The sequence below is a fragment of the Vagococcus allomyrinae genome (assembly GCF_017829975.1).
GTDB classification, from domain to species: domain Bacteria; phylum Bacillota; class Bacilli; order Lactobacillales; family Vagococcaceae; genus Vagococcus_D; species Vagococcus_D allomyrinae.
In genome coordinates this window covers 1-45,532 of record NZ_JAEEGA010000026.1, presented here as the reverse complement: position 1 = coordinate 45,532, position 45,532 = coordinate 1, and the positions used below count along the sequence as shown (strand labels likewise).

At 39.9% G+C, this 45,532-nt stretch carries 44 protein-coding genes, 1 tRNA gene and 1 pseudogene; 15 read left to right on the top strand and 31 right to left on the bottom strand.

Translation table 11 applies throughout. From position 1 onward, the window contains the following. Positions 1-298: helix-turn-helix domain-containing protein (locus I6N95_RS25570; RefSeq protein WP_209532808.1), on the bottom strand; the 298-nt coding region annotated here is incomplete at its 3' end. 25 nt (positions 299-323) lie between these two features. Further along, positions 324-725: an IS200/IS605 family transposase gene (gene tnpA / locus I6N95_RS25565; protein ID WP_209532806.1), complete on the bottom strand. Its 402-nt coding sequence runs from the start codon at positions 723-725 to the stop codon at positions 324-326. A gap of 175 nt (positions 726-900) precedes the next feature. Here tnpA and I6N95_RS25560 point away from each other — a divergent pair, with 175 nt between their 5' ends. Together I6N95_RS25560 and I6N95_RS25555 are read left to right on the top strand one after the other, a co-directional pair. Continuing rightward, entirely contained in the window at positions 901-1,431 is a 531-nt protein-coding gene (locus I6N95_RS25560) for a flavodoxin family protein (protein WP_209532804.1), read from the top strand. Between the two features lie 266 nt (positions 1,432-1,697). Further along, complete coding sequence (locus I6N95_RS25555) at positions 1,698-1,949, top strand: TfoX/Sxy family protein (protein WP_209532802.1); 252 nt, start codon at positions 1,698-1,700, stop codon at positions 1,947-1,949. A 110-nt stretch (positions 1,950-2,059) separates the two neighbouring features. Here the strand turns inward: I6N95_RS25555 and I6N95_RS25550 are convergent, their stop codons facing one another. After that, positions 2,060-2,338 (bottom strand): hypothetical protein, encoded by a 279-nt coding sequence (locus I6N95_RS25550; RefSeq protein WP_245249881.1) that lies wholly within the window; start codon positions 2,336-2,338, stop codon positions 2,060-2,062. A 246-nt stretch (positions 2,339-2,584) separates the two neighbouring features. Here I6N95_RS25550 and I6N95_RS25545 point away from each other — a divergent pair, with 246 nt between their 5' ends. Together I6N95_RS25545 and I6N95_RS25540 are read left to right on the top strand one after the other, a co-directional pair. Next, on the top strand, positions 2,585-2,785 hold the full coding sequence (locus I6N95_RS25545) for a hypothetical protein (RefSeq protein WP_209532800.1): 201 nt from the start codon (positions 2,585-2,587) through the stop codon (positions 2,783-2,785). 380 nt (positions 2,786-3,165) lie between these two features. Beyond that, positions 3,166-3,525, top strand: a complete 360-nt coding sequence (locus I6N95_RS25540; protein WP_209532798.1) for a hypothetical protein — start codon at positions 3,166-3,168, stop codon at positions 3,523-3,525. A gap of 297 nt (positions 3,526-3,822) precedes the next feature. Here I6N95_RS25540 and I6N95_RS25535 read toward each other — a convergent pair. The 4 genes from I6N95_RS25535 to I6N95_RS25520 form a co-directional block, all read right to left on the bottom strand. Continuing rightward, positions 3,823-3,895, bottom strand: a tRNA-Lys gene (locus tag I6N95_RS25535). Positions 3,896-5,216: 1,321 nt separating this feature from the next. Then, positions 5,217-5,357 carry a FeoB-associated Cys-rich membrane protein gene (locus I6N95_RS25530; protein WP_209532796.1) on the bottom strand — a complete coding sequence of 47 codons (141 nt, stop codon included), beginning with the start codon at positions 5,355-5,357 and terminating at the stop codon, positions 5,217-5,219. A 15-nt stretch (positions 5,358-5,372) separates the two neighbouring features. Next, the gene (gene feoB, locus I6N95_RS25525; protein ID WP_209532794.1) at positions 5,373-7,529 is read right to left on the bottom strand and encodes a ferrous iron transport protein B; all 2,157 of its coding nucleotides are present in this window, start codon (positions 7,527-7,529) and stop codon (positions 5,373-5,375) included. A 4-nt stretch (positions 7,530-7,533) separates the two neighbouring features. Beyond that, positions 7,534-8,001 (bottom strand): FeoA family protein, encoded by a 468-nt coding sequence (locus I6N95_RS25520; protein ID WP_209532792.1) that lies wholly within the window; start codon positions 7,999-8,001, stop codon positions 7,534-7,536. Between the two features lie 527 nt (positions 8,002-8,528). Between I6N95_RS25520 and nrdH the strand changes: the two genes are divergently transcribed. The 4 genes from nrdH (at position 8,529) to nrdF (ending at position 12,395) form a co-directional block, all read left to right on the top strand. Beyond that, positions 8,529-8,759 (top strand): glutaredoxin-like protein NrdH, encoded by a 231-nt coding sequence (gene nrdH, locus I6N95_RS25515; RefSeq protein WP_209532790.1) that lies wholly within the window; start codon positions 8,529-8,531, stop codon positions 8,757-8,759. 1 nt (position 8,760) lies between these two features. After that, entirely contained in the window at positions 8,761-9,141 is a 381-nt protein-coding gene (nrdI, locus tag I6N95_RS25510; RefSeq protein ID WP_209532788.1) for a class Ib ribonucleoside-diphosphate reductase assembly flavoprotein NrdI, read from the top strand. Beyond that, positions 9,119-11,278 (top strand): class 1b ribonucleoside-diphosphate reductase subunit alpha, encoded by a 2,160-nt coding sequence (nrdE, locus tag I6N95_RS25505; protein WP_209532821.1) that lies wholly within the window; start codon positions 9,119-9,121, stop codon positions 11,276-11,278. Before nrdI ends, nrdE begins: the two co-directional genes overlap by 23 nt. Positions 11,279-11,429: 151 nt before the next feature. Then, on the top strand, positions 11,430-12,395 hold the full coding sequence (gene nrdF / locus I6N95_RS25500) for a class 1b ribonucleoside-diphosphate reductase subunit beta (RefSeq protein WP_209532786.1): 966 nt from the start codon (positions 11,430-11,432) through the stop codon (positions 12,393-12,395). Between the two features lie 67 nt (positions 12,396-12,462). On the opposite strand, the gene I6N95_RS25495 is transcribed toward nrdF, so the two are convergent. The 3 genes from I6N95_RS25495 to spxA form a co-directional block, all read right to left on the bottom strand. After that, complete coding sequence (locus tag I6N95_RS25495; protein WP_209532783.1) at positions 12,463-13,146, bottom strand: YjjG family noncanonical pyrimidine nucleotidase; 684 nt, start codon at positions 13,144-13,146, stop codon at positions 12,463-12,465. A 131-nt stretch (positions 13,147-13,277) separates the two neighbouring features. Next, positions 13,278-13,973 carry an adaptor protein MecA gene (locus tag I6N95_RS25490; protein WP_209532782.1) on the bottom strand — a complete coding sequence of 232 codons (696 nt, stop codon included), beginning with the start codon at positions 13,971-13,973 and terminating at the stop codon, positions 13,278-13,280. Between the two features lie 140 nt (positions 13,974-14,113). Continuing rightward, positions 14,114-14,512, bottom strand: a complete 399-nt coding sequence (gene spxA / locus I6N95_RS25485; protein ID WP_209532780.1) for a transcriptional regulator SpxA — start codon at positions 14,510-14,512, stop codon at positions 14,114-14,116. A gap of 437 nt (positions 14,513-14,949) precedes the next feature. Here spxA and trpS point away from each other — a divergent pair, with 437 nt between their 5' ends. Both trpS and I6N95_RS25475 read left to right on the top strand, forming a co-directional pair. Next, positions 14,950-15,960, top strand: coding sequence for a tryptophan--tRNA ligase (trpS, locus tag I6N95_RS25480; protein WP_209532778.1), 1,011 nt, complete (start codon positions 14,950-14,952; stop codon positions 15,958-15,960). A gap of 167 nt (positions 15,961-16,127) precedes the next feature. After that, positions 16,128-16,697 carry an ATP-dependent Clp protease proteolytic subunit gene (locus I6N95_RS25475; RefSeq protein WP_245249880.1) on the top strand — a complete coding sequence of 190 codons (570 nt, stop codon included), beginning with the start codon at positions 16,128-16,130 and terminating at the stop codon, positions 16,695-16,697. 83 nt (positions 16,698-16,780) lie between these two features. Here the strand turns inward: I6N95_RS25475 and I6N95_RS25470 are convergent, their stop codons facing one another. The 6 genes from I6N95_RS25470 to I6N95_RS25445 all read right to left on the bottom strand — a co-directional run bounded on the left by I6N95_RS25470 (position 16,781) and on the right by I6N95_RS25445 (position 22,963). Beyond that, a complete protein-coding gene (locus I6N95_RS25470) occupies positions 16,781-17,275 on the bottom strand; it encodes an NAD(+) diphosphatase (RefSeq protein ID WP_209532774.1) in 495 nt (164 codons plus the stop codon). Between the two features lie 98 nt (positions 17,276-17,373). After that, positions 17,374-18,846, bottom strand: a complete 1,473-nt coding sequence (locus I6N95_RS27600; protein ID WP_209532772.1) for a glucosaminidase domain-containing protein — start codon at positions 18,844-18,846, stop codon at positions 17,374-17,376. A 326-nt stretch (positions 18,847-19,172) separates the two neighbouring features. Beyond that, the gene (locus tag I6N95_RS25460) at positions 19,173-19,658 is read right to left on the bottom strand and encodes an FUSC family protein (protein ID WP_209532819.1); all 486 of its coding nucleotides are present in this window, start codon (positions 19,656-19,658) and stop codon (positions 19,173-19,175) included. A gap of 188 nt (positions 19,659-19,846) precedes the next feature. After that, positions 19,847-20,851 (bottom strand): lipoate--protein ligase, encoded by a 1,005-nt coding sequence (gene lplA, locus I6N95_RS25455; protein WP_209532770.1) that lies wholly within the window; start codon positions 20,849-20,851, stop codon positions 19,847-19,849. Between the two features lie 21 nt (positions 20,852-20,872). Next, positions 20,873-21,613, bottom strand: coding sequence for an MBL fold metallo-hydrolase (locus I6N95_RS25450; protein WP_209532768.1), 741 nt, complete (start codon positions 21,611-21,613; stop codon positions 20,873-20,875). A 267-nt stretch (positions 21,614-21,880) separates the two neighbouring features. Then, positions 21,881-22,963 carry a M42 family metallopeptidase gene (locus tag I6N95_RS25445; RefSeq protein ID WP_209532766.1) on the bottom strand — a complete coding sequence of 361 codons (1,083 nt, stop codon included), beginning with the start codon at positions 22,961-22,963 and terminating at the stop codon, positions 21,881-21,883. 334 nt (positions 22,964-23,297) lie between these two features. On the opposite strand from I6N95_RS25445, the gene I6N95_RS25440 reads away from it, so the two are divergent. Continuing rightward, a complete protein-coding gene (locus I6N95_RS25440) occupies positions 23,298-24,074 on the top strand; it encodes an endonuclease/exonuclease/phosphatase family protein (protein WP_209532764.1) in 777 nt (258 codons plus the stop codon). Positions 24,075-24,108: 34 nt separating this feature from the next. Here I6N95_RS25440 and dltD read toward each other — a convergent pair whose 3' ends face one another. The 7 genes from dltD to I6N95_RS25405 all read right to left on the bottom strand — a co-directional run bounded on the left by dltD (position 24,109) and on the right by I6N95_RS25405 (position 31,784). After that, positions 24,109-25,374 carry a D-alanyl-lipoteichoic acid biosynthesis protein DltD gene (gene dltD, locus I6N95_RS25435; RefSeq protein WP_209532762.1) on the bottom strand — a complete coding sequence of 422 codons (1,266 nt, stop codon included), beginning with the start codon at positions 25,372-25,374 and terminating at the stop codon, positions 24,109-24,111. Continuing rightward, the gene (dltC, locus tag I6N95_RS25430) at positions 25,371-25,610 is read right to left on the bottom strand and encodes a D-alanine--poly(phosphoribitol) ligase subunit DltC (RefSeq protein WP_209532761.1); all 240 of its coding nucleotides are present in this window, start codon (positions 25,608-25,610) and stop codon (positions 25,371-25,373) included. Before dltC ends, dltD begins: the two co-directional genes overlap by 4 nt. Before the next feature lie 31 nt (positions 25,611-25,641). Continuing rightward, positions 25,642-26,925, bottom strand: coding sequence for a D-alanyl-lipoteichoic acid biosynthesis protein DltB (dltB, locus tag I6N95_RS25425; RefSeq protein ID WP_430727561.1), 1,284 nt, complete (start codon positions 26,923-26,925; stop codon positions 25,642-25,644). Then, a complete protein-coding gene (dltA, locus tag I6N95_RS25420) occupies positions 26,919-28,436 on the bottom strand; it encodes a D-alanine--poly(phosphoribitol) ligase subunit DltA (protein WP_209532759.1) in 1,518 nt (505 codons plus the stop codon). Before dltA ends, dltB begins: the two co-directional genes overlap by 7 nt. 28 nt (positions 28,437-28,464) lie before the next feature. Then, positions 28,465-28,626: a teichoic acid D-Ala incorporation-associated protein DltX gene (locus tag I6N95_RS25415; RefSeq protein ID WP_430727560.1), complete on the bottom strand. Its 162-nt coding sequence runs from the start codon at positions 28,624-28,626 to the stop codon at positions 28,465-28,467. Between the two features lie 334 nt (positions 28,627-28,960). Next, a complete protein-coding gene (locus I6N95_RS25410; protein WP_209532756.1) occupies positions 28,961-31,030 on the bottom strand; it encodes an ABC transporter permease in 2,070 nt (689 codons plus the stop codon). Further along, positions 31,017-31,784 (bottom strand): ABC transporter ATP-binding protein, encoded by a 768-nt coding sequence (locus I6N95_RS25405; RefSeq protein WP_209532754.1) that lies wholly within the window; start codon positions 31,782-31,784, stop codon positions 31,017-31,019. The genes I6N95_RS25410 and I6N95_RS25405 overlap by 14 nt, the downstream gene beginning before the upstream one ends. A 284-nt stretch (positions 31,785-32,068) precedes the next feature. On the opposite strand from I6N95_RS25405, the gene I6N95_RS25400 reads away from it, so the two are divergent. The 3 genes from I6N95_RS25400 to I6N95_RS25390 all read left to right on the top strand — a co-directional run bounded on the left by I6N95_RS25400 (position 32,069) and on the right by I6N95_RS25390 (position 34,713). Beyond that, entirely contained in the window at positions 32,069-32,860 is a 792-nt protein-coding gene (locus tag I6N95_RS25400; RefSeq protein WP_209532752.1) for a hypothetical protein, read from the top strand. Between the two features lie 107 nt (positions 32,861-32,967). Beyond that, the gene (locus I6N95_RS25395; RefSeq protein WP_209532750.1) at positions 32,968-33,642 is read left to right on the top strand and encodes a response regulator transcription factor; all 675 of its coding nucleotides are present in this window, start codon (positions 32,968-32,970) and stop codon (positions 33,640-33,642) included. Between the two features lie 27 nt (positions 33,643-33,669). Then, positions 33,670-34,713, top strand: a complete 1,044-nt coding sequence (locus I6N95_RS25390; protein WP_209532748.1) for a sensor histidine kinase — start codon at positions 33,670-33,672, stop codon at positions 34,711-34,713. Between the two features lie 60 nt (positions 34,714-34,773). Here I6N95_RS25390 and nrdG read toward each other — a convergent pair whose 3' ends face one another. The 8 genes from nrdG to I6N95_RS25350 all read right to left on the bottom strand — a co-directional run bounded on the left by nrdG (position 34,774) and on the right by I6N95_RS25350 (position 45,150). Further along, entirely contained in the window at positions 34,774-35,376 is a 603-nt protein-coding gene (nrdG, locus tag I6N95_RS25385) for an anaerobic ribonucleoside-triphosphate reductase activating protein (protein WP_209532813.1), read from the bottom strand. A gap of 89 nt (positions 35,377-35,465) precedes the next feature. After that, positions 35,466-37,655, bottom strand: coding sequence for an anaerobic ribonucleoside-triphosphate reductase (gene nrdD, locus I6N95_RS25380; protein WP_430727562.1), 2,190 nt, complete (start codon positions 37,653-37,655; stop codon positions 35,466-35,468). A 348-nt stretch (positions 37,656-38,003) separates the two neighbouring features. Further along, entirely contained in the window at positions 38,004-38,741 is a 738-nt protein-coding gene (locus I6N95_RS25375) for a glucosamine-6-phosphate deaminase (RefSeq protein WP_209532744.1), read from the bottom strand. A 60-nt stretch (positions 38,742-38,801) separates the two neighbouring features. Then, positions 38,802-40,637 (bottom strand): beta-glucoside-specific PTS transporter subunit IIABC, encoded by a 1,836-nt coding sequence (locus I6N95_RS25370; RefSeq protein ID WP_209532742.1) that lies wholly within the window; start codon positions 40,635-40,637, stop codon positions 38,802-38,804. A gap of 108 nt (positions 40,638-40,745) precedes the next feature. Further along, entirely contained in the window at positions 40,746-41,573 is an 828-nt protein-coding gene (locus I6N95_RS25365) for a PRD domain-containing protein (RefSeq protein WP_209532741.1), read from the bottom strand. A 920-nt stretch (positions 41,574-42,493) separates the two neighbouring features. Next, positions 42,494-43,087: a hypothetical protein gene (locus I6N95_RS25360; protein WP_209532740.1), complete on the bottom strand. Its 594-nt coding sequence runs from the start codon at positions 43,085-43,087 to the stop codon at positions 42,494-42,496. 221 nt (positions 43,088-43,308) lie between these two features. Continuing rightward, the gene (locus tag I6N95_RS25355; RefSeq protein WP_209532739.1) at positions 43,309-44,115 is read right to left on the bottom strand and encodes a hypothetical protein; all 807 of its coding nucleotides are present in this window, start codon (positions 44,113-44,115) and stop codon (positions 43,309-43,311) included. Positions 44,116-44,730: 615 nt separating this feature from the next. Beyond that, the gene (locus I6N95_RS25350) at positions 44,731-45,150 is read right to left on the bottom strand and encodes a hypothetical protein (protein WP_209532826.1); all 420 of its coding nucleotides are present in this window, start codon (positions 45,148-45,150) and stop codon (positions 44,731-44,733) included. A gap of 32 nt (positions 45,151-45,182) precedes the next feature. Between I6N95_RS25350 and I6N95_RS25345 the strand changes: the two are divergent. After that, positions 45,183-45,365 (top strand): annotated as a pseudogene (locus I6N95_RS25345) (tyrosine-type recombinase/integrase); the annotation flags it as partial. Between the last annotated feature and the right edge of the window lie 167 nt (positions 45,366-45,532).

Here is a 45,532-nt window from a genome sequence, read left to right as displayed (position 1 = left end):
ATTGAGTTTGTTTGTTGAAAAACCGATCAAATGATTCAGCTAAATTCTTAATAGATGATTGTAACGCGACACTATCAACTTCTTTTAACCATGATGTCTCTTCTGATTTTTTCATAGAAGGCAACATGGCAGAACACTTGCCATAAGATAAACCTTTACCAGTTTCCTTAAAGGATGTATTCCAAGCATTTAACATATAATTATAGACAAATCTAGATGACCCGATTGTTTTATTGATTAAGATTTCCTGCTCGACGTTCGGATACAATCTAAATTTATACGCTTTATGGCGTAACATTACCATTCACCTCTTTTGCTACTAGTTATTTCTTTTTTTGATGTTGTATGTAGTGTCTAATTTGCTCGTCTGTATTTTCACTAACTGTCGCGACAAAGTAGCTAGGATTCCAAAGAGGACCACCCCACAGACTCTTTTTAAGTTCGGGATACGCTTTCAACAAGAGCCGTGCAGACACGCCTTTAAATGCTTTCATTATATTAGGAATATAATGTTGAGGTTTGCATTCAATAAATAAGTGAATATGGTCTTTATCTGACTCCATTTCAATGATTTGACTATCATTATCTAATGCAATCTGGTTTAATAATTTTTTAACATATGTATCAATGTCTCCGTGCAAAATATGATGTCTATATGTCACACACCAAACTAAATGATACTGTATAGAATAGACATAACCACGACCATGATGTACTTCTGACATGAAAAAACCTCCTTGGAAATAGTTTAACATATGTCATCGTTAAATTCCAAAAAGATTTTAATAGATATGATATCGGCTGTTCAACATAGCTAAAGCTATGCCACAACTGAAGCCGATTCATCTACACGACTAAAGTCGCGAGTGTTCTCGGCTATTGCATAAAAATGGGGATTCTATGAAAATTTTCAAAACATTGCGAAAGCATTTAATCGGTGAGGTCACCCTCTTTTCCGCCTACGATCAGCTCATTAGCCCTTGCAATGACTGTCGCCATTGCTGGCAACAAACCGAGTGCCCTATGGCAGATCAGATGCAAACTCTTTACAGCAAAATAAATGAGTATGATAACGTGATTATCGTCTCAACTCTTTATTTTTCAGAGCTTAGCGGCCCCTTATTAAGCATGTGCAGTCGTTTTCAATATTTCTGGACCGCTCGCCAGTTTCGAAATATCGAATTGATCACTAAACACAAAAAAGGCGTCTTAATTATAGCGGGTGCAGGTGATGGCGACACAATCAGCGCCGAGCGCTCAGCCGATATTCTCTTTCACCACCTTAAGACCGATTGTATTGGCAAAGTTTTTTCCCTAAAAACAGCTGTCACCCCTGCCAGTAAAGACTGGCGAGCTTTAGCTCAAGCAAAAGAACTTGCCGAAAACTTAAACGATCACTATTTAGCAACAGCGCCACTCACTGATGATTAACCGGCGCCCTCAACCATTAAGACGCTTATTCGCTTCATCCAAAAGTAATCAGATGGTCTCATAAAAATCGCTCGCCCCTTAACCTGAGAGTGATTTTTATGGTACAATGCAAGTGATTAAGTGTGGTAGTTCTGCCCCTAGTCGTAAAGTTCTACCATCATCAACCGACTCTAGCTTAACCTAACGGAAGAACCAAAATTTTGGCAACACTCTTGGAAGTTTTAACTCTAGCATGATCACTTTGTTTAAAAAAGGAGGTGAAAATCGTGGAAAAATTATCATCTTTACCAAATATCGGCACGACGATCGAAAAAAAACTAAATGCGGTTGGCGTCCATTCAGCTGAACAACTGAAAGACTTAGGAAGTCGCGGGGCATTTATCAAATTGAAAGCCTTTTATCCTGAAGTTTGCCTTGTTCATCTCTACTGCTTACAAGGGGCAATTGAGTCAATTGCCTACAACAAGTTGCCTGAGATGACGAAGAAGGAGTTGAAAAAATTCGCTGATGCCTATTAACTTACACACAAAAAAGAGAATGCTATCTCGTCTTCAAAGGAGTCTTGTGACACCGATGTGACAGCATTCTCATCTTGTCTTGGTAAAAAACAACTAACCGTGACTAGTGATCAATCTCCCAAGGCTTTTAACAATTCTCGCCCCTTTGCGCGACACTCTTCCCAGTCATCAGCACTTCTCAAAGCTTCCACTGACCATAAGTCTTTCTGTTTACTCATACCAGCTAAGCGTTTATCTATCTCTAAAAAAAGACGATACTGAGTTAAGGTTAGCCACTCGTTTTCAAGTAGCTCTTTGGCATACTTTAAGGCAATATCAGAAAAATCTGAGGCTATTTCATCAGCAACAGCGAATCCTTGCCATTTTTCAATTTGTACATCTGCAGGCATTGAAAACTCTTGAACATTGTCAATTAACCCCTCGTAGATGTCAGCAAGCTGATGACTTTACGCTTTCCAGAAAGTCCACTGGCCTTGGAACGCAGGCACTTTTTCTATTCAATGCTCTCGTATAAATAAAGAGGGGCTTTTATTATGTTTCAACTATTCGAAATTTTGTTTATGCTAATGGGGTAATAATATTACATTTTAAAGCGGAGTGAAATATGGTACGCTTTTCCTGTAGGAGGAAATCGCATGTCTGATAAAGAATGGATACATCAGAGAAGAAAAGACAAACTAGTCAAATTATTTTTTATTCTTCTGCTTGCTTATATACTCTATGCAACTTTTTTTAACTTTAAGATAGTTATTTTATTTTTCTTAATCAGTCTCCTACTTGGTTGTATTCTCACAGTTATAGAAATTATTGATATGATAAAATCTAAACAACGGTGACCTCACTTCACAAGTACAGGTTGATAGCGAAGTTAATGCGGGCCCAAATGGACAACATCCTGTCGCTGATTCTTATGGTAATACTTCCATAACGAACTCACAGTCACTGTTTATAGTTCGCAATTAACTTCATAAGGAGCTCACAAAAATAATTATTATGCAAAAAAAGTAACGTAGTTCACGCCAATACCAAGCCCCCAGAACAATTAGCAATGGGAGATAAATCACTTTGTTCTGATACCACTTCTTTTCTTCCATATAATCATCTAAAATAAAACACTTACAATATTGCCACTAATTAGAAAAATAGCTGGTTACAACATTGTAAGTATCGTTTTAAAATATGATTGGATATAATGATGCATAAAGGAGTTGATTTAATGAAAAAAGGAATACTCATCTATGGACCAACCCCCATCTTTGGTGGTCAATTTGCAGCCAATAAACAAGATATCGTATCCTCACTTTTCAGGATTGGAAACAATCAAAAACTAGTTACTCAAGTCCAAAAAGAAATACAGCTAAAGAGGTTACAGTGGCAATTTGATTTCGACTCTACAGAATCGGATTCTGATGAAATAATCCGATTAGATTTTGATTTAGTAGTTGTTCTCCCTACTTTAGAGAAAAAATTTGACGCGGGTGCTATTCAAAGTAATCGTATGATCCAATTGACAAGCACTGAGTATCAACAAAATGATGTGACTAGAATAGTTAATTACATGATTCGGCATTCATAAAACTTGTCCGTATAACAAATACGGGCTTTTTAATCCGATAAAGACATAATAAATATAAACTTTAGCACTACAACGAATATTTACTCCCACGCGTTAAAGGAAATTGACGAGAAAGCAAGTGACGAATTTTCAACATTTTTCTGACCAATTGTTGTTATTTTATACCGAAACTATATTAAGAGTTGCCCAATTTCTTGCCCAGTTAGCTATTTTCAATAAAAAAAGAGAATGCGCATCACATCTTCCAAACGTCCGAAAACGCCGATGTGATACCATTCTCATGGGTTTGGCACCCAATGGGCTGTGAGGGGTTCGAACCCGCGACCCACGGATTAAGAGTCCGTTGCTCTACCAACTGAGCTAACAGCCCAAAAAATAACTACAAGACATATTTTAGCACTGGCCATGTTCAATAGCAAGTGTTTTTCTTTGTTAAAATAAAAGAATTAAAGACCTTAGAAAAGCTACTTCATCAAAAACATCTTGATTCCCTTTTCGCTGAAGCAGTCAAGACCAGTTTAGGTTATTAACCACAATTGATTTTTTTCAGATATAAGAGCCTTTCCACAACAATTACTTAAAAATGACGAGCAATTTTCTTTTTTCCAGACACTAGACAACTGCCCCCCTAGCAAAAGGCTTATAAATCAAGCTTTTTTAAACCCTAATAGACGGTGAATTAGCATAGTCCTGTTTCGCTAAAAAAAATATTGACTTTATCTCCGAAATGTGATATGTTTCAATTATAAAGGATGAAGGTTAAGGCTTTGCGTAATGATTATTTTAGTCGCTGTCTAGCCCTCTAAACGGTTAAAAAGAGAGTTAAAGAGTTTGATTTAAACTAGTGGAAAAGAACATTAGACAGGTGGTCAAATAACAAAGCAGAACTAGCAAATTGCTTGCTGAGTGATGCTATCACTCATTTGAAGATCTGTCATTTTAAAAACTTATAACCATTGACATAACCTTATCCATATTGTTTGACGCAGTTATTTAATGAGTGATACCGTCACTCATCCGTTGAGGAATTGTTTTTTTAGCATAACGGTTTATTAAGACCACAGATGCAACAAACAATTAGACGCTTAGCGGTAAATTTCTTAAATAACACGCTAAAACTAACAAACCGCCTGTTGAGTGATGCTATCACTCATTTGAAGATCTGTCATTTTAAAAACTCGTACCCATTGACATAACCTTATCCATATCGTTTAACTCCGTTATTTAATGAGTGATGTCATCACTCATCCGTTGAGGAATTGTTTTTTTAGCATAACGGTTTATTAAGACCACAGATGCCACAAACAATTAGACGCTTAGCGGTAAATTTCTTAAATAACACCCTAAAACTAACAAACCGCCTGTTGAGTGATACTATCACTCATTTGAAGATCTGTCATTTTAAAAACTTATACCCATTGACATAGTCGCATTCAGATTATTTAACTCCGTTATTTAATGAGTGATGCCATCACTCATCCGTTGAGGTTCTATTTTTTTAACATAACTATTCATAAAAATAAGTTTTAAAAAAAACTGAGACAATTATTGTCTGCAGTTTCTTTTTAGTTACTATTCACAGGCGATTTTTTATCTTTCAGGTGCTTACCATTGACTGACTTTAACAAAAACCTGATCAAATCAAGCTTTACAGCCCATAAAAAACTGTCAGTAGTGACAGTTTTTGAGGTTTATTTACTGTTTAAATGGGATGGTTTGGCTGGGCAATCACAATCGTGACAACTGTCTTGGCGATTCTTTTTAAAGTATGTTCGATAGATGATATACGCCGCTCCTCCGAAAATTATCAGACTTAAGATTAAGGTTGACATATTTATCCGTCCCTTCTATATGGTTGATAAGGTTGCCACAACGTGTTTTGGTTTTCTTATCAATAAGTACATCAAGGCCACTACAACACCAATTCCTAGGCTAGCTCCTAGGCCGAAACGTCCTCCTTCAAAGAAGACATGGCCTAGTTGGTACACAACAAAACTGGCTAAGTAGGCAACGCCGCACTGAAAACCAACAGCGGCCATCGTCCACTTCAAATCGGCCATCTCGCGATGAATCGCCCCAATTGCAGCGAAACAAGGGGCACAAAGCAAGTTAAAGACGAGGAAAGAGTAGGCCGCCACAGGTGTATAAGCGGCTCTTAAGGCCGGCCAGACCTCATTGCCCGCTTCAGAGACTTCACTAAAACCACCAAATAAAATACCAAACGTATTCACTACGTTTTCTTTGGCAATAAGTCCTGTTACGGTTGCCACAGTTGCTCGCCAATCCCCCCAACCTAGTGGCACAAAAATAAAGGCGATTAAGTTCCCTAGATTAGCTAAAATACTTTGATCCGCCGTCACCATTTGCAACTTCAGATTAAAACTTGACAAGAACCAAATCAAAATACTGGAAACAAAGATAATCGTTCCAGCTTTTTTGACAAAAGCAAAACTACGGTGCCAGGTTTGTTGTAAAACACCTCGTACTCTCGGCAAATGATAAGCGGGTAATTCCATAATAAAAGGCGAAACATCACCGGCAAACGTTTTGACTTTTTTCAAAACAATTCCTGATAAGACAATCGCACTCATGCCAATAAAGTAGGCAGAAGGCGCCACCCAACTAGCATGTGGGAAAAAGGCCCCTGCAATTAAGGCAATAATCGGTAATTTAGCTGAACAGGGCATAAAAGTCGTCACCATAATGGTAATTTTACGGTCCTTTTCATTTTCAATCGTCCGACTGGCCATAACCCCTGGAACACCGCAGCCGGTGGCAATTAGCATCGGGATAAAGGATTTTCCTGACATGCCAAAACGGCGAAACAGGCGATCCATGACGAAGGCAATTCGCGACATATAGCCACAATCTTCTAAAATAGCTAAACACAGAAAAAGAACAATCAACTGGGGCACAAAACCAAGAACCGCTCCCACTCCTGCAATAATGCCATCTAAGATTAAACTCTGCATCCAGGTGGCAACCTTTAACTGAAGCAACAAATTGCCAACTGCTGAGGGAACAAGCTCCCCAAACAAGGTGTCGTTAACCCAATCGGTTCCCATAGTTCCCACAGTCTGAATCGAGAGGTAATACACTAACCACATGATAAAAGCGAAAATTGGCAGAGCAAAAAAACGATTGGTCACTATTCTATCGACCTGATCACTAAGGGTTAACTTAAAATCCTCTTGACTAATCACACATAGTTTGACTAATTTTGTTATATAATCATAACGTTCATTGATTAAAATACTTTCGCTATCATCACCAATTATTTTTTCCGTAATACTGACAATCTCATCAATCTCTTTTTTTTCAGCTGACGTTAACGCCAAGTCTGCTAATACTTGGGCATCACGTTCAAATAATTTCATGCTGTACCAACGTTCTGTTTCAGGCGTCACGCTACGGCCCGCGATTGACAACAGGTTTTTACCTTCTATTATAGAAGTAATTTCCTTTAGGGCAGTTTCCAAACGAGGGTCATAAGTGATCGGCTGTGGCGCTGGTTGGTCGGCAACTTTTATAGCCGTCTCGATGGCCTCATCAATGCCTTGCCGCTTAACCGCACTGGTACCAACAATCTTGATCCCTAAACCGTAGGCAAGCTTTTCTAAATTGATCTCTTTTTTCTGCTTCTTTAAGACATCCATCATATTAAGTGCCACAACCACGGGGATACCTAAATCCATTAACTGTAAACTCAAATATAAATTTCGTTCCAAATTGGTACCGTCCACCACATTCAGAATGACATCCGGCCGTTCTTGTAAAAGATAATTACGTGCGACGACTTCTTCCGGTGTATAAGGTGCCAGCGAATAGATGCCGGGCAAATCCTGAATAATAACTGACTTATCTTTCCTATAATGGCCTTCTTTGCGCTCAACGGTCACACCAGGCCAATTTCCCACAGATTGATTGGCACCGGTTAATTCGTTAAAGAGACTGGTCTTGCCGCTATTAGGATTTCCTGCTAAAGCTACAATTTTATTGGCCATCGTTTTAAACTTCCTTTACTAAAACTAATTCCGCTTCAGCTTTACGCAAGGTTAACTCATACCCACGAATAGTGACTTCAATCGGATCCCCTAAAGGCGCCACTTTACGAATCATCACATCAACCCCGCGAGTTAAGCCCATATCCATCAATCGTCGACGAAGCAGCCCACTACCTAAAACGTTTTCAACTTTAGTGACCGCCCCAATCCCCACACCGTCTAGCGTTTGACAATGAATTGGTTGGCTGCTCTCCGTTGAAACGATCACTTGACTGGCAACACTTGGGCTAATAGCCAGACGAGCATCCTTAACCAAAATAATCAAGTCTCCCCGTTTGTCTTGGGAAATAATTCTAATTTTTGCCCCCTTAACAAAGCCTAAGTTAGCTAAATGGCGTTCAGATGTACTGGCATCCACCACTTCCTTAAAATAATAAACAGTTCCCACAGAACCTTCTTGTAAATTAAGCATTCTTTCACCTCGTTTATTTGTTGTTATTTTCACATGTCAGATCTTAACGATATTGATAATCATTCTCATTTGTTACCCTTATATTATCCCCCTTCCTCTTGTTTGTCAATGGCTTTTCGCCTGATATTGCGCTTTTTTTCACGAAACAGCTCAGCGAAAGCGACTTTTAGACGTCATTTTTTCTCTTTTCAACTAACTCCCCCTTTTAGCAAGACACAACATATAGATATGATTTTTCTCAGATTATCTTGAAAAACCCTCCCTTCATTCCGCCAAAATTCCAAGAAAGCGATTGCGCTTATCTAGATGATGTGCCCCGAAAAAAATATGGTAATATTTCGGTTTTTTTTTGGATGAAAAAGCCTTATGAAAGCTCGATAAATCAGTTTTGTGAAAGTTAACACCTACCAAACGTTGTGTTCGTTCGTGTTTCAGGCACAATATATGGTGTTTTTGAGTTGACTTTTTTTCTGTAGGGGGTATACTAGTAATTAGTTAAAAAACGAAATTCCTTGGAGGTAATTAACATGACTAATATTACATTATATACTAAAGATAACTGCCCACAATGCAAAATGACAAAACGGTTTCTAACCGATAAAAATATTTCATATAGCGAAGTAAACATCGATTCAGAACCACAATATATAGATTGGTTAAAAGATCAAGGGTATCGTAGTGTACCAGTCGTAACGGCTAGTGAAGATGTGACAATTGTTGGCTTTAGACCTGATCAATTGAGAGCTCTAGCTGTTTAACATGAAACTTGTTTATTTTAGCGTCACCGGACAGACCAGACGCTTTATAAAAAAAGTCGGCTTGCCTGCTTACGAAATTGATCAAACCAATCCCTTTCACGAACTAAATGAACCTTATATATTAGTCGTTCCTACTTACGATAGAGACATTACCGAGGTAGCGGACGACTTTATTGAATTTAAGAGCAACCGTCAGCAACTCAAAGGCGTTGCTGGCAGTGGCAATTTAAATTTTGGCGATCTGTATGTCTACACAGCCAAAGATTTAGCACAAGCGTATCAAATCCCCATGCTATTCGATTTCGAAATGAATGGCACACCAGATGATGTCGAAAACTTTAAGAAAGTAGTGAGTGAAATTGAGTCTAAAACAGCTAGATGAAGTAAGTTACTTCAAATTAAACAATGAAATCAACCGCCCAGTCGATGGTCAAATTCCATTACATAAAGATAAAGAGGCTTTAGCGGCTTTCTTCCAAGAAAATGTCGAGCCTAACACGATGATCTTCGGCTCTACCAAAGAAAAGATTGACTATTTAATCGAACACGATTTTCTTGAAGAAGAATTTATCCGCAATTATTCTATTGAATTTATCGATTCGCTTTACACCTTCCTTGAAGAGCAAAACTTCGAATTTAAATCCTTTATGGCAGCTTATAAGTTTTATTCCCAGTACGCCCTTAAAAGTAATGATGGCACCCAATACTTAGAGCGTTACGAAGATCGTGTGGCCTTTAATGCCTTGTACTTCGCTGAAGGCAATGAGCAATTAGCCCTAGATATTGCCGATGAAATGATTCATCAGCGCTATCAACCGGCCACCCCTTCTTTCTTAAATGCAGGACGGAAGCGCCGTGGTGAATTAGTGTCTTGTTTCTTACTGCAAGTCACCGATGATATGAACAGTATTGGCCGTTCGATTAACAGCGCCTTGCAACTATCACGGATTGGTGGCGGTGTTGGTATTTCACTGAACAACTTGCGTGAAGGTGGCGCCCCCATTAAAGGCTACGAAGGCGCAGCAAGTGGCGTCGTACCTGTGATGAAGTTGTTTGAAGACAGCTTTAGTTACAGCAATCAATTAGGACAACGTCAAGGGGCTGGTGTGGTTTACTTAAACGTCTTCCATCCAGATATTGAAATGTTCTTATCCACCAAAAAAGAAAATGCTGATGAAAAAATCCGCGTTAAAACCTTATCTCTTGGCTTAACTGTTCCCGATAAGTTTTATGAATTGGCACGAAAAAATGCTGACATGTACCTATTTAGTCCCTATAGTGTTGAAAAAGAGTACGGCGTGCCCTTCTCTTATCTTGATATTACAAAAGAGTACGATAATTTAGTGGCTAATCCTAAGATTCGCAAAACCAAAATCAAAGCTCGTGACCTTGAAAATGAAATCAGTAAACTCCAACAAGAATCAGGTTATCCTTATATCATCAATATTGATTCGGCAAATCGCCAAAACCCAATTGATGGTAAAATCATCATGAGTAACCTTTGTTCTGAAATCTTACAAGTTCAACAGCCTTCGGCCATTAATGATCGTCAGGAATATGAAACGTTGGGTACAGACATTAGCTGTAACTTAGGTTCAACCAATATTCCTAACTTGATGAACAGCCGTGACTTTGGTAAATCAGTCAGAACCATGACCCGTGCTTTAACTTATGTGACAGATGCCTCAAACATCGAAGTAGTTCCATCCATTAAAAATGGCAATGATTTAAATCATACAATTGGACTTGGCGCAATGGGCTTACATTCATACTTTGCTAAGAACCAAATGGAGTACGGTTCACCAGAATCTTTGGACTTTACTAACATTTACTTTATGCTATTAAACTACTGGACCTTGGTAGAAAGCAACAATATCGCTAAAGAACGTGGGGAAAGCTTCCATAACTTTGAAAATTCAGATTACGCTAAAGGGACTTACTTCGATAAGTACGTCACAGGCGAATTCACACCACAATTTGATAAAGTCAAAGAACTCTTTACTGGTATTTTTATTCCGACTGCTGAAGACTGGGCTAACTTGCGCGATGCCATCAAAAAAGACGGCATGTACCACCAAAATCGCTTGGCAGTGGCACCTAATGGCTCGATTTCTTATATCAACGACACAAGCGCTAGTATCCATCCGATCACGCGATTAATCGAAGAACGCCAAGAGAAAAAAATTGGCAAGATCTATTACCCAGCACCTTACTTAAACAATGACACCTTACCTTATTACAAATCAGCCTATGACATGGACATGCGAAAAGTCATCGACGTCTATGCCACAGCCCAACAACACATCGACCAAGGAATGAGCATGACACTTTTCATGCGCTCAGAAATTCCAGAAGGCCTATACGAATGGAAAGACACACCAAAACAAACCACTCGTGATTTAAATATCTTGCGTCACTACGCTTTCCATAAAGGCGTCAAATCAATTTACTACATCCGCACCTTTACTGACGACGAAGAAGAAATCGGCAGCAACTCATGCGAAAGCTGCGTGATCTAAAGGTGTGACAACCATCGTTTTGGGCCAAGTCATTTTAAATTTAGAAAAACGGAAAAATGTGCGTGATTCACCACATTTTTCCCTATTTTTCTGTTATGAATAACGCGTCGATACAGGCGAAACAGCCTTTCAAATAGGAGGAAATAGTCCAATGAGTGAAACTTTTTATGAAGCAATAAACTGGAATGCCATCGAAGATGCCATCGATAAATCAACATGGGAAAAATTAACAGAACAATTTTGGTTGGATACGCGCATTCCGCTATCCAATGATTTAGATGATTGGCGCACGTTATCGGCTTTGGAAAAACAAACAGTCGGCCGTGTTTTTGGTGGTTTAACATTACTTGATACCCTACAATCAGAAAATGGCGTCGATGCCATCCGTCATGATATTCGGACCCCTCACGAAGAAGCGGTCTTGAACAATATTCAATTTATGGAATCCGTTCACGCTAAAAGTTATTCGTCCATTTTCAGCACACTGAACACCAAAACAGAAATTGATGAAATCTTCGAATGGACTAATACAAACGAGTACTTACAAAAAAAAGCAAAAATCATCAACGATATCTATTTAACCGGCTCACCTTTAGAGCGAAAAGTTGCCAGTGTTTATTTGGAAACCTTCTTGTTCTACTCCGGTTTCTATACCCCTTTGCGCTACTTAGGTAACAACAAATTAGCAAACGTGGCTGAAATCATTAAATTGATCATTCGTGACGAGTCCGTCCATGGCACATACATTGGCTATAAATTCCAATTGGGCTTCAATCAATTATCTGAAGAAGAACAAGGCAAGATGGAAGATTGGATGTACAATTTATTATACGAATTGTATGAAAATGAAGAAAAATACGCTGAACTTCTCTACGATGAACTTGGTTGGACAGAAGAAGTCAAGGTTTTCTTGCGATACAATGCCAACAAAGCCTTGATGAACCTGGGACTAAACCCACTTTTCCCAGATACAGCGAATGATGTTAACCCAATTATTATGAATGGTATTTCAACCGGCACTAGCAACCATGACTTCTTCTCACAAGTTGGCAATGGCTATCTATTAGGGTCTGTTGAAGCGATGAAAGATGACGATTATTTAATCGGCATGAATTAATACCACCCTTCAGGAAAAAAAGGTCAAAATCCCGACAAAGGGATTTTGACCTTTTTTATTCATATTGTTAAACAATCTCCCGCAACTGACTTAGCTGTTGTATTTCATAGGTTGGCAAGATCGCTTGTTGATTTGCCACGCCCTGAGGGTTATACCAGCAACTGTCAATTCCCGCCTGGTTGCCTCCTTGGATATCTGCAATTAGCGAGTCCCCAATGATCAGCGTTTTAGCCGGATTAAACGATGTCATCCGTTCAAAGGCATGCTGGAAAAATTCCGGCATCGGCTTTTGATATCCCGTATCTTCCGAAACAAAAATCTCGTTAAAATAAGGGGCCAGTTTAGACTTCTCTAAGCGACGGTATTGAGTCGCTGAGACACCGTTCGTCACGACATATAATTGGTGAGTGCGAGATAATTCCGCTATGATATCAAAGGCGCCATCCAAAAGAATTGCCTCTTCTTTTAAGTAACCACGAAAGATTTGATCCATTTCCCGGCCGTCTCGTTTCACCCCACATTCGTTAAAAATATAAGTAAAGCGATCGGCTAATACCTGTTCCTTAGCCAGCTCCCCTTTTTCGAAAGCGTGCCACAGAGCGGCATTTTTAACTTCATAACGCTGGCGAATCTCCGGGGTCAGGGTCACTCCTTGACTGATAAATAATTGAGTCACTGCGTTATACTGCCCTTCCTTAAAGTTCAATAGGGTTTCATCTACATCAAATAATAAGCTCTCATATTTTGTCATCTTCAACACTCCATTTTATTCTTCATCAACCATCTCTCCAGTCTACCTCAACACACAAATAAATGGCAACTAATAGCCACTGGCAAAGACGCAAAAAAGACCTAATCATGGGAGACGATCAGGTCTTCTGCTTATTTCTTAAAGTAATATCTGGTTTGTTCTAAAGCGCTGCGCTCCATAATCAATTGACCGTACTCTTCCAGAACCTCTGGGGTGATTTTTGTTAGACTTGAAAACTCCAAAATCACTGACATATCATCATTAACCTGTGATTCTGTCGTGTCTTCTAAGAAGAAAACGACATGCAAGAAATAGGCATCTGGTTCATCCTCTAATCGATACAAATGAGTAATAACATTTTCAAATTTAACCATTTTAGCCAGTTCGATCAAATCTTCAAATGAATCCAAGCGAACCACTGACTCGATTACCGGCGAATCTAAATTATCGATGTATCGGTCGATGCGATCAGGGCTAGTCATTTCTTCTAAAGGGGTACCATCAGACATTTGTTTTTTCACAAATTCACCAAAAGCATCTTGATTCATTATCTCAGACAGTTCAGGAATCTCATTATCGTCACCCATCATCATATTCTTACTAATAAATAATTCTAAACCATTCCGATTCGGTAGCACCTGAAACGTGACTGCGTCTGTTTCTTGGAATTGCTCATCAATATCTACTTCTTCTAAAATACTGTAAAAGAAATTCTCGATTTGCTTGTGGTTGCCTAACAGATCCAAAAAAGTAACCCCACGTTCTTCTAAATCTTCGTTCTCAATTAATACCCGAATAGTATTCTCATTAATGCGCTCCATTTCCATATTGGCTACACCTCTCTTCTTTAACTATACTAAATTATTAGAAATTATTCTCTATAGTCACATTGTAGCCTAAAACCTACAAAAGTAAAGAAAAAAATCCTAAAAATACCTCGTCAAAACAGACGAGGTACCAAATCATTCTATAAACCTGCCATTAATTGGGCATGGCGTAATTCTAAAGCACGGACTTCCCGTGGTAAGAAACGACGGATTTCATCTTCATTAAAGCCTACTTGTAGTCGTTTTTCATCAATCATAATTGGACGTCGTAGCAAACCTGGGTTCTCTTGCACTAGTTTTAATAATTCTTGTAGCGGCAATTCATCAAGATCCATATCCAACTTTTGAAATACTTTAGAACGTGTCGAAATGATTTCTTCTGTTCCATCCTCTGTCATTCGTAAAATCTCTTTCAATTCAGTAATATCCAATGGTTCTGAAAAGATATTACGTTCTCTAAAAGGAATTTCTTGTTCCAATAACCACGCTCTTGCTTTACGGCAAGAAGTACAACTTGGAGAAGTATATAGTGTTAGCATATGATTCACTCCTTTTTTCATGCACTCTACATCTGCATCCATAATTTATTACAGCAACCTCAACTGTAACTCTTACAACTTATATTATACATCATTCTACGAGTAATTACTACACCAAATTAAATTTTTGTCAAGAAAAAAAACTGCCAGAATCCTTGACCTGTATGTATTTCTTAATACCTTCCCGTAATTATTATACAATATTCATAAAAAGTTCACAAATGTAAATCGTACCTTAAATAAACACTAATACAGTTATTTCTCTGTATTAGTTTTATTAAATAGTCGGATTTCCTCACTCTGAAATGAACTGTCTTTTTCTGGAGGTTTCCAGTATAATAATAAGTGAGCAACACTAGCCGATTTGGTTAGGTCTGAGTTGGGTGGTGAGGAAGGCTCATCATCCCTTAAAAATAACAGTTAGGAAGATGACAACTATGGACACAATTTTTTCCGGAATTCAGCCAAGTGGGATCCCCACTATTGGTAACTATATCGGCGCGATGCAACAATTCGTGGCTCTACAGGAGGACTACAATTGCTATTACTGTATTGTAGATGAGCATGCGATTACCGTTCCTCAAGACCGTCTAAAATTAAGAGAACAAACCCTTGGCCTAGCAGCCCTTTATTTGGCCGTTGGCTTGGATCCGCAAAAAGCGACGATCTTTATTCAATCAGAAGTGTCAGCCCACGCTGAAGCTGCTTGGATTGTCCAATGTAATACCACGATTGGCGAGTTGGAACGAATGACACAATTTAAAGATAAATCATTAAAAAATGGTCGTACCGGGGTCAGCGCTGCCCTGTTAACTTACCCACCGCTAATGATCGCGGATATTATTTTATACAACGCCAATCTAGTCCCTGTAGGAGACGATCAAAAACAACATTTAGAATTAACCAGAGACTTTGTCGAACGCTTTAATAAGCGTTATGGTACAGAAAAACAACCTATCCTAATCGTCCCAGAAGTAAAAATTCCGGAACAAGGGGCTCGCATCATGAGCTTGCAAGAACCTACCAAAAAAATGAGCAAATCAGACGTTAACGCCAAGGGCTATATCTCAATGCTCGATGAACCCAATGTGATTCGCAAAAAAATTCGCTCAGCCGTCACTGACTCAAGTGGAAAAATTGAATACGATGTTGAAAATAAGCCGGGAATTTCCAATTTACTGACGATTTATGCGGCGGTTTCTCAAAAAACAATACCTGCTTTAGTTGAACAGTACGCAGAGGCCGGTTATGGCGAGTTTAAAGCCGATTTAGGCGATGCCATTGTCGCAGTCTTAGAACCGATTCAAATCCGCCAGAAGGAGCTCCTAGCGTCAGATGAGCTCAATCTAATTCTGGACGACGGGGCTGAGAGGGCTCGGCGAGTTGCTAATAAGACATTACAAAAAATGCGTAACGGTGTCGGCTTAGGTCGAAAAGTCCGTAGATAGGCCCTGATCGGAATAGATAAAAGATTAGTCAAAGAAGGTCAAATCTTTTGTTTATTCCTTTTCTTTGTGCTAAGATATTTTTAGATATCTCTCACAAGATAATCAGAGCGATGTAAACAACATTAGTCTTTTTGCTAATAAAAACTAACTTAATGGAGGCTCTAACCATGGAAGAAACAAAATCAACAGACGTCAATAGTTTATTAACTAAAAAAATGATTGAAAATCGGACGATTCTGATCTACGGTGGCATTGATCAAGATCTAGCGAAAGAAGTCACCAGTCAATTATTATTATTGGAATCTTTAGGTGACGAACCCATTACTATTTTTATCAATAGTCAAGGTGGTCACGTTGAAGCGGGCGACACCATTCATGATATGATCAAATTTGTTAAGCCAGAAGTCAAAGTGATTGGGACTGGCTGGGTTGCCAGCGCTGGTATTACTATCTATCTAGCTGCTCAAGCGAAAAACCGTTACAGCTTGCCAAACACCCGCTATATGATTCATCAACCTGCTGGTGGTGTTCAAGGACAAAGTACTGAAATCCAAATTGAAGCCAAAGAAATCGTACGGATGCGCGAGCGTGTCAACCGTTTAATCGCGGCGGCAACTGGTAATTCTTATGAAAAAGTTGCGGCTGATACCGACCGTAATTTCTGGTTAAGTGTGGACGAAGCTGTTGATTACGGCATCGTCACAACGATTGTTGAAAACACCAAAGACGTTAAATAGAAAAAGAGAAGTTAGCCCTGTTTAATCAGGCTAACTTCTTTTTGATGTCTAACAAGACAGCTTCCTATGACTGGCGCTACCGTTCACGCCTTGCTAGCTTCCTTTAAATAACTCAATAAAAATTGTTCAGCCAAAGAATTCGAGCGAATCGCTTTTTTAGCTTCACAAAAGCTAAACCAATCCGCCTGATCAACTTCATCTACTTTTAGCACGTAGTCCTCTGAAGCAACAACAGAAACAAAGTTCATCATCAACGTCTTTGAAGGCTCATAATAACGACTGCGTAAGAAACGGGATTCCGTCACCGACAACCCTAATTCCTCTTGGACCTCTCGTACAACAGTCTCTTCCACGGATTCCCCTAAAGAGACATAACCAGCCGTTAAAATATATCCCTCTTTGCCACCTTGTTTGATTAATAAAAGACGGTCTTGCTCTGGATTAAGTAAGATCGTACTCATGGCCACAGAAAAGTGAGGATACTTATATACCTGACAAGCAGAGCAGTATGGAAAAACTCCTTCTTCATGGTCTTTTTCAACTAATTCAGTTCCACATGTATCACAATAATGACTCATTCAATCCCTCCAATCTGCCTCTCCCTTATTATAACCGATTCCGCCTTTGAAAAACCAAAAAAACTTGCAAAGAGTTCCCTCTCAGCAAGTTTCTGCAACTAATTCAAAATTCGTTTCGCAAAATCTGGTTTAAAGTCTGCGATTGAGGTGATTTTGACCACATCGCCTGGTTCAGGAGCATGGATAAATAATCCGTCACCTAAGTACATTGCCACATGATGAGTGGCACCTCTAGCGCCAAAGAACAGCAAATCGCCTGTTTTTAATTCATCTAACCCTACTTCTGTGCCAACGGTTTCTTGTTGCCACGTCACTCGAGGCAAACTAACATTGGCTGCTTTTTGATAGACGTACTGAACTAAGCCCGAACAGTCAAACCCATTGATGGTCGTTCCGCCCCAAACATATGGTAAACCTAAGAATTGCGTTGCTTCAGCAACTAATTTCTCTTCTTTAGGCCCCATCGTCATCGCTGCCAAGATTTTTTCCATCTCTTTATCAAACTCATCGTACTTGGTTAACTCATAGGTTTTGATCAACCCATTTAGTTTAGCTGCGTAATGAATATCCGTGGCATATTTTCCTGTTAAATAGGCAGTGGCTTCTTGGTAAGTTTTAGCATGTTCCTTCCAAGTTCCTTTGTAAAACTCATCATTGCCAGTAATGCCCTCTTTTAACAACTTAGCATAGTCTTCTAAGGATTCTTTATAGGTGGGATAACGCCTAAAATTGGCATTAATCGTGTATAAAGAGCCCGATCCAGTATCTTCCTGAGTAGGCATCGCAACGGACTTCCCTTGGTAGCTCCCTTTAATCCCAAATAAATTATAATTTGGCATCCCCGCTAATGTCGAGTTACCTGAGGCACTTTCCAAAATGGCTTGGGCAATCATTACTGAGGCGTATAAGCCTTGTTCATCACCAATTTTAGCCGCTAAGGGACCAATTTTTTTGATGAACTCCTCTGTCGTATTATTAAAAGTAAAGGTAGCTTCACCGCCAACCTCACCTGTTAATTCACCACTTGGTGACGTTTCATCCACTGGGCCAACTGGACTGGTCGGTTGAGCTGGCTCCTGTGGTGCCACTGGCAAAGCAGGTTGTGTTGTACTTGGTTGGGTTTCACTTGGCTTCGTTTCACTTGGCTTCGTTTCGCTCGGCTTCGTTTCGCTTGGCTTCGTTTCGCTTGGCTTCGTTTCGCTTGGCTTCGTTTCGCTTGGCTTCGTTTCGCTCGGCTTCGTTTCGCTCGGCTTCGTCTCACTTGGCTTGGTTTCTTCTGGTTGGCTAGTTGACGGTTCCGAGCTTTCCGTTCCTTCTGATGTCTCTGTCGTTGTGCTTGATTCATCAGGTAGAACACTCGATTCTGTGTTTTCATTGACCGAGGTTTCAGGTACTTCTTCTTGTTCAGGAAGAGCTGAGCTCCCTTCAGTTGTTTCAGGTGTTTGAGCAACAGCTGTGGTTTCAACTTGATCAGCTTGTGTTAACACTACCTCAGTCGCTGACACTGCCACAGGTTGTATGAGTGACAATAAGGCGACAAATAAGAAAGTCCTCATCGCTTTTTGTTTCACCTACACCATCTCCTTCCACTTCATAAAATAAGTCTTGCTTTCTAGATTTAATATACACTAATCCGTTATCTTTTTCTTTAATTATGCTTATTTAAATAACGTTTCCTTACTAGCTATCACAGGGATTACAGCCATATCAACATTCATAACGCCCGTTCCATTAAATAACACTCAATTTAAGTTCTTTTAACGAACAACCCTGATAAACCGCCAGCGACACTACTGTTTAAATATACCCAATTAATATGAAGATAGTGTAAAGGTAGGATGTAATCCTTATAAAGAAAAAAACCATTAACGAAAATTCGCTAACAGTGTTCGTTCTTCTATTCAAGCTCCTCTGGTTCCTCACAGATGAGCGGTTCCCGGCGATTAATCAACACATTGATCCCTAAGGCCACTCCCATGCCAATAAAACTGTCGATGACACGGTTGAGAGCATAGACATAAGAATCTTGATCTGGTATCATAAACAAAATTGTCAGCAAGGTGGCGCACGCCCCTACAACGCCTTCATTATAACCGAATCCCGATAATAAGGTGATTAATAAGATAATCACACTGGGAATCGTTATGATTTGGGTCAGTTGACTATTGCCGAAGACATCAAATATAAAAATGACCAACAACGACGTCAAAGCGCCAAAAATATTGCCAGCAATTCGATGTTTACCAAACATCACGGTCTTTTCCATATTCTCCCGTAAGCTAAAAACGGCTGTAATCGTCGATACGATATACGTTTCACGCTTAAACAAAAAGGTTATCAACATGCAAATAAACACACTCAGACCCGTCTTCAGTGTTCGCATCCCTATTTTGAACTTCAACTTACCATCACATCTCCTATTTCCCGTGTAAAAACACGCCTTCCATTAGCATAAGCAAGGATTTAGGAATAGTCAAGTTCATTTTTTCACTTTATCATCAAATAAACAAGACCCAGGGAGGTTCCCTCGGTCTTGTCAACTCATTTTAGTAGGTGTCAGGTCTTCCCCCCTTAGTAAAGGAGATTCACTAAGTCGGCTACTTCCACATTGCCAAAGTATTTTTTTAAATCAATGGTTGCGACCGCCTCGCTAATTGACTTTTTATCGTATTGAACGCCTTTTAAGGTCTCTTCAACGTCAGCAATTTCTCCTAAACCGAAAAAATCACCAAAAATGCGGATATCGTTAATTTTTCCGTTGGCCACATTCATCTTAGCTTCAATGGAACCGATCGGAAAACGCTCGCGACGAACCAAATCAAATTCCGGCGAACGACCATAGTTCCAATCCCAATTGCGATAATACTCATCTGAAATTTGGTTGATCTTTTGCCAGTCGTCTTCCGTTAACTCGTAAGTTTTAACCTCTGCCAAACTCTCAACACCAAAGATGCGCAACAGAATATCTTGACGAAAATCAACTGTGGATAAATTTTGATACTCATCTGATAAGAAAGGCTTAATGTTCGTCACTCGTGACCGAATCGACTTGATGCCCTTAGATTCAATCTTGTCTTTACGAACTTTAAGCGCATTAACGACTTCATTCACATCGCTGTCAAACATGATGGTCCCATGAGCAAACATCCGACCATTCGTCGCATACATCGCATTGCCAGAAAACTTTTTATCGCCGATCACTAAATCATTGCGCCCCTTTAATTGAGCCCCTTCCACACCCATGGCGTGTAAAGCGTCAATAATCGGTTGAGTCACTTTCGCAAAGTCACGGAAGGAATTGCCGTCATCCGGCATGATAAAACTAAAGTTTAAATTGCCAAAATCATGATAAACCGCCCCGCCACCACTTAAGCGGCGAACCACATGAATGCCTTTTTCTGCTACGTAATCCATGTTAATTTCTTCAATCGTATTTTGGTTGCGGCCAATAATAATCGACGGCTCGTTAATATAAAAGAGTAAGATCGGTTCATCTAAAGGCTTTTCTTTTAATAGATAGGTTTCAATTGCTAGGTTAATCCGTGGGTCATTGTTTTCATTTGGTACAAATAACATCGTATCATCATTCCATTCCCTTTAAATTGTCACGCTTAAATTAGTTTGCGCCAAGATCACCGCCACCTGATCACCTGCGTGAGTCTGTGCTTGTTCCCGCAATAAATCCAAATCAATTTCCTGCTGTAAATGGCTGAGAATTAAGGTTTTAACTTGTCCTTGGCGAGCCATCAGCCCCGCTTCTTGCGAGGTGAAGTGGGCGTGATGCTTTTCTTGCCCTGCCAGCAAATAAGTATCCGCAATCAACACGTCGGCGCCTTTAACAAACTCATCAAAAGCTGCCAAATAACCAGAATCAGCAGTGTAAACGAGAACGCTCCCCGTTTTGATTTCTTCGATTCTCATGGCAAAACAAGTCACTGGATGAACGGTCCGTAAAAAAGTGAAACGAAAAGGGCCAATCTCAAGACTTTCCGCTGGGTCATAAGGATAGCCTTGTGATACTCCCGCCATCGTCAGCGATTCATAGTGGAAAAGGTCCTCAGTATGGCCATAAATCGGCAACTCAGGAATTGGCTCTCCTTTAGGCTTTAACTGGCGATAATACTGGAGCACCCCTAAATCAGCAATGTGGTCGTGATGGTAGTGAGAGATAATCACCCCATCTAGAGTCAGCGGGTCTAGTTGCTCCTGTAAGACGTTTAACGTGCTGCTACCAGCATCGATCAATAACTTAAAACCATCTGCTTCTAATAGATAAGAACTAGTCCCCTCGCCATTCCAAGGGAACGCTCCCCAATACCCTAATACGGTTACTTTCATACGTTATTCTGACTCCCTTCACTCTTTTACTTTATACCTCTTAAGCTTATTTTAAAATGAAAAAGCTCATAAATCAAAGATTTACCAGCTTGATCATGCTTATTACTATATAGCTCCTATTAATTAATGACGATCAATCATTAAACTTCCAGCTAAAAAGAAGCTGAAAGCACCACTCTCTGCTCGTCATTATGTTGATAATCCAATGGAACTAGATGTTCGGATTATTTTACGGGATGTAGATAGCTAAAAAAACAAAAAGGTTTTTTAATACGCTGTTAACTTCGCCACTGTCTCTGCATCCAAACGACGGACAACCTCTGTTACCAATTTCACGGTATTTAAGTAATCATCCTCATGAATAACAGAGGTGTGGGAATGCAGATAGCGTGTTGCGACCGTAATGGCCAAGGACGGGATGCCGTCACGGGTAATGTGTTGCGTTCCCGCATCTGTGCCGCCACCTGTGATCACCTCTAATTGATAAGGGATGCCTAGTTCATCCGCAATCTCTATCACAAAATCCCGTAATTTTTTATGTGGAATCATCGAAGCGTCAAAAATCAAAATCTGCGGCCCTTTGCCTAATTCTGAATTAGACTCTTTAGGTGTCATTCCCGGAGTATCGCCAGCTGTACCAGTGTCCAATGCAAAAGCGATGTCAGGATTCGTCAAATGAGTACTCGTGCGTGAACCACGCAACCCAACTTCTTCTTGGACGTTACTGCCGGCAAACAAAATATTAGGATGCCCTTCAGTCGCTAATGTTTCCAAGACTTTTAAAGAAACCGCGGTCCCGATCCGGTTGTCCCAAGCTTTAGCCAGCAAATATTTTGACTCATTCAAACGACGGTATTCGGTATAGGGTGTCACCATATCCCCTGGGCGAATGCCCCACTCCTGAGCCTCTTGCTCACTGACAGCACCAATATCGATAAACATTTCCGCCACATCGTAAGGCTTTTTGCGAGTATCAGCCGACAAAACATGAGGTGGTTTGCAGCCGATGACACCGTGAATCAGTTTTCCTTTGGCAGTCTTGATTTGTACTTGTTGGGCTAGCATCACTTGTCCCCACCAACCACCTAGGGTTTGAAACTTAATAAAGCCCTTCTCGGTAATTTGAGTGACCATAAAACCAACCTCATCCATATGCCCCATAATCAAGACGCGAGGTCCTTCTTTGTCACCGTTGTGACGGGCGACGATCCCACCTAAACCGTCATACATCAACTTATCTGCATGGGGTTCTGCATATTTTTTAAAGACCGCTCTCACTTCATCTTCATTTCCTGGTACGCCACGAGCATCTGTTAATTCCTTTAAAAACAGCTCTTCTTGAATATCCAAATCCTTCACCTCTATTTATAGTTTGCCCATACTGCCAACAAAGGAACCCAGATAAATGGAATTCCCTGCAGTCAGCAAGGTTTTTGATCCCATAATCAGCTGAAATCCAGCACAAGACTGTCCGGATAATTTGACGGGATGTCCACTGATAATTATAACATTACTGGCGATTTTAATGAACTATCTCTCATTGAGAGTTAACCTTTCTTAGGATTCTCCAGATCTCTCGAAGAGGATATTCCATCCTTTAAAGGATATATTCCCTTGTCTTTCAGCTAATGCCATCCTATACTTTTAAAGGGAACACATCTAAAAAGAGAAGGAAGTTTAGTCAATGGAAAAAATAACGATTGCGACCTACAATATTCGAACTGATACAGAGGCCGATGGCAATTGGAGTTGGACAAACCGTCGCGCCCACGTCTTAAACCTGATTCGTTATCACGATTGGGACATTTTTGGTGCTCAAGAAGTCCAGCCCCACCAACTCGCGGATTTAAAAAGTTTAACTGATTATGGCGTGGTCGGCTTAGCACGAGAAGACGGAATTAATCAAGGGGAGTACAACGCCTTGTTTTATAAAAAAGAGCAATTTGACTTACTGAGAACAGAGAGCTTCTGGCTATCTGAAACGCCAGCGATTCCCAGCATCCATCCCACAGCCGGCTGCCCCCGAGTCTGCGTCTGCGCCTTCTTAAGAAGCAAAGAGACAGGCACAGAATTTGCGGTGGCTACGACTCATTTAGATCACATCTCAGAAGAGTCTCGGCTATTTGGTGCTAACATCATTTTGGAACACTGTCTCTCTAAGATTACCGATCAACCGCTAGTCTTAGTGGGTGACTTTAATGCCCCACCGACAGAAGCGACCTACCACTTGCTCAATCAGAGCCTCAGAGACGCTAAAAAGCAACCAGACACTACCTTCTATGGTCCCCTTGGAACCTTCCAAGATTTCGACTACGATAAGCCTTGGAGCGACTTTGAAGAGATCGACTACGTCTTTGTTTCTCAGCAACTGACGGTTGAAAAAGTCGGCGTCCTAACCGATAATTGTGATGGTCGTTACCCTTCTGACCACTTTCCAGTCGTCGCGACTGTCCAGATCTAAAAAACCAAGCAAACTCCGTGGAGTTTGCTTGGTTTTATTTGGCTGTTGGCAAGGCTTTTCCCCATTCTTTAGAGAAATAGTAACTGTCCAACTGATATTCTGGCCCACGGCTTTTAGTGTCCGCCAAGAAAGGCGCCACTTCTTGATCCATGGCGACCCAACCACGCCACCCAATGTGGATCGTGTCTTCCATAAAATAATCTTCGCCACGATCTTGCGTAAAGTCTAACACCTGATCAAATCCTTGTTCTTTCAGTTGCTGATTGATTTTCAAACTAAACTGATCCAACATCTCAGTTGACAGTCCGGTATATTCTGACCAACGGGCATTGACTGGTGGAATCACAAACAAAACATCCATCTTCAAGCGGGCCACTTCCGATAAGAATAACTGGAAATCAGCAAATTCTGGTGACTGGCGGTAATCGAAATCTTTTTGAGAGCCTTCCAGTGACTTTTGAACGGGAACAATCCGCTTTTGATAAAACTTATCAGTGATTTGGAACTGATTGCTTTTCGTACTCTCTTGGCCAATTTCAAAGGCCAATTTATCCAATTGTCCTAGGTCATAGGTAGGTGGCAGCAGCTTGGCTTCTTTTTTAATCTTGCCCTGTTTCCCTAACATGCCTAAGTGACCAAATAACTCATCTTCACGATTTAAGACGTTCAATTTCATCTGACACATCTTCTTCTGAGTCGCCGACAAAGGCTTACCTTGAGCAATTTGGCTTAAAAGGGTCTTCATGGTCGTATCAGAACGAACACTGGAAAATTTTAACAAGCGCTGAGCCGTATAGATGTCACTGTCGTCAATTTGTTCGACATTTTTTGCCCACTGATAGGTTTGCAGCGGAGAGAAGTAGAGCGAAAACATCTCTTTACTGACCCCACCTTTGACAAACCATTGTGGAGAAATAATAAAGACCGCTTTTTTACCAACCATCTCATCAGCCATCGATTGCAACATTAAAAACTGTGACAAGGATTGAGTCCCTGCAGCGCCTAATAAAAATGGGCGATAATTACGATCATATTTCGTTGCTAAGACCGAAGGGTGAAAGGCATTAAACCGACTTAACTCTGAGGACCCGAAAAAAGGCACATATGTATCTGTTGCCATGGCCTTATTTTTCAGAATGTTTCCTTTAATCACATTAACCGCCATTGACGTAGAAGCTTCTTCAATCACCTTGGGACTGGTCTCACTAAATTTGAAGGGCGATAAGAAAATCCCCCCTAAAATTCCAAAAGCTAAGACCAGTGGCCCGACAGTTGTAAAAAGCTTCTTTTTAAAGCTCATCCTTCCATGGCAACGACTTTATCCACAATTTTTTGAGGTGTTGCCCACTCGTCTCTTTCAAATTCTGATACTGGTACGGTCACGCCTAACTGACCTTCAATTTCGACTAACAATTGAACGGTTCCTAAAGAATCTAACAGACCTTCTTCAAATAAGTCCACGTTCAGATTATCTTTAACTTCTTCACTACCGGTTAGCTCTTCTAAAATAGTTAAAATCGTTTCTTGTGTATTCATCTTGTATTATCTCCTTTTTGTTTTAACATTATTATCTTAAAGGCACTTTCATTAAGGTGTCTAAAAATCCTGAAAAGATTAAGAAACTTAAAGCCACTGCATGGAATGTCAAGAAAATTGACAAGCCCTGGGTAAATTTATTACTTGGCAATTGCGCCTTGTGTTTTTTCTTATAGCGTAACCAGACATCAGTCAAACAGATCAACGCCGCGTGATACAAACCATAAACCAAGTAATACCAAGTTAGGCCATGCCACACGCCCATTAAAATAAAGAGGGCAAAATAACCGACATTCGAGGCGGTAATCCGACTCTTAAACACTTTTTTCTTAATCAAGGTAAACATCAATCGCATATAGACATAATCACGAAACCAGAAAGACAACGACATGTGCCATCTGTTCCAAAATTCTTTAATATTGTGACTTAAAAACGGCTTATTAAAGTTTACAGGCGTCTCGTAACCCATCAAATTACTGGTACCAACTGCAAACAAACTGTAGCCGGCAAAGTCGAAAAATAAGTAAAACGTATAGACGTACATGGTTCCCAGCAATCCCAGCGATAGCCCTCCTTGTTGGATCGCAAAGTCTTGGACCCGTGGCAATAGCTGGCTGCCAAAAATATAGCCGATGATAAATTTATATAAGAATCCCATAAAAAACATCTGAATCCCATTTGAGACCAGTTCCAAATATTTTTCCTTCTCTGGTGGGTGTAATAAATCCTTTTCGAACCGTCGATAGCGGTCAATCGGCCCCGACGAGATAGTTGGGAAAAAAAGTAAAAATTGCAGATAACGGCCAACGTGGTACTCTTTTATTAAACCGTCACGAATTTCCATAATCATTTGAACGGCTTTAAAGGTCAAATAGGAGATCCCTAAAAAGCCAATCAGCGTCGGCATTACCTTCAAGATAGGCGTTGCTTCTGCCATCGTTCTAAAAGCCTGTTGTTCCAAAATAAACGGGATCACTTTGACTAAAAATAAGGGGATAATAGCTAAAACGACTGCTAGATAAAAGACCTTACTATTATTTTTAGTTTGCCGATGTTTGAAATACAACCAAACCAACAGCGTTTGCCACGCCACATACATCAGTAAAGCGATCCCTTGATGTAGGCTAGGGCCGCCAAAGCTCATCCACAAAAAGAAAAGGGTCAGCACATTTTGATACCACATCATGCGCTTGCCGCGAAGCAATTGAATGATCAACGGCAACAAGGCCACACTGAGAATCACAAAATAGAAAGGATTCTCGTAAGGTGATAAGTAAACCATCAGCGACGATAACTTGCTCAGTCCTGCTAGCATAAGCCATTCACCTCATTTATTAAGCCTTTGCGGTCAACTTTCCCATTTTGAGTCAGGGGCAACGCGTCCACATAGACATATTTTTGTGGCACCATATAATCCATCACCCTTTGTTTTAATTCTGCTTTAATCGCTTTGGATAGCTGGTACTCTTTCTCAAAATCATGGGCTTCTGGTACGACATAGGCCACCAATTGTTGGACTTTATGGGCCACATATTTCGGCACGACTGCCGCGGCTTTGACATAAGAGACCTCCCCTAAATGATGGTCGATATCTTCCAATTCAATTCGATAGCCGTGGAGTTTAATTTGAAAATCCATGCGTCCTTTATAAAAAAGCACACCGTCTTCAAGTATTCCTGCGTCCCCTGTTCGATAGGCCTGACTTCCTTGATAGTCGTAAAAAGCCTCTGCTGTTTTCTCAGGATTGTGATAATAGCCTTTTGAAACACTCGGACCGACAATCACCACTTCTCCCACTTGCCCTTCCCCTAAGCTTTGACCGGCTTCATCCATAATATAAATCGCCGTATCCGCTTTGACTCGACCAATTGGCAAACGAGCATAGCGTTCCAATACTGTGGGCGTTATCTCAATTTGCGTCACTGCCACAGTGGCTTCTGTTGGGCCGTAAGTGTTGTAAATATGGGCCTTAGGAAAACGTTCTGCTAATTTACTGGCAGTGCTGTGAGCCAACTCTTCGCCGCAAAAAAGAAAGTGAGTCAAACTTGGCAGGTCTTTGCCATTAAAAGCTGGCTCCATTAAACAGATGTCTGCAAAGGAAGGCGTCGACACCCAGACATTTAAGGCCATTTGTGGCAATTCCACAAACAGAGCTTTAAAATCGTTGACTAACGCTTTTTTCAGCGGGGTTAATTGCCCGCCTGAAAGTAAGGCTGGGTAAATATCCATCACCGATAAATCAAAGGAGTAAGGCGCTTGAGATAAAAAGACTTGACCTGGTTTAAGGCCAAAATCCGCTAGCATCCAATTGCTATAGCTGACTAAATTGTCATGACTAATCTGCACCCCTTTTGGCACACCCGTTGTGCCCGATGTAAAAATCAAGTAATAATTTTCGGCCCCTGTTACACCCTGCCCTTGCGGTTGAGCTGCTGCCTTCATCTCTTTTAGGGCACACTCTGCGGTGATTAAGCCTTTAGCATCACTCAGAGGCCATTCGCTCCAAGCGATGATCCCAGTGTAATCAGCAACTTCGCCGATCAAGGCAACACGCTCTGCTGGCGTATGACTGTCAATCGGGATATAGGCATGGCCTGACTTCGAGCAAGCTAGAAACGAGACAATCATTTCATATTCCAAACCACCGTAGACAATAATCGGTGCTTGGTTAGCATGTCTTTCCTCTAAATAAGCCGCCAGACTATCTGAATCAGCTTTAAGCTGGCCATAGGTATAGCATTGAGACCCATCTTTAAAACACAGTTGCTCTGGCGAGCTCACGGCCCACTGATCGATTCTTTCCATTAATGTCATTGTGTCCACCATTGTATAACCCTTCTTTGTCACTCATTATTTAAAATTCATTGTAAATAAAGCTGCCACCATCAATATGGCTAAAGTGATAGAAATAAATCAAAATTAGCATCACTGTTAAATAAAACAAGGTCTTTCCGAAAAAAACTAACCAGTAATTGATGTTTTCATCAGCCAATTTCATTTTTAATTTAGTCATCATGTCCAATTCCTCCTTATAATACCGACTAAGCGTTTGTTTTGCGGTCGCTCTTTCATTCACCTTCATTGTAAGACAAAAAATTTTATTTGTATTCAAGCCTTTGCCTGACTTCTTAATCAGACTTGAGACCGACATTAACGAACTCTAATGTTACAAATATTACATCGCTAGTATATCATAGTTCCTCTGCTATATGATGAAGATTTTCCTAAATAATCCTTACAGTTTTGTAATCTCATGCCAACTTCGCAAAAAAAGTCTAATAAATTACTTCCCTTAACTTGCCCCTTTTAGCGGCATTGTTACAACAGTATTACAACCGTTTTCACACCTGTTACTCGTTCACAATGCGGTTATACGCAGCGGCCGTCCCTAAATAAAAACCGCTATAAATCACCAGTAAAAAGCCTCGGGATAGCCAGGTCAAACTATTATTACTGGTGGCAATCAGATAGTTTAAAGCACTTAAGGCATATTTGGAATGGAGATAGGCAATCGCTAAGGGCGCAAAAAAGACTAAAAAGTTTTGACGATAGACACTGTTCGCAATCATTTTTCTAGAAACACCAATTTTGCGTAACATCTGATAGCGCATTTTTTCTTCTTCGGCTTCCGATAGTTGTTTCAACATGATAATGCTACCTGTGGCAAATAAGAAGACAACTCCCAAGAAGATGGCAATATAAACCAAGGTGCCAAAGGTGATCCGATTATCCTTTAGCGCTGGGTAACGACTATCGAGACTAATCCGTTCATATTGGTCGGCATCATAACGGTTTTCCGCCGCTTCTGAGATCTCTATTTCCGGCTGAATCTGACCTGCAACCTGTCCCTGTTCAAAAGTGACGTTGACCTTTTGTTGGTAACGTCTGACTGGCAGACGGGATTCGACAGCCTCTGCCAGACTACCACTGTCTGCGCCATTTTTCACATTAATCATGGTTAAGCGATACCCTCCTTCTGCCGGCAGTGAGTCAAAAAGCTGATCCGTCACCACAATCGTCGACTGATTATAACGAACAGTGCGAAAGCCACCTAAGGCATCTGTTCGCTGTTCTTTAATCTTGAGCGGCTCTTTCATTGACTGGAGGACTAATGGGCCAAAAGAGGCCTCATTCAGCAACTCAGGGTTGCCAGTTAAACGGTCAAAAAGCACGACTTCCGCGGAATTCGTTAAGCTGATTTTTTTTAAGAAAGGATTAACCTGCTGTAACGCGTTATAATTACTTAAAGATAGAACACTTAAAGCCCCAGTTTGTCTTGAACTGTATTCAAAGGTGGTTTGCTCATAAGACCCTGCCACTTGCTTAAGCGTTAGGACTACTTCATCTTTGACTGGAAACGTCGGATAATCAGCGAGAACCCCTTTGAGTGCCTCGGATTCCCGACTATCCACAACAAAGTCCATCGGCCGTTCCATATTGACCGTCTCCATCCCAAAACTGTAGACATTGGTTGCCCCACCAATAGCCGCCAAGGCCGTTCCTGAGAGAACGGCGATCGTTCCCAGAGTTGTGGCATTTTTTTTAAGATGAAAGCGCAAGCCTCCCGTTGTTACCATGTGAATGTCGCGGTAATAATAGCTTTTTAGCTGTTGCAACACACTGATCATAATTTGGGTAAAGCCGTGGAAAAACAGATAGGAGCCTAAGACACAAAAAGCTAAAATCAACATGATGCCATAAAGGAACCCCATATCAGACTGCGTGCGCTCATTTAGGTAAAGGCTGTAGGTCATAATATGCACGGCCTGATAGTAACCGTAAATAAGCAACCCAACACCGGTCAGTCCCATCAACCAAGTAAAAATGGTGGTTTTCTTTATTCGATCGCCTTTTTGCATCGCCTTAAACAAATCAACCAACTTAGTCCGATAGACTACCCGGCCGCTGCGAAGAGAGACCAAACTTAAAATCAACAGGAACATTAGACTAGTTGATTGAACAGCCTGTAATGAGAAAGCAAAACCACTATCCAATTCCAGATACATCGCTCTGATCAACAACATCGCAAACAACTTGGAGAAAATAATCCCCGCTAATAAGCCTGTCCCTAAAGCCACCAAGCCAATGACACAGTTTTCCATAAAAAAAAGGAAACTGATTTGCAGCTTACGCATCCCTAATAAATTGTACAAACCGATCTCTTTTTTGCGCTTCTTCAAAAAGAACGAGTTGGCTGAAAACATAAACACCAAAATAAAGAGCACGATCATAATACTGGCCGCTTGCAAAGAGCCTGCCAGATTATTATTGACACCAATCCGTTCCACTAAATTTTTATCATAACTCATCGATCTAAAACTGTAATACACCATCACTGAAAAGGCCATGCTGACAAAATACATCAAATAGCTTTGCAATTGCGTTTTGACATTTTTAATGGCTAGATTAACTAAAATCATGGGAGACACCCCCACCTATAGCCGTTTGCATGTCCATTATTTTCTGAAAGAACTCCCGTCTTGTCCCTTGGCGGACTATCTCAGAAAAAATAACACCATCTTTGATAAATAAAATGCGGTGACAATAGCTAGCCGTAAAGGCGTCGTGGGTCACCATTAAAATCGTGGCTAACTCTTGTTTGTTCATCTCGGTTAAATACTGCAGCAATTCTGTGGCCGATTTAGAATCCAAAGCTCCTGTCGGCTCGTCCGCAAAAATCAACTGGGGCTGAGTGATAATCGCTCGAGCGGCTGCCACCCGTTGTTTTTGGCCGATGGAAATATCAGCTGGCACTTTCTCCAACAAGTGGTCGATGCCTAAAATACGCGTCATTCGCGTTAAGCGTTTCGTCATTTCCCCATAGTCTAAGCGATCTAACGCCAAGGGCAATAAAATATTGTCTTTGACGGTTAATGAATCCATCAGGTTAAAATCTTGAAAAATAAACCCAAGCTCTTTCCGTCTAAAATCACTTAACTTTCGTTCATTCATTCTAGTGATATCGGTGCCATTGATCAACACTTTCCCCGAGGTTGGTTTGTCAATGGTTGACATCATATTTAACAAAGTTGTTTTCCCCGCCCCACTTGGGCCCATAATCCCAATAAATTCACCCTTGTCCACCGAAAAAGAAATATTATCTAAAACATTCGTCGGATTTAATTTACTGCCATAAATTTTCGTCAAGCGGGTTACTTCTAGAATTCTCTGCATTTCTTTTCGGCTCCTTTTACCTGTAATCTCTATTTATTGTAACAAGCATTTTCTCCCTTGAAAATCTAATTATCTTACACTTTTCATGACTAACTTACAAAAATGTCACTAAAACCTTCATTTTACCTTATATCCAAGTAAAAAGGTATCGGATTTTTTAACATTCGCTTAAGTATGCAGATGGTAATGGCAATTTCATTTCGTGATTTTCAAAAAAGATGCTATAATAAATTTATCCGTTTGTTTTGCACGCTATAAACAAACACACTAAAGGAGGCGAAATTGTGCCTGATTTCAACTTAAAAAATCTCAAACTACCCACTGACAAAAAAACACTCACTTATTTTGTCATAAGCGCTCTCACCCTTTTATTGTTGTTAATAACCTTAATATACACCGCGGCTACTTCGGGGTCCACACCACCGCCGATCGAACCCGTCAATCCCTTAGCTGGAAATAGTTCTGCCAACTCTGACAGCAAACAACCGGCTACCACTGGGCAATCATCCGCTCCCGCTAATACAGAAGGGTCTAAAACTACCACGAGCTCCACCAGTGGGACAGCTCAGTCTGCGAAAGAAAGCAGTGGACCGGCAGGGCTAAAAAATATTATCATCGAAGCCGTCTTAGCGGCAACCGAAAGTAATAATGGGGAAAGCATCAACACGTTCACTGTTAACAAAGCGATTGAAGAAACGGGGTTAGTGGCGATTGTCACCGAAGTCGCTGTGGCCAAAATTAACGAAACCGATATGGAAACCCTTGGTCACAAAGGAAACCAAGGTCTGATCGACATCTCATTGAACTTGGAAAATAAAGGCAGTGAAGCGGTCTCTATTAAACCTGAAGAGATTAAATTTACCGTCAATGGAAAAGAGTACCCCTTGGCTAAAACAGCTACCCTTAAAAATATGACCATTGAAAAAGGTCAAAAAGTCGAGAACACTGAGTTGACCTTTGTGATGCCCGAACTAGAAAATGCCGACGCCGTGAAAGAAATCAGCTTTAACTGGCAAACCACGACTGGCAAAACAACCAAAGATTACAATGTCCTCTTAGTCCTAAAAAAGAGCTAGATGTTTAGTAAAAAAGCTAGACATGATAGCTTTTTTTTTCTATTTTTGATACGATACCAGTAACGTAACTGAATGAAACGAGTTAAACAGAGAAATGAGGGACACAAATGTTCAAAATTATGATCGTGGAAGATGAAGAAACAATACGTGATTTATTGAGCGAGGCTCTAAAAAAATGGAATTTCGAAACCTGGGCTCCTGATAGTTTTCAAGATATCCTTGGGGAATTTATCACTCAGCAACCTAACCTTGTGCTATTAGACATCAACTTGCCGGTTTTTGATGGGTTTTATTGGTGCCAAAAAATTCGGGAAATCTCGAAAGTGCCCATCATCTTTATTTCGAGCCGCAATACTAACATGGACATGATCATGGCCATGAACATGGGTGGGGATGATTTTGTTAATAAACCTTTTTCAATGGACATTTTAATCGCTAAAATCAATGCTCTTTTGCGAAGAACGTATAATTACAGTGAAACTACCAATGAAGTGATGGAACACAACGGGATCTTGCTTAACATGGAAAACAGTACCTTCCAAGTCGGCGATAATATCGTTGATTTAAGTAAAAATGAGTATAAGCTCCTGTATCATTTAATGAAAAATCACGGGAAGATTTTAAGTCGTGATAAATTATTGCGAGCACTTTGGGACGATGAACGGTTTGTCGATGATAACACCTTAACCGTCAACATCAATCGCTTGCGAAAAAAAATCGAACAAACCGGTCTTGATGGTTACATTGAAACCAAAATTGGCCAAGGTTATATTGTGCCATAACGCTGAAAACGAGAAAGCAGGTTGACTATGTCATTCGCAAAATTTTTAAAAGACAAGCTAGGCGTGATTACTTTATGGCTGAGTTTTATGTTGATTACCTGTTTAGTTCTCTGGTTAACACCGAGTGTCCATTTTAACCTTGCAGCAGTGATTTATCTGACGATTCTACAAGGGGTCACCCTGATGGCTTACTTAACCGTCAGCTACTTCAAAAAACAAAAATGGCTACACGCGATCAACAATCAAGAAAATCGCAACGATTTCCTTTCTGCCCCTTTTAATCAAGCCATCTCTGAAGAACAAAAAATGGTGCAAGCTTATATTAACCAATTGATTACAGACCAGAGAGAATCCCTTGAAGAGGTAATTCAAAGTCAACAGGATCAAAAGGATTTTATTGACAGCTGGGTCCACGAAATAAAAGTGCCCCTAGCCTCTGTCAAACTACTCAACGAGACGATTGAAGACGATATTCAAGAACGGCAATTTTATCAATTGGAAAACGACTTACAAAAAATTGAAAGTTATGTGGATCAAGTCTTATATTACTCCCGCTTAGATACTTTTTCACGAGACTACTTAATTCAAGAAATCTCACTAAAAAGCGTTATTTCCCCCGTTATCCGGCAAAACGCCAATTACTTTATTCAGCATAGCCTCCATTATGCCATTGAAGGTGCTGATTATGACGTTCTAACCGATCAAAAATGGTTGAGTTTTATCCTCAATCAAGTCATCAGCAATGCCATTAAATACACAGCCGATAACGGCTCCATCAATTTAAGCCTTTCAAAAAACGAACGAGGGGTCTGGTTGGAAATTAGCGACACAGGGATTGGCATTCCCTTAGCTGATCAGCGGCGCATTTTTGACAAAGGGTTCACAGGTCAAACCGGTCGTAATCAAACCCACCATTCCACAGGCCTTGGCCTATACCTTGCCAAAAGTTTGGCAGAAAAACTTGGGCACCACATTTACGTGGCCTCCACAGAAGGCGAAGGCACGACCATCAGTCTCTTGTTCCCTGTGCTAACGTATTACACAGACGGCACAGAAGAAAAATTAATCTAAAAAAAGTGATTGAGCCATTCTCAATCACTTTTTTAGCTATTCAGCGAGTCAACTTGCGACTTAAATCATCTGCGCTTTTTTTATTTGTTCAAAACTTTCTTTCCCATCAACACATTTATCCCACATTACCGCTTTACCAGCCTCTAAGGATTTCTTCACATCAATGATTCGCTGATTGCTACTGCCTCTAAACTGCAAGTTTAAATTGCGTTGACTTAATTCAAAACGACCATCAACCAAGACATCAATATTTCTTAATAACCTTAATTTATCAGGGGTTTCCTCTAACAATTCTTCATACGTATACCCTGTCCAAGACCAAATATCACGAGACTCACCAAACTCTTGACGAATTCGCTCGACCAGTGATAAACACACGGCTGTATTTAAAAAAGGTTCGCCTCCTAAAAGAGTCATGCCTTGAACATAGTCTTGACGCAAGTCAGCCATAATCTGTTCTTCCAATTCCTCAGTATAAGGTTGTCCATACTTAAAACTTTGAACGGCTTTATTGTAACAGCCTTCACAGGCAAATAAACAACCGCTGAGATACAAACTACAACGAACCCCTTCACCATCAACAAAGTTAAAGGGTTTGTAATCTCCATAATAGTTTTGGCTAAGTTCTTCTGAGCGCCATTCTTGTGGCTGAGGATTACGCAAATCCACCACTCCTTTCCTCATATTGGTGCTTTTAGCTAAAATTGACTGAAAAGAAAAGACTACTAAACAGCTGTAGTCCTTTCTCATCATTACTTCATATGTTTAACGCGAGATGAAATCTCTTTATGACGACCGTGAACCATTGGACGGGCTTGGGGATTGCCTAGGTAACCACAGGTACGTTTTACCACATCACATGATTTCGGGTCGTTATTCCCACACTGTGGACATTCAAAGCCACGTTCGGTCGGATTAAAGTCCCCTTCGTAATCACATTCATAACAGTGATCGATCGGCGTGTTGGTTCCCAAATACCCCACTTTATCATAAGAATAATCCCAGACAGCTTCTAAGGCTTTCGGATTTTGCTGCAACACAGGGTATTCACAATAATGAATAAAGCCACCTGAACAATACTGAGGATAATCTTTTTCGAAATCAAGCTTCTCAAATGGTGTAGGATTTTTACGGACATCGTAATGGAAACTATTAGTATAATAGTCCTTATCGGTGACATTCGCTACTACCCCAAATTTTTCAGTATCTAAACGGCAGAAACGATCCGTTAAGCTTTCGCTCGGCGTGGAGTAGACACTAAAATGATAACCGTATTGGTTCCCCCACAAATCAGCGTGAGCTTTTAGTGATTTCAAGATCGCAATAGTAAATTCCTTAGCTTCAGGTTTGTCTTCCCACTGGCCACCAAAAAATTGTGAGGCCACTTCATACAAGCCAATATAGCCCATTGAAATCGTAGCGCGTTTATTCTTGAATAGCTCGTCGGTGGATTGATCTTTTTTCAGACGTTTCCCAAAGGCACCGTACATATAAAGAATCGGCGCATTAGCGGGTGTCGCTTCTTTACAACGCTCTACTCGGTACACCAAAGCATCTTTCATAATCGCCAAGCGATCTTCTAAAAGACTCCAGAACTTATCTTGGTTGCCCTCTGACTCCAAGGCAATCCGCGGCAAGTTTAAGGTCACTACCCCGAGATTCATCCGGCCAGCATTAACTTCTTGGCCTTCTTCGTCTTTCCACCCCTGTAAAAATGACCGACAGCCCATCGGTACTTTAAAACTACCTGTCAATTCGACAATTTTGTCGTAGTTTAACACATCTGGATACATCCGTTTGGTGGCACATTCCAAGGCTAACTGTTTCACGTCATAGTTAGGGTCCTCAGCTTTTAAATTAACGCCATCTTTAATCGTAAAGATCAATTTAGGGAAGATAGCCGTCCGATGTTCTTGACCAAGCCCTTTAATTCTTATTTTCAAAATTGACTTTTGAATTTCTTTTTCAAACCAATTTAAGCCTAAACCAAATCCCAGTGAAGTAAAAGGCGTTTGACCATTGGAAGTAAACAGGGTGTTGATTTCATATTCTAAACTTTGCATCGAATCATAGATATCTTTGCTCGTTTTAGCTCTGGCGTAATCATCATGCTTGCTTTCATCTTCAATCCAAGCTTTAGCATCTTCCATGTGTTTCTCATAGTTCTTTTTAGCAAAAGGCGCTAGTAACTCATCGATGCGATCAGCGGAACATCCGCCATACTGGCTGGAAGCCACATTGGCAATAATTTGCGAGATTTGCGCGGTTGCCGTCTGAATAGACTTCGGAGCTTCCACTTCTGCATTGCCAATCTTAAAGCCATTGTTTAACATGCTGTCAAAATCAATCAGGCAACAATTGGTCATGGGAGTATATGGATGATAATCCAAATCATGATAGTGAATATCCCCTTTTTGGTGGGCGTTAGCCACATGAGGTGGCAACATTTTTAAGCCGATGGATTTCCCGACAATTCCCGCTGTCAAATCACGTTGTGTATTAAAGACGTCGCTGTCTTTATTAGCATTTTCATTGACAACAGTCTGATCTTTATCAATTAATTTACTGATCGTAAAGTTAATGTCCGTCGCTTTGCTCCGTTCAAAATCACGATGTGTTCGATAATTAATGTACTCTTCTGCTAAGTCATACTCCTGTTGGCTTAATAAAATATGCTCAACAATATTTTGAATTTCATATATTTTAACGTCTTCAGAAAAACGTTCAGCAATCTCGTTATCAATCAGTTCGACAATGTGTTGAATTCTTGCTTGGGCAAGGGGGCGAATTTCACCTTGTATTTTTTCCTCAGCTTTTAATAATGCGTCATAAATTTTCTTATCGTCAAATTCTACTGAACGACCGTCTCTTTTTACTACTTTAATATTTTGTATATTTGAATTTAAATACACAATATCGTTATTTTTACCCGCAACTTCCATCATACAACATCAAACTCCTTTATATTTCTCTCCATATATCTTATATCAATTCAGTAAAAAATACAACCATATATTGTGGTTTTTTTTATATCATAAGCTATGAACAACTACATATAGTGGGTGATTACTTTTTGAAAAATTGATGAAAGCAATCGTACGAGGTGTTTCACAGCTTGTGTAACAAAAACTTTTTATTTCACATTACAAGAACTAGTATAAGAAAAATCGTTGGCTGTCTGATGAAGAACTTTTAGGTCTTTACTCATTGTTAATTCTGCCGCCAAAAAAATCCCCAAGGGACATTCGTCCCAGGGGATTAGCTAAATATGGGTAACAAGTTACTTGCCCCTAGTTGCTTCCCAGCTCATCGCTCTTGGTTAAATCAGAGGCCGCTTCTCGATCCATAATCACCGTTAAATTAGGATGTAATTTCAAAATCGTGGCTGGTAACGCCAAAGAGATCTCTTCCTCTAAAAACTTCCGCATAATATCGGCTTTCCTTTTGCCATTGGCAATTAGAATCAAGTGACGAGCCGCCATAATACTTTTTGGTCCCATGGTCACATAATAGTCTGGAACATCAGCCGCCTCTTCGAAATGACGACCGATCCGTGCTTTCATCTGATCATCACAGATAACCTTGGTCGTCTGGTCATCAATCGTGGTCGTCCCTGGCAAATTGCCACAATAATGACCGTCAGCCCCAATTCCCAAAAGTACCCCGTCTAAGCCGCCTGCTTGGTGAATTCGTTGATCTTGCCCCTGATAATTTTGACCATCTAATACATGAATGCTGGTTTCAGGAATAGCCGCTGGCTTAAAGAACAGTTCCCTTAAATCGGACATGGTAATCCCTTCTCGCTGACTTTCTTTGTAGGGAATTTCATCAAAATTGTAAAAATGAGCATGGCTCAAATAGGCTTTCCCTTTGACTTCCGGAATCAAATAGCGATAGACTTCCACGGGCGTTGTTCCTGCCGTAATAGCTAAATTGACCCGATCCTGCTTGCTGAAAAGATGTCCTAATAAATGTTGGGACGCCACCTTACCTAACTCTTCATAATTCTCTGTCACAATGACTCTCATTGATCTTCCTCCTCATTTAGTTGTCTCTCCCTCCCGCTCTGCCTTAGGCAAAGAAGGGGGTTAGCTGACAATCGTCATAATTTTTTCTTGCTGACTTATACTGTCTCCTGCTACCTCTTCCGAAATTTTCGGGTATTTTTCAGTGTTGGTGACAATCGTTAAAACCGTCAAATCATAGCCAGCTGCTTCCATCACCTCGCGCTCAAAGGTTAACAGTCGATCGCCGACCTTAACTCGCTGACCTTCTTCACAAAACAAGTGAAAGCCCTCGCCATTTAACTTCACCGTGTCAAGACCAACGTGAATCAAAATCTCAAGCCCCTCGTCAGAGACCACCCCGATCGCATGCTTCGTTTTAAAAACCGTCTTAATCGTCCCATTAACGGGGGAGACAATCTCATTGCCAGTGCCACAAATAGCCACCCCTTTACCAATAACCCCACTGCTAAAGGTTTCATCGGCAACCTCCGCCATCGGCATCACCGTCCCGTCTGTTGGGCTATAAACCCCAAGCTGGGCATCCGTTCCAAGGGCCTCCACTTCTTCCTTATCCCGCCATAATTTACTGAAAAAGAACGTCAGAAAAACGGTGGCAACGACGGTGACAACAAAGCCAATAAAAAAGCCAACTGCTCCCTCGCCAAGATAGACCGGAATGGATAAAACACTTGGCATCGCTGGCGCAAATCCTTTAGCGCCAAGCATAGCAGCCACCGCCGAACCGATGCCTCCTCCTAAAGATGCCCCGACAAAAGCTGAACGGTATTTCGTTAACACCCCATATAAAGCAGGCTCGGTAATGCCTAAAAAGCCCGAGATAGTCGCCGATAAGGAAATCTGCTTCATTTTTTTATCTTTAATAATGAGATAGATGGCCAAGGCGGCCGCCGCTTGAGACATCGTGCTCATAAAGTTCATCGGTCCCAATGTGGAAAAACCATAGGTAGCAATTTGCTGTTGGGTGATCGGCCGAATGGCATGATGCATCCCCGTCAATACCAAGAAAGGACGACTTACTCCTACGACAAATCCGGCTAACCAAGGAGAAAAGTCAATCAACCACCCCAAACCAATGGCGATGTATTCCCCAATATAAAAGCCTAATGGCGCAATCGCAAACAACATAACAGGTATCACAATCAACAACGTTAACAACGGTGTAAAAATAATCGTGACCATCGCTGGCACATGCTCTTCCAGATAGCGATAAACATAACTCAATAACCAGACAGCTAAAATAATCGGCACGATCGACCCGCTATAATTTAAAAGGGGAATCGTAAAGATATTCAAAAATTTGAAATTTGCCACTTCTCCCACCTTGGCAACTTCTAAAATTGACGGATACATCAAGACCCCTGCCAGTGATAACGCCATGTATTCATTGGTTTTAAATCGCTTGGCAGCACTAACTGCCAGTAGGAAAGGGAAAAAATAAAACATACAATCCGAGGCAATATTCAGCAGATAGTAAGTTCCTCCCTCGACATCAATCCATGAGAAATTCGCAAGTAAAAAGAGAAAGCCTTTCAGCATCCCTCCCCCTACAATTGGTGCCAAACTTGGAATCAAGATAGCCGATAAGGTCTCCACTAATTGGGTACCCACTGATTTTTTCGTCCCATCCTCTGCCACTTCTCCCCCTGCCAATCTTGGCAAGATCTTGGCCACTTCTCTATAGACCTTCCCGACTTTCCCCCCAATAATGATCTGATATTGCCCACCTTGATACTGACTGCCCATCACATCATCTAATTGTTCTAAAGCCTTTTTATCCACTTTGTCCTGATCCTTCAACTGAAACCTTAAACGCGTAATACAGTGAGTCACACTGTTAATATTTAATTCGCCACCCACTAATCTAACGATTTCTTGTGCTAGTTTTTTATTATCCATCTTGCTGTCCTCCTTTTTCCAATCTAAAAACCTAGAAAAAGACAGTCCCCACCTGTCCTTCTCTAGGTTTTGCCGGCCATGCCGTAACGAATCCTATAATTGAGAAAGTTAACTTATTAAACGATTAACATGTAAGATTAAATACAATTTTTCATCATAAGTGGTCTGCCACTCATACTTTCCTTCAATAAAAGTGGAAATCTTCTCCACACAATTGCTCTCTTCGGGAAACCGTTCTTTCATGGTAAAATACACGTCTTCATTGCCTAATTCCAAAGACTCATGATTTTTTTGTCGAATCAGATAATAACGCAAATGAGTTAAAAAACGTTGATAATTGACTGACTCCTCATCAATTCTAATTTGAAAATGATATTTTACTATTGAATTAACTTGATTCATGGTTTCTGAAAAAGCTAAAGTGTCACTCATGGTTTCATTTTTAAACTGGCCATTAATAAAATGCATGGCGATAAAAATGGCTTCCGATTTTGGTAAAACAATTCCTAATCTCTCATGGATTATCCTCAATGCCTCCAGTCCTATCTTAGTTTCTACACGGTACATCTGCTTGATTTCCCATTCGATCGGGCTTTTCGTAATCATCTCCTTTTCATGACGAACAATAGCAAAGTGCAGGTGATCTAACAACGTTATGACCAAACTATCATTCAACTCTTTTGCCAAAACTTTTTCCCCATAATCAATGATTTCGCGAACCAAACTAACTTCCTTTGAATTGGAGTCACCAAGTAACTCCGCCACACTTTCGATCATAAAACTGTCTGAGGGCACAAACGTCTGTTCAATCAACTCCATCTGTACTTCTTCATCTGGGTAAACTTGGAAGCCAATCCCTTTCCCCATCAGGATCACCTCTTGCTGCTTACTCCGAGCCAGTATCACATTGTTATTAAACCTTTTTGAGACAATCATCCTGTCACCTCCAAAAAACACAAAATGACCTAAACACGTCTCAAGAAAATAAGCCTTTCTTAGACGTGTTTAGGTCATGCCTGATTTAACAGTAACAAATCCTTTTAACATTTCCTATGATAAACGAAAAAGTAAGCGTTGTCAACATAGAATAAAAAGAAACGGCTCACTTTAGGTGAGACGTCCTTTTAATCATGCAACATAAGCTTTTATAGGTGATAGGACATAGGCTTCAACTAGCTAGGAAGTTCTTTTTTAACTTACATAGTCAGGCCAATTTAATTATTTTGCCAATGTCTCTTTAGCTTGGTCAGAGCATAGATACCACTTTTATACATTTAAAAAGATATCATAGCAGTATTATGAATAGTAAACAATATAAAATCTGTTTCATTAAATATTTCATTACCTAGATATTCAATAATACACATAGACCACGCTTTTGCAGACGCACACTCTCTAAAAAACTCACTATGTCAATCCTGTGTATAATTTCCATTCAAATTCGCTACCATTCTCCTTTTTGTTCCAACCACCCCACGGCTTAAAGAAAAAGCAATATTTACTTACTGATACTTGCCTCTCATTTCTACAACCCATCGATTTTCCACAGGCATCGATGTCAGGTCAGACTCTCCTCCAATAACTCAATTGATACCTTTTGTATAAAAGTTATTAATACAGTCTAGCAAAGGTCCACAAGAAAGAAATGGATTACTTCTTAAATTTTGATACATTCCGACATTCAAAACCTCTCTCCATATGCACTAAGCACTGCTTACAAAATAAATTCAATTAAAATGAGACTAACGCATTTTTTCCCCTAGTCTTAACAAAACTACTTTGAAATATTCTAAATCTCCCTTTCATTGCCAACATAAGACCTACAAAAGACCAAACAGACCCTTTCTTTATCATGATTACCATCTCTTCTTTATTGAAAAAGCTAAAAAAGCTACCCCAGCAACCACTAAAGGAGAATAATAATAAAAAGATAGATTATATTTTCTGCCTCTTTCATAATAGTAGTACTCATAGTAATCAAAGTGACATACCCAACGAATTAACGAATAGGCACAAAATAGAAGGTATTGAGTATACAGTCGATTCATAAAAATGAGTTTAGAATTACCGTTTATTGACTCAAGAACAATACTTTCTATGAAAGGACTAATCAGAATTGAAAGAATCAACATGATTACACTTATAAGAAATAGCCAAAAACTGGTTTTTTTTAATTGTACTTTTTGTGGTCCATCATCAAAAAAGCCACCTCTATAAATGCTAAAAATAATAATTACTGTCATAATCCAACCAACTTGTAGGAAAACTATCCCAGCGTCTTTCCCAAAAGAAATCCTATTGCGATTGTTTGTATATACATCAACAAATGGAGAATAAACAAAATAATTACTATAAAAATTAATTATCGCAAAAGTAATGTTATCAATGTAAGCACACACTCTCCCTCTCTTTTTCTGCTTACATCTTCTGACATTTCCCTTAACATTCACAATTAGCCCCCTAACAACTACTTTCTAATTCCACCAAGACTCATATTGTCTAAGATTTATTCTCGTTTGACGCGTATATCCTAACGTGTTAATTGTCGCTTGATCATAAATAGTCTGATAGGTTATGGCAACCGTAGATAGTGTGTACTCAGTGAGAGTTGCCACTAAACCAATTGAAGTACCTGAAAATGCACTAAATGCAGCGCCAATTACAAAGTCCTTTATATCACTTTGCATTTTTCGTCTATTCTTTCCCCTGGCGTCTTACTTATAGCCTCATCCCAATAATAAATAAAATCTTCGGTTGTCTTTACATTTCTCAATACTTCATCAGACATGTATTTATGAGCATCCTTTAGGAATGATACATTTTCTTTTACATTTTTTGCCTCTCCAACCCAAGTTTTAATAGATTTATAGTTTTTTTTCAACCTACTCAAATTTACCTTCTCTAGACCTGAAGCATTGTTTATCAAATTAGCTGTATTAGTTGCCTTTTTCATTAGTTTGCCACCATAAGAGGCCTTAATAAAAGCCTGATAGGCACTTTCATCATTTTCCCCCATATACTCTGGATAATAATAGTCCATACGTAATTTCGGCCCCACTCTTCCTGCCGCTTTATCTGCATCTTTCACATCAAAATAGTATAACAAATACATTTTCATTTTTTCTTCTTCAGTAGGATTATTTCCATACCTCTTTCTAGCAAATTCATTAATAGACAAATATTCATTAGTCTCTTTAAATTCTATATTTTCGTCTGGGCCTCTTGGTACTACAGAATCAGCAATGACAGGTGATTCATAGTCCAAATTTTCAAAATCAATTTGAGTTTTTGATAATAACTCTAGCGATAACCCGATTTCTCTCAAACTACTATCCATCATTTGATAGAGCTCTATTTTTTCTAGGTTCTCTCGTGTTTGATCCGGCTCACTGACTTGTTCAGTAGCTTGCGCCACACCTCCAGCGTACGGCAATGTAACTACAATCGATAAAAGTAACACCAAAAATTTCTTTTTCATTTAAATCCTTCCTTTCGTAGATAAACACCACAACAACACTTTTCACACAATTATCTAACGATTAATAATTATATAATACATTAAAAAATAGAAAACGCAACCACAATAAAAGAGCGTTTATTTTCAAGACGCCTTAATTGAAAAAAAACGAAGGAGGAGTAATAACAAGAAAATATGATATTATTATCAATTAGTGAATTAATACTATTAGGCTTACTCTGTTTTATATTATATGTGTTTATTTTTACCTTAATGGTTTAGAACTATTTACCCACTAGATAGGTTACAAGCACCATATATACTACGGCTGGGCTTAGCATTATAGTTAATCCTATAAGACCTTTTTAAAATTATAGATAGTAACGACATCGCAATGCCAAATTTATTGTTATTTTATCCACAACTATACTCCAGCTACTTGGTTATTCTCATTTTACTATGAAAATTAGTTAGACTGTTCATTTAACCGTTAGGAAAAAAGATATATATCGATAAAAATGGGTGTTGGCATCACACTGATTCATTGCGAATTCCTAGTAAAAAAAGTTTTTCTAAGTTCTTTTTGTATTTCATATACAACTTACTAATGCAACACATTGTCATCTTTACTTGATATTAAGTATTGGCTACCTTCGATATTAAAATATCCATAGTCTTTCCCCTCATATAAACTCTCTTTAAACTTAGCAGCTTTTTCAAAGGATCATATACTATTTTTTTATGTGTCTCTCTCTTAGTCCCTATTATTTTTCCGGCATCATTGATGGTAGAAAAAGAAGTTTGTCCCTGACTCCCAATCCCATTAGGGATAATCTCTAAGACCTCACCACTCATCAAAGCGTCTTTCACGATTGCATTAGCTTCCTGAGCGCTCGATACATTAAACTTACATGCACGTTTTGCAGTCGAACTGCTCAAGTGTCTGTTCTTTATTTCAAAGCTATTGATATTCATATTTCTCAGTCTACCGACTTGATTACTATTTTCAATAATACCTATCTTTGCTACATCTTCAAAATAACCAGCCTGAGACACTAGTAAAGCTGTTGTCTATAGTACTCTTCATACTTCTTTTCGAAGCCGGTGCAAGTTTAAAACAAGTCCAAGAACGGTTAGGCCACGCTAACATCAAAACGACCATGAATGTCTATGCTCATGTAACAAAAGAAGCTAAGGAAGAAACAGCTTTATTATTTGCAGATTATATGGAAAATAAAGATTCTCTTAATCAAAAAGACACCTCTCAATAGAAAGGTGTCTCGACCCTTGATACACAAGGAATTGTTTAATTATTGGCTGTATAATTTATGGTGTGGATGAGAAAAAATCATTCACACCTATTTTAAGGCAAAAAAATAGAAACATATGATTATTTCCGATAGAATGAAATCGACTAAAACCCATTCAGAGAGGAAAA

What these genes read in the sequence shown, in the direction of transcription:
- tnpA (WP_209532806.1), bottom strand. Translation starts at nt 725, where the DNA reads ATGTCAGAAGTACATCATGGTCGTGGTTATGTCTATTCTATACAGTAT.
- I6N95_RS25560 (WP_209532804.1), top strand. Translation starts at nt 901, where the DNA reads ATGAAAATTTTCAAAACATTGCGAAAGCATTTAATCGGTGAGGTCACC.
- I6N95_RS25550 (WP_245249881.1), bottom strand. Translation starts at nt 2,338, where the DNA reads ATGCCTGCAGATGTACAAATTGAAAAATGGCAAGGATTCGCTGTTGCT.
- I6N95_RS25545 (WP_209532800.1), top strand. Translation starts at nt 2,585, where the DNA reads ATGTCTGATAAAGAATGGATACATCAGAGAAGAAAAGACAAACTAGTC.
- I6N95_RS25540 (WP_209532798.1), top strand. Translation starts at nt 3,166, where the DNA reads ATGAAAAAAGGAATACTCATCTATGGACCAACCCCCATCTTTGGTGGT.
- I6N95_RS25530 (WP_209532796.1), bottom strand. Translation starts at nt 5,357, where the DNA reads ATGTCAACCTTAATCTTAAGTCTGATAATTTTCGGAGGAGCGGCGTAT.
- feoB (WP_209532794.1), bottom strand. Translation starts at nt 7,529, where the DNA reads ATGGCCAATAAAATTGTAGCTTTAGCAGGAAATCCTAATAGCGGCAAG.
- I6N95_RS25520 (WP_209532792.1), bottom strand. Translation starts at nt 8,001, where the DNA reads ATGCTTAATTTACAAGAAGGTTCTGTGGGAACTGTTTATTATTTTAAG.
- nrdH (WP_209532790.1), top strand. Translation starts at nt 8,529, where the DNA reads ATGACTAATATTACATTATATACTAAAGATAACTGCCCACAATGCAAA.
- nrdI (WP_209532788.1), top strand. Translation starts at nt 8,761, where the DNA reads ATGAAACTTGTTTATTTTAGCGTCACCGGACAGACCAGACGCTTTATA.
- nrdF (WP_209532786.1), top strand. Translation starts at nt 11,430, where the DNA reads ATGAGTGAAACTTTTTATGAAGCAATAAACTGGAATGCCATCGAAGAT.
- I6N95_RS25495 (WP_209532783.1), bottom strand. Translation starts at nt 13,146, where the DNA reads ATGACAAAATATGAGAGCTTATTATTTGATGTAGATGAAACCCTATTG.
- I6N95_RS25490 (WP_209532782.1), bottom strand. Translation starts at nt 13,973, where the DNA reads ATGGAAATGGAGCGCATTAATGAGAATACTATTCGGGTATTAATTGAG.
- spxA (WP_209532780.1), bottom strand. Translation starts at nt 14,512, where the DNA reads ATGCTAACACTATATACTTCTCCAAGTTGTACTTCTTGCCGTAAAGCA.
- trpS (WP_209532778.1), top strand. Translation starts at nt 14,950, where the DNA reads ATGGACACAATTTTTTCCGGAATTCAGCCAAGTGGGATCCCCACTATT.
- I6N95_RS25475 (WP_245249880.1), top strand. Translation starts at nt 16,128, where the DNA reads ATGGAAGAAACAAAATCAACAGACGTCAATAGTTTATTAACTAAAAAA.
- I6N95_RS25470 (WP_209532774.1), bottom strand. Translation starts at nt 17,275, where the DNA reads ATGAGTCATTATTGTGATACATGTGGAACTGAATTAGTTGAAAAAGAC.
- I6N95_RS25460 (WP_209532819.1), bottom strand. Translation starts at nt 19,658, where the DNA reads ATGCGAACACTGAAGACGGGTCTGAGTGTGTTTATTTGCATGTTGATA.
- lplA (WP_209532770.1), bottom strand. Translation starts at nt 20,851, where the DNA reads ATGTTATTTGTACCAAATGAAAACAATGACCCACGGATTAACCTAGCA.
- I6N95_RS25450 (WP_209532768.1), bottom strand. Translation starts at nt 21,613, where the DNA reads ATGAAAGTAACCGTATTAGGGTATTGGGGAGCGTTCCCTTGGAATGGC.
- I6N95_RS25440 (WP_209532764.1), top strand. Translation starts at nt 23,298, where the DNA reads ATGGAAAAAATAACGATTGCGACCTACAATATTCGAACTGATACAGAG.
- dltD (WP_209532762.1), bottom strand. Translation starts at nt 25,374, where the DNA reads ATGAGCTTTAAAAAGAAGCTTTTTACAACTGTCGGGCCACTGGTCTTA.
- dltC (WP_209532761.1), bottom strand. Translation starts at nt 25,610, where the DNA reads ATGAATACACAAGAAACGATTTTAACTATTTTAGAAGAGCTAACCGGT.
- dltB (WP_430727561.1), bottom strand. Translation starts at nt 26,925, where the DNA reads ATGCTAGCAGGACTGAGCAAGTTATCGTCGCTGATGGTTTACTTATCA.
- dltA (WP_209532759.1), bottom strand. Translation starts at nt 28,436, where the DNA reads ATGGTGGACACAATGACATTAATGGAAAGAATCGATCAGTGGGCCGTG.
- I6N95_RS25415 (WP_430727560.1), bottom strand. Translation starts at nt 28,626, where the DNA reads ATGATGACTAAATTAAAAATGAAATTGGCTGATGAAAACATCAATTAC.
- I6N95_RS25410 (WP_209532756.1), bottom strand. Translation starts at nt 31,030, where the DNA reads ATGATTTTAGTTAATCTAGCCATTAAAAATGTCAAAACGCAATTGCAA.
- I6N95_RS25405 (WP_209532754.1), bottom strand. Translation starts at nt 31,784, where the DNA reads ATGCAGAGAATTCTAGAAGTAACCCGCTTGACGAAAATTTATGGCAGT.
- I6N95_RS25395 (WP_209532750.1), top strand. Translation starts at nt 32,968, where the DNA reads ATGTTCAAAATTATGATCGTGGAAGATGAAGAAACAATACGTGATTTA.
- I6N95_RS25390 (WP_209532748.1), top strand. Translation starts at nt 33,670, where the DNA reads ATGTCATTCGCAAAATTTTTAAAAGACAAGCTAGGCGTGATTACTTTA.
- nrdD (WP_430727562.1), bottom strand. Translation starts at nt 37,655, where the DNA reads ATGGAAGTTGCGGGTAAAAATAACGATATTGTGTATTTAAATTCAAAT.
- I6N95_RS25375 (WP_209532744.1), bottom strand. Translation starts at nt 38,741, where the DNA reads ATGAGAGTCATTGTGACAGAGAATTATGAAGAGTTAGGTAAGGTGGCG.
- I6N95_RS25370 (WP_209532742.1), bottom strand. Translation starts at nt 40,637, where the DNA reads ATGGATAATAAAAAACTAGCACAAGAAATCGTTAGATTAGTGGGTGGC.
- I6N95_RS25365 (WP_209532741.1), bottom strand. Translation starts at nt 41,573, where the DNA reads ATGATTGTCTCAAAAAGGTTTAATAACAATGTGATACTGGCTCGGAGT.
- I6N95_RS25355 (WP_209532739.1), bottom strand. Translation starts at nt 44,115, where the DNA reads ATGAAAAAGAAATTTTTGGTGTTACTTTTATCGATTGTAGTTACATTG.